This is a genomic window from Sediminibacterium sp. FW305-C-61, from assembly GCF_058231065.1.
In genome coordinates this window covers 1,038,705-1,096,375 of the sequence record NZ_JBIQXR010000001.1, presented here as the reverse complement: position 1 = coordinate 1,096,375, position 57,671 = coordinate 1,038,705, and the positions used below count along the sequence as shown (strand labels likewise).

Annotated in this window: 57 protein-coding genes, 1 tRNA gene and 1 riboswitch (1 of these 59 only partly in view); of the genes, 22 read left to right on the top strand and 36 right to left on the bottom strand. The window is 39.4% G+C overall.

Features of this window, described 5'->3' with window-relative positions:
* The 5 genes from ACH30E_RS04740 to ACH30E_RS04720 all read right to left on the bottom strand — a co-directional run.
* On the bottom strand, positions 1 to 128 hold the start of the coding sequence (locus ACH30E_RS04740) for an NAD(P)H-dependent glycerol-3-phosphate dehydrogenase (RefSeq protein WP_294991149.1). It extends 880 nt beyond the left edge of the window; the window shows 128 of its 1,008 coding nt (coding positions 1-128); its start codon is at positions 126 to 128; the stop codon falls past the left edge of the window.
* A gap of 231 nt (positions 129 to 359) precedes the next feature.
* Positions 360 to 1,703 (bottom strand): efflux RND transporter periplasmic adaptor subunit, encoded by a 1,344-nt coding sequence (locus ACH30E_RS04735; protein ID WP_294991147.1) that lies wholly within the window; start codon positions 1,701 to 1,703, stop codon positions 360 to 362.
* 40 nt (positions 1,704 to 1,743) lie between these two features.
* Positions 1,744 to 3,207: a TolC family protein gene (locus tag ACH30E_RS04730; protein WP_490823879.1), complete on the bottom strand. Its 1,464-nt coding sequence runs from the start codon at positions 3,205 to 3,207 to the stop codon at positions 1,744 to 1,746.
* 85 nt (positions 3,208 to 3,292) lie between these two features.
* Positions 3,293 to 4,465 carry a trans-sulfuration enzyme family protein gene (locus ACH30E_RS04725; protein ID WP_490823878.1) on the bottom strand — a complete coding sequence of 391 codons (1,173 nt, stop codon included), beginning with the start codon at positions 4,463 to 4,465 and terminating at the stop codon, positions 3,293 to 3,295.
* 8 nt (positions 4,466 to 4,473) lie between these two features.
* Positions 4,474 to 5,823, bottom strand: a complete 1,350-nt coding sequence (locus tag ACH30E_RS04720) for an APC family permease (RefSeq protein ID WP_490823877.1) — start codon at positions 5,821 to 5,823, stop codon at positions 4,474 to 4,476.
* A gap of 288 nt (positions 5,824 to 6,111) precedes the next feature.
* A riboswitch (cobalamin riboswitch) is annotated at positions 6,112 to 6,384 on the top strand.
* A gap of 112 nt (positions 6,385 to 6,496) precedes the next feature.
* On the opposite strand from ACH30E_RS04720, the gene ACH30E_RS04715 reads away from it, so the two are divergent.
* The 5 genes from ACH30E_RS04715 (at position 6,497) to ACH30E_RS04695 (ending at position 10,033) form a co-directional block, all read left to right on the top strand.
* Positions 6,497 to 8,410, top strand: coding sequence for a TonB-dependent receptor plug domain-containing protein (locus ACH30E_RS04715; protein WP_490823875.1), 1,914 nt, complete (start codon positions 6,497 to 6,499; stop codon positions 8,408 to 8,410).
* Positions 8,411 to 8,502: 92 nt separating this feature from the next.
* Positions 8,503 to 8,721, top strand: a complete 219-nt coding sequence (locus ACH30E_RS04710; protein ID WP_294991133.1) for a cysteine-rich CWC family protein — start codon at positions 8,503 to 8,505, stop codon at positions 8,719 to 8,721.
* A 95-nt stretch (positions 8,722 to 8,816) separates the two neighbouring features.
* Complete coding sequence (locus ACH30E_RS04705; RefSeq protein ID WP_294991129.1) at positions 8,817 to 9,395, top strand: MarC family protein; 579 nt, start codon at positions 8,817 to 8,819, stop codon at positions 9,393 to 9,395.
* A 7-nt stretch (positions 9,396 to 9,402) separates the two neighbouring features.
* Complete coding sequence (locus ACH30E_RS04700; RefSeq protein ID WP_294991126.1) at positions 9,403 to 9,696, top strand: DUF2752 domain-containing protein; 294 nt, start codon at positions 9,403 to 9,405, stop codon at positions 9,694 to 9,696.
* The gene (locus tag ACH30E_RS04695) at positions 9,677 to 10,033 is read left to right on the top strand and encodes a TM2 domain-containing protein (RefSeq protein WP_294991123.1); all 357 of its coding nucleotides are present in this window, start codon (positions 9,677 to 9,679) and stop codon (positions 10,031 to 10,033) included. Before ACH30E_RS04700 ends, ACH30E_RS04695 begins: the two co-directional genes overlap by 20 nt.
* A 78-nt stretch (positions 10,034 to 10,111) precedes the next feature.
* Here ACH30E_RS04695 and ACH30E_RS04690 read toward each other — a convergent pair.
* The 13 genes from ACH30E_RS04690 to rfbB form a co-directional block, all read right to left on the bottom strand.
* A tRNA-Arg gene (locus ACH30E_RS04690) sits at positions 10,112 to 10,183 on the bottom strand.
* 120 nt (positions 10,184 to 10,303) lie between these two features.
* Positions 10,304 to 11,458, bottom strand: a complete 1,155-nt coding sequence (locus ACH30E_RS04685; protein WP_490823872.1) for a lycopene cyclase family protein — start codon at positions 11,456 to 11,458, stop codon at positions 10,304 to 10,306.
* A 29-nt stretch (positions 11,459 to 11,487) separates the two neighbouring features.
* Entirely contained in the window at positions 11,488 to 11,958 is a 471-nt protein-coding gene (locus tag ACH30E_RS04680; RefSeq protein ID WP_294991120.1) for a sterol desaturase family protein, read from the bottom strand.
* 1 nt (position 11,959) lies between these two features.
* Positions 11,960 to 12,643, bottom strand: a complete 684-nt coding sequence (locus tag ACH30E_RS04675) for a carotenoid biosynthesis protein (protein WP_490823870.1) — start codon at positions 12,641 to 12,643, stop codon at positions 11,960 to 11,962.
* Positions 12,643 to 14,139: a 1-hydroxycarotenoid 3,4-desaturase CrtD gene (gene crtD / locus ACH30E_RS04670; RefSeq protein ID WP_490823868.1), complete on the bottom strand. Its 1,497-nt coding sequence runs from the start codon at positions 14,137 to 14,139 to the stop codon at positions 12,643 to 12,645. Before crtD ends, ACH30E_RS04675 begins: the two co-directional genes overlap by 1 nt.
* 4 nt (positions 14,140 to 14,143) lie before the next feature.
* The gene (gene idi, locus ACH30E_RS04665) at positions 14,144 to 14,668 is read right to left on the bottom strand and encodes an isopentenyl-diphosphate Delta-isomerase (protein WP_294991111.1); all 525 of its coding nucleotides are present in this window, start codon (positions 14,666 to 14,668) and stop codon (positions 14,144 to 14,146) included.
* A 34-nt stretch (positions 14,669 to 14,702) separates the two neighbouring features.
* Positions 14,703 to 15,539, bottom strand: a complete 837-nt coding sequence (locus ACH30E_RS04660; RefSeq protein ID WP_490823867.1) for a phytoene/squalene synthase family protein — start codon at positions 15,537 to 15,539, stop codon at positions 14,703 to 14,705.
* A 47-nt stretch (positions 15,540 to 15,586) separates the two neighbouring features.
* Positions 15,587 to 17,059, bottom strand: coding sequence for a phytoene desaturase family protein (locus ACH30E_RS04655; protein WP_294991107.1), 1,473 nt, complete (start codon positions 17,057 to 17,059; stop codon positions 15,587 to 15,589).
* Positions 17,060 to 17,183: 124 nt separating this feature from the next.
* Positions 17,184 to 17,684 (bottom strand): RNA polymerase sigma factor, encoded by a 501-nt coding sequence (locus tag ACH30E_RS04650; RefSeq protein WP_294991104.1) that lies wholly within the window; start codon positions 17,682 to 17,684, stop codon positions 17,184 to 17,186.
* 381 nt (positions 17,685 to 18,065) lie between these two features.
* Positions 18,066 to 18,944, bottom strand: coding sequence for a MerR family transcriptional regulator (locus tag ACH30E_RS04645; protein WP_490823864.1), 879 nt, complete (start codon positions 18,942 to 18,944; stop codon positions 18,066 to 18,068).
* An 88-nt stretch (positions 18,945 to 19,032) separates the two neighbouring features.
* Positions 19,033 to 19,890: a glucose-1-phosphate thymidylyltransferase RfbA gene (gene rfbA / locus ACH30E_RS04640; protein WP_490823862.1), complete on the bottom strand. Its 858-nt coding sequence runs from the start codon at positions 19,888 to 19,890 to the stop codon at positions 19,033 to 19,035.
* Between the two features lie 2 nt (positions 19,891 to 19,892).
* Positions 19,893 to 20,450, bottom strand: coding sequence for a dTDP-4-dehydrorhamnose 3,5-epimerase (gene rfbC, locus ACH30E_RS04635; RefSeq protein ID WP_294991095.1), 558 nt, complete (start codon positions 20,448 to 20,450; stop codon positions 19,893 to 19,895).
* A gap of 2 nt (positions 20,451 to 20,452) precedes the next feature.
* Positions 20,453 to 21,508, bottom strand: a complete 1,056-nt coding sequence (gene rfbB, locus ACH30E_RS04630) for a dTDP-glucose 4,6-dehydratase (RefSeq protein WP_294991092.1) — start codon at positions 21,506 to 21,508, stop codon at positions 20,453 to 20,455.
* Positions 21,509 to 21,941: 433 nt separating this feature from the next.
* On the opposite strand from rfbB, the gene ACH30E_RS04625 reads away from it, so the two are divergent.
* The gene (locus ACH30E_RS04625; protein ID WP_490823861.1) at positions 21,942 to 23,075 is read left to right on the top strand and encodes an acyltransferase family protein; all 1,134 of its coding nucleotides are present in this window, start codon (positions 21,942 to 21,944) and stop codon (positions 23,073 to 23,075) included.
* Between the two features lie 91 nt (positions 23,076 to 23,166).
* Here ACH30E_RS04625 and ACH30E_RS04620 read toward each other — a convergent pair whose 3' ends face one another.
* The 8 genes from ACH30E_RS04620 to ACH30E_RS04585 all read right to left on the bottom strand — a co-directional run bounded on the left by ACH30E_RS04620 (position 23,167) and on the right by ACH30E_RS04585 (position 30,806).
* Entirely contained in the window at positions 23,167 to 23,634 is a 468-nt protein-coding gene (locus tag ACH30E_RS04620; protein ID WP_490823860.1) for an acyltransferase, read from the bottom strand.
* A 6-nt stretch (positions 23,635 to 23,640) separates the two neighbouring features.
* Complete coding sequence (locus ACH30E_RS04615) at positions 23,641 to 24,615, bottom strand: Gfo/Idh/MocA family protein (protein WP_490823859.1); 975 nt, start codon at positions 24,613 to 24,615, stop codon at positions 23,641 to 23,643.
* A 1-nt stretch (position 24,616) separates the two neighbouring features.
* Positions 24,617 to 25,342, bottom strand: a complete 726-nt coding sequence (locus ACH30E_RS04610; protein ID WP_294991079.1) for a sugar phosphate nucleotidyltransferase — start codon at positions 25,340 to 25,342, stop codon at positions 24,617 to 24,619.
* 6 nt (positions 25,343 to 25,348) lie between these two features.
* Positions 25,349 to 26,788: a RapZ C-terminal domain-containing protein gene (locus ACH30E_RS04605; protein ID WP_294991075.1), complete on the bottom strand. Its 1,440-nt coding sequence runs from the start codon at positions 26,786 to 26,788 to the stop codon at positions 25,349 to 25,351.
* A gap of 218 nt (positions 26,789 to 27,006) precedes the next feature.
* Complete coding sequence (locus tag ACH30E_RS04600) at positions 27,007 to 28,437, bottom strand: APC family permease (RefSeq protein ID WP_490823858.1); 1,431 nt, start codon at positions 28,435 to 28,437, stop codon at positions 27,007 to 27,009.
* Between the two features lie 60 nt (positions 28,438 to 28,497).
* Positions 28,498 to 29,559 carry a PA0069 family radical SAM protein gene (locus ACH30E_RS04595; protein WP_490823857.1) on the bottom strand — a complete coding sequence of 354 codons (1,062 nt, stop codon included), beginning with the start codon at positions 29,557 to 29,559 and terminating at the stop codon, positions 28,498 to 28,500.
* A 38-nt stretch (positions 29,560 to 29,597) separates the two neighbouring features.
* A complete protein-coding gene (locus ACH30E_RS04590) occupies positions 29,598 to 30,197 on the bottom strand; it encodes a 2'-5' RNA ligase family protein (protein ID WP_490823856.1) in 600 nt (199 codons plus the stop codon).
* 12 nt (positions 30,198 to 30,209) lie between these two features.
* Positions 30,210 to 30,806: a 2'-5' RNA ligase family protein gene (locus ACH30E_RS04585; protein WP_490823855.1), complete on the bottom strand. Its 597-nt coding sequence runs from the start codon at positions 30,804 to 30,806 to the stop codon at positions 30,210 to 30,212.
* A gap of 72 nt (positions 30,807 to 30,878) precedes the next feature.
* Between ACH30E_RS04585 and ACH30E_RS04580 the strand changes: the two genes are divergently transcribed.
* Positions 30,879 to 31,310 carry a LexA family protein gene (locus tag ACH30E_RS04580; protein WP_294991060.1) on the top strand — a complete coding sequence of 144 codons (432 nt, stop codon included), beginning with the start codon at positions 30,879 to 30,881 and terminating at the stop codon, positions 31,308 to 31,310.
* Between the two features lie 4 nt (positions 31,311 to 31,314).
* The gene (locus tag ACH30E_RS04575) at positions 31,315 to 32,595 is read left to right on the top strand and encodes a Y-family DNA polymerase (RefSeq protein WP_294991057.1); all 1,281 of its coding nucleotides are present in this window, start codon (positions 31,315 to 31,317) and stop codon (positions 32,593 to 32,595) included.
* Position 32,596: 1 nt separating this feature from the next.
* On the opposite strand, the gene ACH30E_RS04570 is transcribed toward ACH30E_RS04575, so the two are convergent.
* Together ACH30E_RS04570 and ACH30E_RS04565 are read right to left on the bottom strand one after the other, a co-directional pair.
* Positions 32,597 to 33,148 carry a DUF4136 domain-containing protein gene (locus ACH30E_RS04570; RefSeq protein WP_490823854.1) on the bottom strand — a complete coding sequence of 184 codons (552 nt, stop codon included), beginning with the start codon at positions 33,146 to 33,148 and terminating at the stop codon, positions 32,597 to 32,599.
* Between the two features lie 64 nt (positions 33,149 to 33,212).
* Positions 33,213 to 34,121 carry a DUF72 domain-containing protein gene (locus tag ACH30E_RS04565; protein WP_490823852.1) on the bottom strand — a complete coding sequence of 303 codons (909 nt, stop codon included), beginning with the start codon at positions 34,119 to 34,121 and terminating at the stop codon, positions 33,213 to 33,215.
* Positions 34,122 to 34,189: 68 nt separating this feature from the next.
* Here ACH30E_RS04565 and ACH30E_RS04560 point away from each other — a divergent pair, with 68 nt between their 5' ends.
* The 8 genes from ACH30E_RS04560 to ACH30E_RS04525 all read left to right on the top strand — a co-directional run bounded on the left by ACH30E_RS04560 (position 34,190) and on the right by ACH30E_RS04525 (position 42,901).
* On the top strand, positions 34,190 to 35,740 hold the full coding sequence (locus ACH30E_RS04560) for a sulfatase family protein (protein WP_490823851.1): 1,551 nt from the start codon (positions 34,190 to 34,192) through the stop codon (positions 35,738 to 35,740).
* An 81-nt stretch (positions 35,741 to 35,821) separates the two neighbouring features.
* Positions 35,822 to 36,400 carry an RNA polymerase sigma factor gene (locus tag ACH30E_RS04555; RefSeq protein ID WP_490823849.1) on the top strand — a complete coding sequence of 193 codons (579 nt, stop codon included), beginning with the start codon at positions 35,822 to 35,824 and terminating at the stop codon, positions 36,398 to 36,400.
* Positions 36,401 to 36,410: 10 nt separating this feature from the next.
* On the top strand, positions 36,411 to 36,764 hold the full coding sequence (locus tag ACH30E_RS04550; protein WP_294991044.1) for a hypothetical protein: 354 nt from the start codon (positions 36,411 to 36,413) through the stop codon (positions 36,762 to 36,764).
* A gap of 29 nt (positions 36,765 to 36,793) precedes the next feature.
* On the top strand, positions 36,794 to 37,012 hold the full coding sequence (locus ACH30E_RS04545) for a hypothetical protein (RefSeq protein ID WP_294991041.1): 219 nt from the start codon (positions 36,794 to 36,796) through the stop codon (positions 37,010 to 37,012).
* A gap of 89 nt (positions 37,013 to 37,101) precedes the next feature.
* Positions 37,102 to 38,298, top strand: a complete 1,197-nt coding sequence (locus tag ACH30E_RS04540) for a carbamoyl phosphate synthase preATP-grasp domain-containing protein (protein WP_294991038.1) — start codon at positions 37,102 to 37,104, stop codon at positions 38,296 to 38,298.
* Positions 38,299 to 38,377: 79 nt separating this feature from the next.
* The gene (locus ACH30E_RS04535) at positions 38,378 to 40,438 is read left to right on the top strand and encodes a ComEC/Rec2 family competence protein (protein ID WP_490823847.1); all 2,061 of its coding nucleotides are present in this window, start codon (positions 38,378 to 38,380) and stop codon (positions 40,436 to 40,438) included.
* Positions 40,439 to 40,494: 56 nt separating this feature from the next.
* Positions 40,495 to 41,979, top strand: a complete 1,485-nt coding sequence (gene purH / locus ACH30E_RS04530) for a bifunctional phosphoribosylaminoimidazolecarboxamide formyltransferase/IMP cyclohydrolase (RefSeq protein ID WP_490823846.1) — start codon at positions 40,495 to 40,497, stop codon at positions 41,977 to 41,979.
* 4 nt (positions 41,980 to 41,983) lie between these two features.
* The gene (locus ACH30E_RS04525) at positions 41,984 to 42,901 is read left to right on the top strand and encodes a DMT family transporter (RefSeq protein ID WP_294991030.1); all 918 of its coding nucleotides are present in this window, start codon (positions 41,984 to 41,986) and stop codon (positions 42,899 to 42,901) included.
* A gap of 20 nt (positions 42,902 to 42,921) precedes the next feature.
* Here ACH30E_RS04525 and ACH30E_RS04520 read toward each other — a convergent pair whose 3' ends face one another.
* The 7 genes from ACH30E_RS04520 to mutY form a co-directional block, all read right to left on the bottom strand.
* Positions 42,922 to 44,217, bottom strand: a complete 1,296-nt coding sequence (locus tag ACH30E_RS04520; protein WP_490823845.1) for a DUF7033 domain-containing protein — start codon at positions 44,215 to 44,217, stop codon at positions 42,922 to 42,924.
* 12 nt (positions 44,218 to 44,229) lie between these two features.
* Positions 44,230 to 45,612: a LutB/LldF family L-lactate oxidation iron-sulfur protein gene (locus tag ACH30E_RS04515; RefSeq protein WP_490823843.1), complete on the bottom strand. Its 1,383-nt coding sequence runs from the start codon at positions 45,610 to 45,612 to the stop codon at positions 44,230 to 44,232.
* Between the two features lie 4 nt (positions 45,613 to 45,616).
* Positions 45,617 to 46,210 carry a DUF3109 family protein gene (locus ACH30E_RS04510; RefSeq protein ID WP_490823842.1) on the bottom strand — a complete coding sequence of 198 codons (594 nt, stop codon included), beginning with the start codon at positions 46,208 to 46,210 and terminating at the stop codon, positions 45,617 to 45,619.
* Positions 46,211 to 46,434: 224 nt separating this feature from the next.
* Positions 46,435 to 46,998, bottom strand: a complete 564-nt coding sequence (gldD, locus tag ACH30E_RS04505; protein WP_490823841.1) for a gliding motility lipoprotein GldD — start codon at positions 46,996 to 46,998, stop codon at positions 46,435 to 46,437.
* 111 nt (positions 46,999 to 47,109) lie between these two features.
* Positions 47,110 to 48,444: a gliding motility-associated protein GldE gene (gene gldE, locus ACH30E_RS04500; protein ID WP_294991015.1), complete on the bottom strand. Its 1,335-nt coding sequence runs from the start codon at positions 48,442 to 48,444 to the stop codon at positions 47,110 to 47,112.
* A 75-nt stretch (positions 48,445 to 48,519) separates the two neighbouring features.
* Positions 48,520 to 48,951, bottom strand: coding sequence for a single-stranded DNA-binding protein (locus ACH30E_RS04495; RefSeq protein ID WP_490823839.1), 432 nt, complete (start codon positions 48,949 to 48,951; stop codon positions 48,520 to 48,522).
* 82 nt (positions 48,952 to 49,033) lie between these two features.
* Complete coding sequence (gene mutY / locus ACH30E_RS04490; RefSeq protein WP_490823838.1) at positions 49,034 to 50,098, bottom strand: A/G-specific adenine glycosylase; 1,065 nt, start codon at positions 50,096 to 50,098, stop codon at positions 49,034 to 49,036.
* A gap of 215 nt (positions 50,099 to 50,313) precedes the next feature.
* On the opposite strand from mutY, the gene ACH30E_RS04485 reads away from it, so the two are divergent.
* The 3 genes from ACH30E_RS04485 to ACH30E_RS04475 all read left to right on the top strand — a co-directional run bounded on the left by ACH30E_RS04485 (position 50,314) and on the right by ACH30E_RS04475 (position 53,358).
* Complete coding sequence (locus ACH30E_RS04485; protein ID WP_294991008.1) at positions 50,314 to 50,604, top strand: HU family DNA-binding protein; 291 nt, start codon at positions 50,314 to 50,316, stop codon at positions 50,602 to 50,604.
* Between the two features lie 21 nt (positions 50,605 to 50,625).
* Positions 50,626 to 51,477: a tetratricopeptide repeat protein gene (locus ACH30E_RS04480; RefSeq protein WP_490823836.1), complete on the top strand. Its 852-nt coding sequence runs from the start codon at positions 50,626 to 50,628 to the stop codon at positions 51,475 to 51,477.
* A 330-nt stretch (positions 51,478 to 51,807) separates the two neighbouring features.
* Entirely contained in the window at positions 51,808 to 53,358 is a 1,551-nt protein-coding gene (locus tag ACH30E_RS04475; RefSeq protein WP_294991004.1) for an Rne/Rng family ribonuclease, read from the top strand.
* A 150-nt stretch (positions 53,359 to 53,508) separates the two neighbouring features.
* Here the strand turns inward: ACH30E_RS04475 and ACH30E_RS04470 are convergent, their stop codons facing one another.
* On the bottom strand, positions 53,509 to 54,195 hold the full coding sequence (locus ACH30E_RS04470) for a zinc metallopeptidase (RefSeq protein WP_490823834.1): 687 nt from the start codon (positions 54,193 to 54,195) through the stop codon (positions 53,509 to 53,511).
* Between the two features lie 465 nt (positions 54,196 to 54,660).
* Here ACH30E_RS04470 and radA point away from each other — a divergent pair, with 465 nt between their 5' ends.
* From radA to ACH30E_RS04455, 3 genes are all read left to right on the top strand, one after another.
* Positions 54,661 to 56,031 (top strand): DNA repair protein RadA, encoded by a 1,371-nt coding sequence (gene radA / locus ACH30E_RS04465; RefSeq protein ID WP_294990998.1) that lies wholly within the window; start codon positions 54,661 to 54,663, stop codon positions 56,029 to 56,031.
* A gap of 75 nt (positions 56,032 to 56,106) precedes the next feature.
* The gene (locus ACH30E_RS04460; RefSeq protein WP_490823832.1) at positions 56,107 to 56,796 is read left to right on the top strand and encodes a ComF family protein; all 690 of its coding nucleotides are present in this window, start codon (positions 56,107 to 56,109) and stop codon (positions 56,794 to 56,796) included.
* Between the two features lie 67 nt (positions 56,797 to 56,863).
* Entirely contained in the window at positions 56,864 to 57,397 is a 534-nt protein-coding gene (locus ACH30E_RS04455; RefSeq protein ID WP_294990992.1) for a glutathione peroxidase, read from the top strand.
* Positions 57,398 to 57,671: the final 274 nt, after the last annotated feature.

The window sequence follows — 57,671 nt, the reverse complement described above, 5'->3', positions numbered from 1 at the left end:
TTCCTTTTTTCCATATAGGCTATCGACTCCGCATTCCGTACCCACCAATAAATAGTATGCCCGTTATCCGTCAAAATTTTTGCCAGGGCCGTGGCCCAACTTCCACTACCAATTATTCCATACTGCATGAAGGCAATTGTTTTTCTGCTGCAAACATACGGAAGTTGGGGATAGGAAGGGAAAGGCTGAAAGTCCGGGGACCGAAAGTCCGGAAGTCCGGGAAATTGATGATGTTATTAGGTTAGTAGTGTGTTAAGCCCCAATAAAAAAGCGTTATTATTTTATAATAACGCTTTACAAGTTCTTTAATCTCACCCCTCTTCCGGACTTCCGGACCCCGAACTTTCGGACTCAATCCGCTACTCCTTCTTCTTCTCCTCAAACAATTTATCCTTCGCAACAACCTGTACCAGGTTGCCTTCTTTCAGTATTTTACTTACGGTATTATATGGGCCGGTTACTACCTGATCGCCTTCATTCAATCCATCGAGGATTTCGATATAATTCAGGTCCTGTATGGCTGTTTTTACTTTTACCTTTTTTACTTTTTTATCTTTCCCGATTACAAAAACCACTTCTTCAACGGCTTCATCATCAGCGGGGTTTCCTGATACAGGTGCATCAGTTGCAGATGATTTTTTTCCCGATTCAGTTTTTTCTCTTGTTGTAACTGCATTTAAAGGAACTGCCAAAACATTATCCTTGGTATTGGTTTGGATATCTGCACTGGCTGTCATACCCGGACGAAATGGAAATGCTCTTCCAGGTACAACCATGTCTTTATAGCTGCTCTGGATCAGACGAATATGTACTTTATAATTTGTTACTTCAGTAGAAGTAGTAGTTGCAGCCTGTGTGTTAGGGTTGGCAATTTTGTAAACCAGTCCTTTGAATTTACGATTGGTATAAGCATCTACTTCTACGAGTGCTGTATCTCCGATTTTTACTTTAGGGATATCGTTTTCTCCCACATCAACCCTTATTTCTATGCTGCGCATATCAGCTACACGCATCATTTCTGTACCAGCCATTTGTGCGGTACCAACAACACGTTCTCCTTTTTTTACGGCCAGTAAACTGATAACACCATCCATAGGTGCAACCAGTGTTGTTCTGGAGAGATCTTTATTGGCTCTTGCCAATTGCGCCTCAGCGCCCATAATAGATGCTTCTGTTCCTTTCAATCCTTCTCTTGCTGCATTATAATTAGCTTCAGCACTGCGATAAGCCTGTTCTGCCTGGTCATATTCCTGACGGGAAGTAACTTTTTCCGTATACAGTTTTCTTTGTCTTTCGAAATTTGCCTTTGCATTATCCAGTGTTGCTTTTAGTCCTGGCAAACTGGCATTTGAATTAGAAAGCTGTGCTTTAGCCTGATCAACTCCAGCTGCTACCTGATCTCTCTGTGTAGAATATATATCAGCATAAATTTTTGCCAATACCTGTCCTTTACGAACACTATCACCCTCATTTACATTAAGCTCTACGATTTCTCCGCTCACATCGGGACTTACCTTCACTTCAATTTCAGGATATACTTTACCACTTGCATTTACGGTTTCAATAATGGTTCGGGTAACTGCTTTTTCTGCTGAAACTTTTAAGCCTTCGTCTTTTCCGATTACACCACCTTTCTTCAGTCCAATAAATCCTCCTACAACTACAACAAGTCCGATGATGATCCAAAGTAATTTCTTATTCATAGATATTGTATTTCGTATTAGTAACTGGTTGTTATTAGTGTTAGAGTTTCAATCCCTGTCCTTTATAAAATTCCAGCACTTTCATTTTGAACACGTAATCATATTGATTTGCCAGTTGCTGAACTTTTGCACGAAGCAGGTTATTTTGGTTGGTTATGAGGTCTAATGATCCTAATAAACCTACTTCATAACGTTTCAATGCAAAATCATAAGCTTTCTGGGTCGCTTCCACTGTTTTTTTGCTTGCATTGAATTTCTCCAATGCTGCAGTGGCGTTATTATATGCGGTGTATATGTCTTGCTTGAGTTTAAGATCAGCCTGATTCTTTTGAAGTTCTACAGTACGCAGGTCGAGTTTAGAACGACGGTAAGCTGTTTTGGCCTGTCCGCTATTAAAAATGGGTACGGATAAATTAATACCTACGTTCTGACCAAAGTTATTGGTGATCTGGTTTGTCCATCCTTCCCACAGACCACCAAAGCTTCTGCTTGTTTGGCTGAAACGGTAAAGTGGATTTTGAACATAGTAATCAACATTGCTGATCGTAACTTTTGGTTCTGCCCCTGTTACTGGTGAGTATCCAAGAAAAGTAAAGCCCGTTGTTTTTTTGAATGAATTAGAGAAGTTGGTTGCAAGGTTACCACCAAAACTAAGGGTTGGATACATTTGACCTTTCGCTGCTAAAACTGATTTTTGTGCGGCCTGTATCCTGAAATCATTTGCCTTTTGTAGCGGCTGTGAAGTAAGTGCCAACTGATAAACCAATTCTGGCTGCAGGTCGCCAAAAGTTTCCAATGGAATACTTTCTACCGGCGGCGTTTCAATTTCGAAACCAATTGCCGGGTCGAGGTTAAGCAACCCTTTCAGATTTAATATATTGAGTTCATAACTGGTTAGGGCTGCAACAAAATTGCTGCTGTCAGTGGCCAGTTGAGCTTCAATTTCAGCGAGATTAAGTTCTGGTAATACACCAGCTTCTACCCTTTTCCTCGTGATTTCGAGTTGTGTCTGCGATTGGGCAATTTGCACCTGGGTTATTTTCACCTGCTCACGGGTAGCGAGTACCTGGAGGTAAAAATTAGCTACGTTCAGGGAAATATCATTGGCAGTTCTTTCTACTTCTGCAAGTGCGGCCTGAGCATTAAAGAAAGCTGCTTTGATGGAGTTTTTTAAAGCTCCCCCATTATAAATCTGTATACCTGCATTCAGGCCAAAGTTCTGATAAAGAAACTGGTTGGTAGAGAACTGGTTGGTTGTAGGGTCAATTGATCTACCAAAACGCACACCTGTTCCAGAGTTAAAATTTAGGGTTGGGTACTGGCCCAATTTTGCCTGTTGAGCTTGCAACGCACTGATCCTTGCCTGTATATCAGCCTGCTTCACAGAAATATTATTCTGTGTTGCGTAGTCAATACATTTACGCAGATCCCACTTTTCATTAGTTGTCTGAGCCTGCGCCTGTATTAAAAAGGCAGTTCCCAGAATGGCAATTAACTTCTTCATATATAACAAAAATAACAGTTTCCCAAGCCTTATCGATAATTTTCTGATAGGCGGAGAAGCACTAATGGAAACCGTTCATAAGTCGTTATGAATGGTCATTTATTACATTCAATGCCTGGGCCAGATCGGAAATGATGTATTCCGGCTCCTCTAATCCCACATACAGCCTCAGACTCCGATGTAGTGCCTGCCCTGGATCAAACTGATCCCGCGGCATTCCGGCGCATTTTGGGATAATCAACGATTCATGTCCACCCCAACTAACAGCCATTAGTATATGCTTCAAGCTATTACAGAACGATTCGATAGCTTCACAGGATTGGGTTTTTAAAATAAAAGTCAACAAACCACAAGAGCCCTTCATTTGCTTTTTAGCCAACTCATACTGAGGAAAATCAGGGTCTAAAGGAAAAATAACCCTTTCTACAAGCGGGTGCGACTTCAAAAATGCTATTACTGCCTGGGTGCTACGTGTGATACGTTCCAACCTTGTAGGTAATGTCCGAAGTCCCCTAATCAATAACCATGCATTAAAGGGCTGGATACCGGACCCTATATTATTGTATTCACTGTTAAAGATACGGGTAATCTGTTTACTGCTGCCGCTTAATACACCTGCCACTACATCACTATGGCCGCCAATATATTTGGTTGCAGATTGAAGCGTGAGGTCGATCCCCATTTCATAAGGTTTCTGGTAAATTGGGGTGCAATAACTATTATCACAAATTGTAACAATATTTTTTGATTTTGCCAGGCTAGCAACAGCAGCTAAATCTTGCAGATCGAACATCCAGCTATTGGGAGATTCGAGGTAGATCACTGAAGTATTAGGCTGAATAGCATTTTCGAAGTGCTCAATTGACCGGCCATCTATATAGGTTACTGTTACCTGAAAACGAGGCAATATCTCATCAAACATTTTCCTCGCCCATGTATAGGGATCTTTTACGCTTACGATATGATCGCCAGCTTTTACATTGGCCAATACAGCCGCGAAAATGGCGGCAGCACCACTATTAAAAACCAAACAATCTTCCGCTCCATCTAGCGCTGCCAATTTTTTCCTGAGTATTTCAACAGTTGGATTTAAACCGCGACTATATAACCAGGTTGAATATTCATCTGCCAACGAAGCCCGCAGGTCCTCTACTTTCTTAAAAGCAAAATTGCTTGATTGTATGATGGGTGGTGATACTGCCCTGAAATATTCATCCCTATCTTCTGCCAGCTCATTTAGTATATAAGATAAGTCCATATTAAATACTAGTCTTTTTGTTCAACAATTGGTTTCCTGAGTTTTACACTGATATAGTAAATAAGCATAAAGCCCATCAATACACAAAATCCTACAAATGCGGTATCTGGTGTTTGCATGGCAATACTGATGCCTACAAACAAATATGCGCACATGAAAATAAGCGGCACAATCGGGTAAAACTTCATTTTAAAGATACCCGTTCCATCCAGGTGCTTGGTTCTTTTGCGTAAGATGAAAATAGTGGCACTGGATGCTACCATTCCGAAACAATCGAGGAAAATAGTGAAGTTGAGGATCTTGTCGAATGTCTGTGCAAAAAATAAAATCACGATACACATCGCTGCAAACACGGTAAGTGATATAGTAAATACCTGGTTCTTAGGATTTTGCTTACCAAAAAAAGAAGGCAATGTTTTTTCTTCACTCATTGCAAACATAACCCTTGGATTACTCATCAACAAAGCATTTACATAAGCCAATACCCCGAAGAACAAAAAGAAAGAAAATATATCTGCCCCACGTTGACCAAATGTGCGCTCCATCACTACATACGCTATTTCTCTTTCCCCTTTCATCTGATCAAACCCAACAATGGTGTAATAGCTAAGGTTTACCAGCAGATAAAGTCCGATAATAATTGCTATCCCAATAAATATGCCTCGTGGAATATTTTTTGCAGGCTGGTTTACCTCATTACCAAAGTTGATTGTTTGCTGGTATCCCCCATAGGTAAATGAAACGGCTATAAGGCTTATTCCAAGGCTCTGGATCCAACTCATAGATGTTACTTCATTTGAAGGCGTTGTAGTAGCAGCAACGACACTAACTGTTTCATGCGGAAAAAATAATGCGAGGATGAGTACAATGATCATCCCGATTTTAATCAGCATCAAAATATTCTGAGCCCTGGAACTCATTTTCAACCCCATGAGATTAATCCCATAAAAGAAAATAATGGCCCCGCAACTAATCAGGGCTTTGTGGATATCCGTCCACTCAACCCCAGGAAATAATTTAGTGATATAACCACTTCCAATTAATGCTACCGCACTTAAGCTGGCAGCATTACTAATGAGGATGATACAATTAATAGCAAATGCAATACTGGGGTGATAGGCATAGGAGAACACTTTATAATATCCACCTGTAACCGGATAACGGCTTCCAATTTCTGCATAAGTGAGGGCACCACACAGCGCCACAAAGCCACCTAATATCCAGGCGGTAAAATAAACGGAAGGCTCGATGGCATCTTTCGCGCTAGTAGCTGCCGTTCTGAAAATGCCCATCCCAATCACCAGACCCACAACGATCATGGTGAAGCTAAAAAGATTTAATTTTTGATTTCCCTGCATAAAAATTATATGATATGGTGATAAATGTAAGGAAAGATGTCGGATCGCTGATGGCTGATGTCTGATGTCGGATCGCTGATGGCTGATTTGAAAAGAATCATAATTTGCAAATCCCAAATTTCCGACATCCGACATCCGACATCCGACATCCGACATCCGACATCCGACATCAGAGATCCGACATCCGACATCCGACATCCGACATCAGAGATCAGAGATCAGCGATCAGCGATCTGTCTTATCCCCATCCTGGTGTAAAACTTAATTTCCTGATTCTGCCTTACATATTACATTTGCGACGTATTTGGTTCCCGAACAATCGGGATTAAAAGGGAAGTCCGGTGTAATTCCGGCGCTATCCCCGTAGCTGTAAGCTCTTGGGTGGTGAATGGTCAATTGTCAATGGTGAATGGTATTATGTAATACTTTATTGACCATTCACCATTGACCATTCATTACAACCACTGATGTTTCTACTAACCACTGTCTCACAAAACGGGATGGGAAGGTTCAACAACAGAGAGTAAGCCAGAAGACCTGCCACAATACAGACGATCATTCACGGCTTTCGGGTGAAAAGCATGGAATGTAAATGCTGTCTGCAGCGGCTATTTATGTTTCTCCGTTTTTTGGTTTCCTGAAAGCTCATTGTTCAACTATTTAATCATTAACAATGAGCAAAACAATTACGCTCCTCGCTTGCATGCTAACAGGTCAATTCCTGTTTGCACAAAAAGACACCGTTGTACTCGATGAAGTAGTAGTAACGGCCAACAAATTTGAACAAAAACAAAGTTCAACCGGTAAAGTGATTACGGTAATCACAAAAGAACAAATTGAAAAAAGTGGCGGAAAATCAATCGCCCAATTACTCAATGAACAAGCTGGCATCACCATCAATGGCGCACTCAATAATACCGGTAGCGTCCAAACAGTGTATACACGTGGCGCATCTGCGGGCAGAACACTTATCCTGATGGATGGCATTCCGTTGAACGATCCATCAACCATTACCACTGATTTCGACCTCAACTTCTTTTCCGTTAACGATGTTGAAAGAATTGAAGTTTGCAAAGGTGCACAGTCAACGCTATATGGAAGTGACGCTATTGCAGGTGTTATAAATATTATTACCAACAAAAAAGATAGCAACAAAGCTTTTAATGTCAAGGCTACTTTAAGTCAGGGTAACCTGGGTACTTCAAAAAACAACGTACAAGTGTACGGTAAAGCCAATAAGCTAACTTATGCGGCCCGTTTTGCAAGACTATTTACCAATGGGTTTTCCTCCGCCTATGATAGCACTGGTGTTAAAAATTTCGATAACGACAAATATGACGGCATTGTTTCGAGCGGACAACTATCATACCAAATCAACAAGGAGCTTTCTTTCAGAACCTTTTTGATGCATAGTCAGTATAAAGCAGGAATTGATGCAGGCGTATTCAGTGACGACCGCGACTATACCATCAATAACAGATCGCTCATTACCGGAACTGGTTTGCACTACAAAAAAGGAAGTTTATCCATCACAGGTAATTACCAGTATAGTGAATTAAGACGTAACTACCACAATGACAGTGCGCATAAAACAAGTACCTGGTTTGAGGATAATACTTACAATGGCAAATCACAATTTGTGGAACTCTATGCTAGTACCAGCATTGCAAAAGGAATAACCCTGTTAGCTGGCGCAGACTATCGATACAATTCATACAACCAACAGTATTTTTCTGTAAGCGCTTTTGGTCCTTATGCAAGTCAGTTTAAAGACACATCTCTTTCACAAACGGCTTTATATGCATCATTTATATATAATAGTCCGGATAAAAAATTCAATCTTGAAATAGGAGGTCGTTATAATGATCATTCACGTTATGGTTCTAACAGTACTTATACCTTCAATCCGTCTTATCGTTTTAATGAGCAGTTTCGTTTGTTTGGAAGTATATCAAGCGGCTTTAAAGCACCATCGCTTTACCAGTTAAGTCTGAATAGCAAACTTGATGCTGAAAAGGCGGTAAATTATGAAGCTGGCATCAGCTTCCAGGAAAAAAAGGTTAATACAAGGCTCGTTTATTTTAATAGAAAGATCAATAACGGAATCGATTACAATTACATCACGTTCAACTATTTCAACTATGTTAAACAGGTGGTGAATGGATTAGAATGGGAACTTGCCGCCAAACTAGGGAAAGCAGGCATCAGTGCAAATTATACGCTATTGTTTAGCGAAGAAGTTACCCAAAACAGAACAACCACAAAAGATACTGTCACCTATGAATATTTATTACGCAGGCCAAAACATCAGCTTAACCTTGGTGCGAATATAGATGTATGCAAAGGATTAAATATTGCAGTTACAGCAAAATATGTAAGCAGTCGCTATGATATTGGTGGTTATCGCCGTGCAGACATTTCGCTTCCCTCTTATTTTATTATGGGAGCTTCCGCAGATTATGTGCTCAATCAAAATATTCGCTTTTTTGCCGATGCACAAAATATTACCGGAAAAAAATTCTTTGATGCAAGAGGCTTCAACGCAATTCCATTTCTGTTTAATACTGGTGTAACTTTTAATTGGTAAAGGGCAGTGAATTGTGAAAGGTGAATTGTCAATAGCGAAGTAACTGGTTTGATAATCCCCTATTCACAATTCACCTTTCACAATTCACTACTATGACACACAAACATGAAATAAAACATTGCCCACGTTGCACCAAGCCTTTTGAATGCAAAGTGGGCAATATACCTGCCTGTCAGTGCAGTGGCCCCAAACTCACTCATGAAGAAAGGGTTTATATTGAATCAAAATATACCGACTGCCTTTGCAGAACTTGCCTGGAAGCACTTCAGTTTGAGTATAAACTGGTGGTTAATAATGTGTTTAGGTTTTAGTGAGGTGTGAATTGTCAATGGTGAATTGTCAATCGAAATTCACAATTCACCATTGACAATTCACATTTTTGTATCTTGCTAATAAACCAGCCAACATGACCTTTCACCTGGATTATTTACTGACTACTACGTTTACCTTATTTGCAGTAATAGATATTGTTGGATCAATCCCATTATTGATCTCTCTTAAGGATAAAATGGGAGGGATCAGGTCTACCCAGGCCACTTTGATCTCCGGCTTATTGATGATTGTTTTCCTTTTTGCTGGTGAGGCTTTTCTAAAAATACTTGGACTTGACATCCGTTCATTTGCAGTTGGGGGTTCTGTTGTGATATTTTTATTAGGACTTGAAATGGTACTAGGACATGAAATCTTTAAAGGAGATAAGGATGCCAAATCGGGTTCAGTCGTACCTATTGCATTCCCAATTATTGCAGGAAGTGGTACGCTTACCACGGTTATGTCTTTAAAAGCAAACTTCGACGAATTATATATCCTTAGTGGCATACTGATTAATCTGGTAGTGGTTTATGGTGTTTTAAAATCCCTGAAAGTGATTGAGAAAGCACTTGGACAGGCTGGATTATTGGCAGTACGTAAGTTTTTTGGTGTAATCCTGCTCGCAATTGCAGTAAAAATATTCAGTAGCAATATTGCCGCTTTCGGTAAATAACTGATACATGAAGAAATTACTTCGACATAATGAACTATTTTTCTGGATCATCGCCATTTTATTGCTTTACTTTCTTCCGGGATACAATGAAGGACAATCCCTTTGCATTTCAACCTTAATTGGATTGGGTAAGTGTCCGGGATGTGGTATAGGACACGCCATTCATGATGCGCTTCATCTTCGAATTGCATCCTCATTTCAGCATCATCCGTTGGGAATATTTGCAGTTATTATTATATTTATCAGATTAAAGCAACTTTTACACTTTATATTTAAAACCCATGAGACCAAACCTGTATAGTCTTATCCCTGCACTTGAAGGGGAAGAACTGGTATATATTCAAAATTTAACTGCCGGATTATCCGACGAAAGATTGCACAACTTTATTGCAGTATATAATGGCAACCGCAGAAAATCAGACCAGGTTTTGATTGGATGTATATTAGGTTTTGTACTCATAGCAGGTGTACAAAGATTTATGGTAAGACAAAATGGTATGGGACTATTATACCTGTTTACTGGCGGACTTTGCCTGATAGGGACTATTGTAGACACCATTAATCATAAGCAACTCACATTCGAATACAATAGTCAGGTAGCCAGAGAGAGTTTAGCAATGGTACATGCGATGGGGTAGCTTTTAGGTGTTAGTGATTAGGGAACATAGTAAAGCATAACATTTTCTTATTCCTTATTTCTTATTCCTTATTTCTTGTGGCCTCGCCAGGAATCGAACCTGGATCTGGAGCTTCGGAAACTCTTATACTATCCATTGTACTACGAGGCCAATATGTCAATAAACTACCCAATAAAATAAATAGCCTACTCTTATACTATCTCCGCCTTATGCGGATACTACTAGGCCAATTCAATCAAACGCAGCAAAAATAATAGAATACTTTTAAACTCACCGGAATAACTCCTTAATGGCAGCTTTTAGGAAAATGGTGGTGGGTACACTATTCATGATTTGTAAATCATCCCATAGATTACTCTCGTTGTCCAAAAACTTTAATACCCGTTGGGCTGGGTTCTTTTTAAATATAGCAGCAAAGACCTCATCACCATTTAATTGCTTATTGTATAATACGTGTAATAATACCGCATCATAAAATCGGAATTTCTTTTCCGTTAAGCTGGTGTGTGAAGATGGGTAACTTCCTTTAACCAAATTAGTCAAGATTTCATCCGTCTTCTTTTGGATAAACTGAAACGCATACCCACTACTGCCTTTTGCCTGTCCACCTGCTATACCCATATTTATAACCCTGCCATCTGCAGCAGGAAATATATGGTTGGTCATAGGTATAATGCCAAATTCTTCATGCTCTATAGTGTAATGGTCAATTTTAAGGTAGTTCTGCAGGTATGACTGTAATTCCTTAACATATTTTTCCTGTTCCAATAAATTTGGGGTAAACAGTGTGTATTCTACTAAAGCTGAGTTAGTTGAAATAGGCAATACATACATAAAAGTTGTTCCTTCATCCTGCGCTACCCTGAAGTCCATGAATGTGGCCTTATCAGGATCAAAAGCCGGCTCTTTTGTTTCGATGACCCAGCCTTTGAAATGTTGGAGCAGCATATATTCACCCTTCCTGATCTCAGGTTTTTCAAATAATATACTGTTGAACACATATTCTGCTGTAGATATGAAGGTTGCAGTTTCTACAAATGCCTTATCACCTGCTGTCCCAACTTTTAAAACCGGTTCATACAAAAAATGAATATTACTCCTTTGTTTGGCCAGTTCTTGTATGTGCTGGTAGAAATCAATTCCCCTGATCATTTTATATTGATAGGGTGATAAAGGAAGGGAAGAAGAAAAATACTTTGAGTAAAACCCGACATCCTGCCACTTACGAAACACAAGCGATTCAAAAACACCTTCGCCTTGTTCCCAAAAGCACCAGGTTCTGTCGTTCTTTTCTTTAGGGGCTTTATCGATAACAAGTATTTGTTTATCATCGAAAAAAGGATGTTGCATCATGCGCTTAAGTAAACTCAAACCTGCGCAACCTGAGCCTGAAATGATATAGTCGTAGTTAGCGTGAATGGTCAATAATGAATGGTGAATAATCCGTTGAACGGTTAGCTTTTTCTTAATTGTTCGTCTTTTCGCACTTTATCCCAGTATTTCTTTGCAACAATCAGCATACCGAAACTTTCACCTTCATGTTTATCCAGGTGCTTATGATGCATTTTATGCGCCCACCGAATAGCTTTTATATACCGGTTATTACTCCTTGTAAATAATTTGATACGCTGATGTATGATGATTTCATGAACAAGAAAATAAGCAAATCCATACAGCGCAATTCCTGCCCCAATACTCACCACCCAATAAACCTGGTTCATACTACCTAACATAATACAAAGCCAACTGGGAATAGCGAAGATGATAAAAAAAGCATCATTCTTTTCAAAAAACCCCGGTCCTTTCTGGTGGTGATCTTCATGTAAATACCAAAGAAACCCATGCATCACATAGCGGTGCGTAAGCCATGTAATTCCTTCCATGATACAGAAAGTAGCAAGTGTTATAAGGAGGTATATCCACATATTATAAATACAATCTTAGTATGATAAAAAAGAGCAACTGTATGATAAACAAATGTATTGAAAAATGGTTGTCTTTTTGAAAGTCTAACCGTTTGAAAAGCAACAGCAACAAGGAACTTATCAGAAACCAGCATACATAATTAAAGAATGGAATAACTCCACCTTCCCATTGCCAGAAACCAAGTTTTATGGCAACGGGTTCCATCACCCAATCAAATAAAACCGTTAGGAGGCCGCCGTCAATTATAAAGGAGAATAAGATAATTTTTTTAGACATGCCAATATCTGATGCACCAAATCTGGTATTGATCCATTCATGCATACGGTGCATTATTACACCAGACCCATAAACCATTACAAACCAATTTACTCCGATTAACCAAGGCACACCATAAATTTTCGGGCCCAATACTGTTCCATAAACATAGCTTCCGAAAAGCAAGCCCGTATTCACTCCTATAATTTCAACTACCACACCTACTGCAAAAGAGGTTAACAGGAAAAAAAAGAAGAAAATACCTGGCTTTGGCTGGTTCCAGATTAACAGTAAGAACATCAATACCAGATTCAAGGGAGTTAGATTAATGAACCAATCCGCATAATCAGTAAAAAGCATACCAATTAATCCACTTACATGAAATAGAATGGCCAGAAAAAGGGATATCGTTAACTGGTATTTTTTCATCAGGTATGAATGTTATTCCGCTCACCACTAATCAGGTCTGCTGCAATTTTTGCACTACGCAAACACAAAGGAATTCCTCCTCCAGGATGCACACTACCTCCTACAAAATACAACCCTTTCAAATTTCTGGAAAAATTTGGGTGTCGTAAAAAAGCAGCCATCCTTGAATTAGAACTGGTGCCGTATAATGAACCACTATAAGAACCCGTTTTTGTCTCAATCATTATTGGATCTAAAACATGCTCTGTTACAATCTTTGAACCGATATCTGTTTTTAACACCCGATGTAATTTTTCCAATACCTGTGTTCGAACAGTGTTTTTAAGCTGCTCCCAATCCTGACCAGTATTTGCGGGTACATTTACCATAACAAACCAGTTTTCTTTTCCCTCAGGCGCTTGTTTACCTGGTTCACATTTTGAAGTAATATTAATATAGATGGTTGGGTCGTTAAATGTTTTTCCCTTTTTGAAAATATGCGCAAATTCAGTAGCATAATTTTCTGTGAAAAAAATATTATGCAGACCAAGCTCAGGAAACGATTTGTCGATACCCCAATAAAAGATCAACGCACTGCTACTCCTTTCCTGTTTCAGTATTTTTCTGGCTTTATGTTGGTCTTTTAATAAATACAGGTAGGTAAAATATACGTCTATATTACTAACTACAATAGAAGCAAGAATATTTTTTCCTTGAACAACAACGCCTGCTACCCTGTTATTATAATGAATGATTCTTTCTACCGGACTATTAAAAAAGAACTCAACACCTTTTAGTTTAGCAAGTTCGTATAATGCTTTTGCTATGCTAATCATTCCTCCTTCTGGATAAAAAGTGCCTTCATTATGTTCGAGGTGAGGAATAAGACTCATCATACCCGGTGCAGCATATGGATTGCTTCCATTGTATGTTGCATACCTGTCGAATAACTGCACTACTTTTTTCTGTTCAAATGCATTTGCATTAAAATTGTGGAGAGTAGTAAAAAGGTGTGAGAATCGAAATCTTTTTACTGCTTTCCAAATTGGGGCTTTACGTAAATGGGCAAACTTATGTAATGAATGATTCAGAAAAATTTCGGCAACATCCTGATATAATTTTGCAGATTGATCCAGGTATGACTTAATATGACCACTTGGTTCATTTGTTTTCAACTGCACTTCTTCAGCGAAAGTATTGATATCTGCAGCAGCATTAATTACGGTACCGTCTTCATAAAAATAGGTACAGGAAGTTGGCATCTTCTTATACCGAAAGAAGTCTTCCATGGGAACGCCGGCCAACCTAAACAGCGCCTCAATATTCTCAGGCTGGGTGAATAAACTGGGTCCGGTATCAAAATGAAATCCTTCGGATTCAAAATATCCGATTTTACCACCATAAGTAGCACTTTGTTCATACACTTTCACATCAAAGCCCTGAACTGCCAGTCTGATAGCTGTTGCCAGACCACCTACTCCCGCACCAATGATTACAGCAACAGGTTTATCTTGCATCAGACTAAAGTTTATGTATTGCTTTATACCAGTTTTGTAATTTAGGAAATGCTATCTGAAACCAAACGGTATAATGTTCCGGATGTTCTTGCATAGATTTTTCAATTTCATCTAGCCCACAATATGCAAATGATGCCACTTCATCAGGATTAGCGTTTACCATACCATCATATTCCCCAATATACACATGATCAAATTCATTTTCAGTTAACCCATTTTCGAAAGAAGCCTGGTAAACAAAAGTAAAGGCTTTGGTTAGCTTTGTTTCAAAACCCATTTCTTCTTTCAGTCTTCGCAAGGCAGCATTTTCGGTTGGTTCACCAGGTCGGGGGTGACTGCAACAGGTGTTCGTCCATAAACCACCACTATGGTATTTTGTTATTGCTCTTTTTTGCAATAATAACTGGTGTTGTTTATTAAATACAAATACACTAAAAGCCCTATGTAAGAGGGCTTTTTCATGTGCTTCCATTTTTTCCATTACACCTACCACTTCATCAAGCTCATTCACTAATATCACTTGTTCCATAAATCAAAATAAGTCTCCCAAAATTGTTTGGGCATTAAAGTAAATTGAAATGACTTCTGATACCTGCTTTGGCCAAAATAAATATTTTCCCATAGTCAGGAATCCTGATTCTTTCTTCCATTATTTTCTGAGGCCTTACCTTTTTGATTTTCTTAAAGAGCGACAAGTAATATTTGTAAGCTACATAAACACCGAAACGTGATTTAAGTGGTAGTTTTAATATGCCTTCGTAGGCATGATTAAAGTCCTGTTGAATATCCGCTTCGATTGCCGCTTTATCAGATGCAGTAAAATTACTAAAATCGCAGCCAGGAAAATAAACCCTTTCCAAAGATTCATAGTCAGCTTTAAGATCGCGCAGGAAATTTACTTTTTGAAAGGCTGCACCCAGACTGCGTGCATAAGGCTTTAATGTTTCGTACATCTGTCTGTTCCCATCACAAAAAACAAAAAGACACATCAAGCCAACCACTTCAGCACTTCCATATATGTACTGTTCATATCCAGCTCTATCGTATTTCTTTTCGCTAAGATCCAATTCCATGCTGTATAAAAATGCATCTATTAATTCCCTGTCAATCTGGTATTGGTTAACTGTAAGCTGAAAACTATGTAAAATGGGATTCATGCTGATCCCTTTATCAATAGCATCGTAGGCTGATTTTTTAAATTCGGTAAGTAGTTCCTGTTTATTATAGCCATGAAAGCTGTCTACAATTTCATCAGCAAAACGTACAAAGCCATATATATTAAATATAGGCGTACGGAGGTCTTTATGTAACAACCGTATCGCAGAGGAAAAGCTTGTACTATACTTTTCGGTTGTGACCCTGCTGCAATCCTGACTTACTTCATGAAACAGTTTGATCATTGGTTGGTTGTTTTATTCAATAATTTATTTTGTTCCTGGTATAATATCTATCCAAATGCTTTCAACACTTCCCCTGCCACAACTTCTCCACTAATCAAGCTTGGCGGTACTCCCGGACCAGGCACTGTTAGTTGCCCTGTATAAAAAAGATTCTTAACCTTTTTACTCCTGCAAGCTGGTTTCAGCATGGCTGTTTGTCTGAGTGTATTTGCCAACCCATAAGCATTTCCTCTAAAGGCATTGTATTCAGATACGAAATCACTATGGGCAAAAGATTTCTGGTATATTATAGCGTCTTTAACGGATTGCCCGATTTGTTGTTCAAGCCTGGTGATAATTCTGTCGAAATAATATTGTCTTCGTTCATCAGAATCATCTGTTAATCCGGTAGCAACGGGTATGAGTAAAAAGAGGTTTTCGCATCCTTCAGGAGCAACAGTGTTATCGGTAACAGACGTTGCACTCATATAAAACAGCGGGTCAGAAGGCCATTCTTTGGTAGTATAAATTTCTTTCCCATGTACTTCAAAAGAAGTATCAAAAAACAGGCTATGATGCGTTATATTTTTTAGCTTTTTATTGAGTCCGACATAATACAATAAACAGCTTGGCGCCATTACTCTTTTACTCCAGTAATCTGAGCTATAAGTACGTGCTTCTTCCGGAAGCAACTGCATTTCAATATGGTGATAATCTGCTCCGCCAATCACTACATCTGCCTGAAAGGATCTGTTATCGGTAATCACCTGTTTAGCAGCATTTTTTTGAACCTGAATTTCTTTTACATTCTGGTTAAACTCAAATATCACACCCTGTTCAACAGCAAGTTGGTACATGGCATTTACAATCTGATACATGCCTCCATCCGGATACCAGGTACCTCCTTTAATATCTGCATAGTTCATCAAACTATATAATGCTGGCGTATGTTCAGGCAATGCTCCCAGAAACAATACGGGAAACTCCATGAGTTCACGTAGTTTGGGATGTTTAAAATGTTTTGCTACGTGCGACTTAATAGAATTAAATACATCAAGTTTAAATAAGCCTGTAAATAATTCCCAGTCAAGAAACTCACTTATTGACTGGCCGGGTTTATAAACAAGCTTATTGATGCCTACTTCATATTTATAGGCTGCTTCTTTTAAAAACAAATCAAGTTGCTGACCACTTCCTGGTTCAATCTGGTTAAATATATTTTTCAATGACTCGTAGTCAGCGGGTATATCTGCAGGACCATCAGACCAGTAAACACGGTAAGATGGGTCAAGTCTTTTTAATTGATAATAATCAGCAACAGATTTGCCGAATTGCTGGAAGTAACGCTCAAATACATCTGGCATCCAGTACCAGGAAGGACCCATATCGAAAGTAAAGCCTGCTTCAGTAAACTGGCGGGCTCTTCCTCCGGGGGTAGCATGCTTTTCCAGCACAGTTACTTTCCATCCAGCTTTTGCCATAAAACTGGCGGCGGATAGACCGGCAAAACCACTTCCAATTATAATGACAGATTTACTCACTTAAGAAAATTAATCAAAAAAAAGGCAATATCGCCACCTCAATTCCTAACAGAGTACCGGTAACAATAACTTGTTTTATAATTAAACAGTTATTCAAAAACTAACACTGGTTAATACTAATCAGTTAGTGTCGCTGCAATTGATTTTTCAGCAATTTCCGGGCAAAGTGAATACGACTTTTGATTGTGCCCAGTGGTTCCCCAAGCATTTCAGCAATTTCATGGTATTTATACCCGTCGAAATATAATAGGAAAGGGTTGCGGAAAATTTCTGGTAAATTATGAATAGCCGATTTTACTTCTTTGATATTAATGGTAGCAATCGCATCATTTGATACCATCGGCTGGTTACTATTAATCAGGAAATCATTAGGACTATTGTCTAAAACAACTGCCTGTTTTGATTTTCTGCGGTAATTGTTGATGAAAATATTACGCATGATCGTATATAACCATGCTTTAATATTTGTACCAACATTGTATTTATCTCGATTGGCCAATGCCCGGTACATTGTTTCCTGAACCAGATCCTTGGCTGCTTCAGTGTCGCGGGTTAATGTGAAGGCAAATGGCTTTAAAAAATCGGTATTATTCAATAATACCTGGTTAAACTCAAGTACCGACATGGCTATTTTGTTTAATTATTATACCGTAAAGTTAAACAGTATTGTCGGAATTGTAGCAGATTTTGTTTAATTTTTTATACTAAAAACTAAAACAAACAGTATCAACGAGTTAGATGTTGCAACATTAAATAAATTGAAGGTTTGATCGTGAAATCATTGCTGTTAGAGGGAATTTGACCGCGAAGTATAAGTGCGCGTAGGATGGAACACGGATTATCATGATTTTCAAGATATATCATGATAAATCCTGAAAATCATGATAATCCGTGTTCGATTAAGAGCAGTAAGCATATAAAAAGCTCCATCCTGCCCAGGCGAGACTTGTAGCATGTGGCTTGCAGTTTGCAGCCAAATTTCCCCAGACAGTTCTGGCTTTGGTACTTAGAGTTGTGCCACATTAGCCAGTACTTCCTGAATAGAATGCGTAAGTTTTATGGATTCAGGAACCGGCTTATGATATTCTTGCGCTGTTCTGCCTGATATGATAAAAGGAATGGAAGGCATCTGTAAGGTTACTTTCGAAAGCAGTTTTTCGAAATGTGCATTATTGATGCTGATACTAAAATGAGTAAAAAGGAAATGGGGCTTTTTTAAAGATGCCACAAACGCTACATCTTTAACAGGAACATTCGCACCCAGATAATAAACCTGAACCCCTCTTTTTTTAAGGAGATAATACATATATAACAGTCCCAATTCATGATGCTCGCCTTCCGGCAAAAAAAGAATGGCCGTTTTTTCATAGGAAATACTGGTCGAAACCTGTTCAATTGCAAGTATCAACTTTTGACGAATAATATTTGTAACTAGGTGCTCCTGTGCAGGATTAATATGATTTGTTGTCCACAAGACCCCTATACGCTCCAGAAAAGGAAAAATTATTTGAGAGATTGTTTTTTCTAACCCTGTTGCAGCAATCGATTTAGATAAAACTAATTCAAATGCTTCCATTTCCAGATCCACCATGTTTTGGATCAGCTCATTAATCACCCTTTCTGATGTAGCCGTTTCATGGGTAAGGGATAGAACTTTTTGAGAGATATCAACCGAAGTCATGCGGCTAATATGAGATATCTTATACCCATATTTATTCAACAGAGCGATGTTTAATACCGCTTTCAACTCTGCATTACTATAATATCTAATATTTGTGTTGGTACGTTTCGGGCGGAGAAATCCATATCGCTGTTCCCAAATACGAATGGTATGGGCTTTAATTCCGGTAAGGTTCTCCAGGTCTTTAATTGTAAAAGCATCCATGGAATCATAACAACGATCTCATGAATTTGTTTACGCCGGTTTAAAAAATTTGGAACTGTATCGCAGTCAGGGAGCGGTTTACAAGCTATTATTTCAATTTTGCCAGGTATTCCCCATAACCACTTTTTGCATATAAACTGGCTAATTCAAGTAGTTGGGTATGGTTAATATAACCCATCCTCCAGGCTACTTCTTCAATACAACCAATTTTCTGACTCTGTCTTTTTTCAATTACGCGCACAAACTCACTGGCATCACTAAGAGAGTCAAATGTACCCGTATCAAGCCATGCAGTACCCCTGTTCATAATACCCACTTTTAATTTGCCCTTTTTAAGGTATTCATTATTTACTGTGGTTATTTCATATTCACCCCTTGCTGAAGGTTCAATGGATTTGGCAATAGATACAACATCATTATCGTAGAAATATAATCCAGGCACCGCATAATTAGATTTAGGTGCTGCAGGTTTTTCTTCAATTGATAGTACATTTTTATTTTCATCGAATGCTACTACCCCATAACGTTCAGGGTCATTCACCTCATAGGCAAATACTGCTGCACCATCTACATCATTAAATGACTGTACCAGTTTACTGAATCCTGAACCGTAAAAAATATTATCTCCCAATATAAGTGCCACTTTATCATTCCCTATAAAAGATTCCCCAATCACAAATGCCTGCGCCAACCCATTAGGCACCTGCTGCACCGCATATTCAAACCGGCAACCCAATGCTGTTCCATCTCCCAATAAACGTTTAAACTGATCATTGTCTTCCGGGGTTGTGATAATTAGTATTTCCCTGATACCGGCAAGCATTAGAATAGACAAGGGATAATAAATCATCGGCTTGTCATAAATAGGCATCAGTTGCTTACTTATTCCTTTGGTAATAGGATATAATCTTGTACCAGATCCTCCGGCTAAAATAATTCCCTTCATGTTTAAAAATTTAAGGTAGACTGAATGTCTTTCAGTGCTGGCAATACTTTGTCTTTTTCTGATAATATTATTTCCGATGCGTCTATTTTCCAGTTGATTGACAATGTAGGGTCATTATACATGATGCCTCCTTCTGATGCTTTATGGTAATAATTATCACATTTATAAAAGAAAACAGCCAATTCACTTAAAACCACAAAACCATGCGCAAAACCTCTTGGCACGAAAAACTGTGTGCGACTATCTTCACTTAATTCAACGGCAACATGTTCACCAAAAGTTGGAGAGTCAGCACGAAGGTCAACAGCTACATCCAAAACGGCACCTTGTAAAACTCGTACTAATTTTGCCTGTGAGTATTCCCCTTGTTGAAAATGCAAGCCGCGTAATACACCTCTTTGCGACTTTGACTGGTTATCTTGTATAAAATCTATATTGAGACCTGTTTGTTCAAAAAACCTTTGTTTATGAAAGCTTTCGAAGAAATAACCACGGTCATCTCCATGCACTGTATCATGAATTAGGTAACACCCTTCCAGTTTTGTTTTTTCAATTTTCATGATCAGCGATTAGCGTACATAGATTCATAATAGTGTTGATATGCCCCTGAAGTTACATGCTGCAACCATTCTTCATTAGAAAGATACCAATCAATTGTTTCAGATAAACCTTCTTCAAAAGTTACACTCGGCTCCCAACCAAGGTCTGTTTTTATTTTAGTTGCATCAATTGCATACCTGCGATCATGCCCTGGCCTGTCTTTTACATAGGTTATCAATTGCTCACTTTCTCCTGCTTTTCTTCCTAGTTTCTCATCCATCAATTTACACAACAGCTTAACGAGATCAATATTTCTCCATTCATTAAAACCGCCAATATTATAAGTAGCACCAGGTTCACCTTTATGAAATACTTTATCAATTGCCCTTGCATGGTCTTTTACATAAAGCCAGTCGCGTGTGTATAACCCATCACCATATACAGGTAAAGGTTTTTTCCCGATGATATTATGTATGAATAGTGGAATTAGTTTTTCAGGAAAATGGTTGGGGCCATAATTATTAGAACAGTTAGAAACAATTGTCTGAAGGTGATAAGTTTCATGATAAGCACGCACAAAATGATCTGATGATGCCTTACTCGCCGAATAAGGCGAACGGGGATCATAAGCTGTTGTTTCAGTAAAGAAACCGGTATCACCCAAACTTCCAAAAACTTCGTCAGTAGAGATATGATAGAATCTATGTTTCGTTAAATCTGCAGCCCAATAATTTTTGGCAACATTCAAAAGATTAACCGTTCCAATAACATTGGTATAAACAAAATCCAAAGGAGAAACAATCGAACGGTCAACATGTGATTCTGCAGCAAGATGTATTACATCTGTGATCTGATACTTAGCAAATACTTCTTCTAATTCAGCAGTTTTTAGTATATCTCCTTTTTCAAAACAATAATTAGGTTTCCCTTCAACATCCTTCAGGTTTTCCAGGTTACCCGCATAGGTTAATGCATCCAGGTTAACAATTGTATAATCAGGATACTGGTTCACAAATAATCGAACAACATGAGATCCTATAAAACCTGCCCCACCTGTTATTAATATCTTTTTACTCATATAATACGCTGTAAACGCTGCAAAATAAGCAAATGGGCGGATATGCCCCTTTCTTATCATTGAGGCTTAACAGAAATTTTAGCAGGCAGACAGTTTCAGTTATTAGAGCTGTTTTACATTTATTATCGGGGGAATTTGGCTGCAAGCTACAAGCCGCATGCTGCAAGCCTGGATTTGTGCTTGTTTTAGGCTTTTTGCTTTTAATGGAATAAATGAGGGAGTGCGATTTGTATAATTTAGAACGAGTTGGTTAAATAAATATTTGACTACTATTATTAATAGAACACAGATTATCATGATTTTCAAGATCTATCATGATAAATCTTGAAAATCATGATAATCTGTGTTCCATCATACGCACCCCTGCAGCTTGCATCCAATTTTCTCCAGAACTAAAAGTTGTTTTATTATCTTTCCCATTCAAACGACTGCCATGAACCAACGCTACTACTCACTTGATGTATTCAGGGGGGCAACTGTTGCCCTGATGATACTGGTGAATAACCCCGGAAGCTGGGGAAATATCTACAGCCCACTTAAACATGCTACCTGGCATGGTTGTACGCCAACCGATCTGGTATTTCCTTTTTTCCTGTTTGCAGTGGGTAATGCCATGGCTTTTGTTATGCCCCGTTTTGAAGCTGCTGGAGATGCTGTATTCTGGAAAAAAGTGATCAAAAGAACAGTGCTCATTTTTTTAATCGGACTACTCCTTCATTGGAGCCCGTTTGTTAAATGGGATGGAGATACCCTGGTTGCCAAAAGCCTCGATAATCTTAGGATTTTCGGCGTATTACAAAGAATCGCAGTCTGCTATTTCTTTGCCTCAGTTATTGTTTATTATGGCAAAACCAAGGGAGCATTTGTCATCAGTGGTATTCTATTATTATTATACTGGTTCTTAACCGTATGGCTGGGCAAACCTGGTGATCCATTTAGCCTGCAAGGTTATTTTGGTACCAATCTCGACAAATCAATTCTTGGAGAAGCCCACATGTATAGAGGAGAAGGAGTTGCATTTGACCCGGAAGGAATAAGCAGTACCATGGCGGCTATAGTGCAGGTTGTATTTGGATTCCTTGCCGGGCAATACATCCAGCAAAAAGGAAAGAGCTATGAAATGCTTGCCAATCTTTTGATAGCAGGTTTAGTACTCATTTTCGCGGGATTCTGCTGGGACCTGGTATTCCCGATCAATAAAAAAATATGGACCAGCAGCTATGTGCTCTATACAAGCGGTCTGGCTATGCTTACCATTAGCTTATTAATTTATCTCATCGAATTCCGTAATGTAAAAGGTGCCTGGAGCAGGTTTTTTGATGTATTCGGGAAAAATCCTCTTTTCATCTTTGTAATGAGTGGATTTCTGCCAAGGGTTCTCGCGCTTATACGGTTCAAAGACGGAGATGACCTAACCAGCCCACTTACCTGGTTTTGGAACCATATCTGCAAACCAATCTCCAGCGACCTCAGAAACGGATCATTATTCTACGCACTGCTCATGATTACCTTCTACTGGTTAATCGTGTATTGGATGGATAAGCGGAAGATTTATGTGAAGGTGTAGGGAAGTCGGTCCATAGACCATGGTCGATAGTCCATAGCGAATTGCATATAGACCATAGTCCATGGACCATGGTCTATGGACTATGGTCTTCCTAACCCAACTTCCTCAAAAGTACCGCAGGATTACCAGCATAAACGCCGGGTTCTGTAATGTTTTTGGTTACTACTGCACCGGCACCTATTACTACATGGCTGCAGATACGTACCGGAAGAATGGTTGCATTGCTTCCTATACTTACGTGATCTTCAATAGTGGTTGATTCCCAGTGTTCCGTATTACCTTCTGCTGGTTTACCTGCTCCGAAACGATCGTTTACAAACATTACACCATGACCAATAAAACAATCTTTCCCAATCGTTACCAATGAACAAATAAAGCTGTGTGATTGAATTTTACTTCTATCGCCTATCGTTACTTCCCGTTGAATTTCTACAAAAGGACCTATAAAACAATCGTTGCCAATTATGCATTCATATAAATTGCAGGGTTCCACCAACTTTACATTTTGTCCAAATTGAACATCTCTAATGGTAGATTGTATTGCGGTGAATGATGACATAGTAACTTATTTCGTTTGCATTGCTGCGTGGATTTGTTCGATTAATTGAACAACAGCCAAACTTTCTTCGGGTGAAGTATAATAAGCTTCCCCATTATGTAAGGTACGAAGCATTGATTGATAAACCATCTCCAACGGTGCTGGCATTGCAGCTTCTACTTCAATCTTATTTTCTATATCCTGGTAAACAATATTATTCAGATAAGCTCCTCCAATTTTTACCGTTCCTTTCTCTCCAATCAAAGTAAGGGAGCCTTCCATGTTTTGCTGATAGGTATTAATAGAAAATTGAAGTGACCCAAGTATGCCATTTTCAAAACGCAGTGATACTATTCCCTCATCAGCTTCCAACTGCGTGTATCGATGGTTTACATTATGTGCAAATACATGAATGGCTGATACTGATCCGAAGTACCATAATATTAAATCGATAAAATGACTGAACTGCGTAAATAAAACCCCGCCATCCAAGGCCGCATCTCCATGCCAGGAATGATTTTTATAATAAATACTGTCTCGGTTCCAGAAACAATTTACCTGAACACTAAATATTTTACCCAGTCTACCTTGTTGTATCGCTTTATACAATGCGACTATTGGCGCATTAAATCGATTTTGTAAAACCGTAAATAAAAAGCGCTTATGCTTCTTTGCAGCATCGATCATACGGGTAGCATCAGTTACAGAAAGCGCCATAGGCTTTTCAACCAATACATGAAATCCTAATTCCAAAAAACAAATAGCATGTTGGGCATGCATTCCATTTGGTGTGCAGATTACCACTACATCCGTTAAATGTTTGGCTTGAACAAAGGATTCTATGGAAGAGTAAAATGAGGCATGGTATTTTTCTGCTGTTTCCTTTGCGGCAGATTCATTTATATCGCATACTGCAACGAGTTCACCTAGCTTGCTGATCATATCCAGGTGACGCATTGCCACCCTTCCACAACCTATTAATGCAAACTTCGTCTTTTGCATATCAGGTAAATATTTGTTCGGCTTTCACAATACTTTCCGGTTTCCCAACATCAACCAGCGCAACACCCGTATGATCAAAGCCATGAATCTGTTGTGTAGCACATAAATCAAGGTAAACATCTACCATTGAGAATTTACCCTCACGGTTCATTAAATTAAACAGAGTAGTATCAATAACATGTATACCACTAAAAGCCATTTGTTTAAGGTTTGGATAGGTACCTGATATATGACTGGGTTTCTCCTCTCCAGTCTGAATGTTGCGCCAGCCTTTTAAAGTTCCTTTATCATCAAACAGAAAATAACGAGAGGTATTTCTTTCTGAGATAGCAAGCGTTGCCAGCGGATGCAAGTGAATATGCTGAGCGACCATTTTACCCAAATCGAGTTTTGTAAGTATATCAACATTCATCATTACAAAATGGGTTTCCCCTTCAAAATAAGGTTCGGCTTTTTTAAGCCCACCCCCTGTCTCAAGCACCATATCTGTTTCATCAGAAACACTGATATTACTGCCCCATCCTTTATTTATTTCTATTGCATGAATGATCTGATCCGCAAAATGATGCACATTAACCAGTACATCATAAATACCATATTGCTGCAGGTATAATACATTTCGTTCCAGCAACGATTTACCATTCACTACTGCCAGTGCTTTGGGATGGTGATCTGTCCATGGTTTTAACCTGGTACCTAGGCCCGCTGCCAGAATCATTGCTTTCATATGCTGTTATTTAACCCAGTTTTCCTTGTTAGTATGATGTAAAACTGTTTTAACCTTGTATTTATTCCTCAAATGCCGTGCAGTTTGCTCTGCTGCATAAACACTGCGGTGCTGTCCACCAGTACAACCAAAATTAATCATCAAGTTTTCGAAACCTCTCTTAAGATATTCTTCCACAGTAATATCGATCAGGTCCCAAACACTGTTAAGGAATTCATTCATTTTAGTGCGTTGCTCTAAAAAATCCTGAACAGGTTTATCTAATCCACTCAGTTTTTTATAGTCATCGAATCTACCAGGGTTTAATATCCCTCGCATATCAAATACAAATCCGCCTCCGTTATCACTTTCGTCTGCAGGTATCCCTTTTTTGTAACTAAAGCTATTGATATGAATGATCAGCGGGGTTGATTCATTAGCCTGAGGTGGTTCAAATCGATGAATAATTTCATCAGATACAACCAGTTTCAACACACGATCAAACTCGGGTGTAACAATGCCAATTCGTTTGTTTTCAATGAAAAATTTAAGATTTTTAAGTGCTAATGGAATACTGGCAAGGAAATGTGCTTTTCTTTCGAATAAGCCCCTGAATCCATATGCTCCCATTACCTGTAATAAACGGATAAGTACATAACCGTTGTACTGACTTACAAAAGTTATCCGATCAACGGGTTCTTTCAGTAAGCCTTCAATTTCATCCATATAATATTCAAGCAGACTATCTTTCCATTCTTCACTTAATTCTGCTTTAGCTTGCCACAAGAGGGATGCAACATCATATTGCAAAGCACCTTTCATACCACCCTGAAAATCGATAAAACTCACTTCATTGTTCCGTACAATAATGTTCCTGCTCTGAAAATCGCGGAACATAAAATATTTGTATTGGGTATGGGTAAGATAAGTACTCAGTGCCTCGAAATCATCGAGCATGGCCTGTTTATCATAAGGTAGTTGGAGTGTATCTAAAAAATAATACCGGAAATAGAGCAAGTCGCTCAATATGGCCTGTTTCCCGAATTCTTTTGCAGTAATACACCAATCGTAATTCAATCCTTTATCACCCAGTATTTGAATCCGGGCCAGCTCAGCAAGACTTTTTTTAAACAGTTGATAAGGCAGATCCGTATGTCCGTGTATTTCCAATTGATTTAATAAAGACGCTGTTCCAAGGTCTTCCTGAATATAAATGGTATGATCACTATTTACACCAAGGATTTCAGGTACCCGCAAACCTGCTTTTTTAAAATGTCTGCTGAACTGGATAAATGTATTCGTTTCTTTCTGGTTGATATTATAAGTAGCTATATAAGTATTTTCATCAGCATATAGCCTAAAGTATATTCTATCGCTCCCACTTTGCGGTAGTTTTTCAATACGATCAACTGATTTTTGTTGAATAGACAAAAACAGATCGCTTATCCCCTGTAACACATCTTCCATATTCGTGCTGATTTGCAGCGAAAATAGAACTAAGAACTGAATAGACCATAAGCGAGGGTGTTTGATCTTTGATTTTTTGAATTTTGAATTTTGAATTTTGGGAATGATTTCTTTCCAGAAGTAAATATTCATTGTTGTCTGGGGAAATTTGGCTCTGAACACCTGGCCTCGACCATGGTCTATGGACTATGGACTATGGTCTATCTGCTAAAATGAAATTAGCTATCAGCTCTTTCGTATCTCTTCCTTCTGGCAAGGAAATACAGGGGTAAGCCGGAGAGGGTGATGATTAAACCAAGGACGGAATTGATTACGGGACTGCGGCCGTGCAGGTAGTTATCGATATCATTGTAAAGTGTTGATATTAGGAAAAAGGCCGTGAATAAGATAAAGATGAATGGCACTAATGGATAACCCCATACTTTATAGGCCCTTGGTGTATCAGTCAGTTTTTTTCTTAACACAAATACACCAATAGCACTCATGCCATAAAAGAACCAGGTTACAAAAATCAACATGTCGGTTAGCATATCAAATGACCCACTGAAAATGAGCACAATTGACCAGATAGCATTTATCCATAAAGCATTGCCGGGTGTTTGGAACCTGGGATGAATTTTTCCTGCCACTCTAAACATTTTGTTATGCGTACCCATTGCAAATGTAACCCTTGCAGTTGCGAGTATATTGGCGTTTGTTGCGCCTAATACAAATAGCATCACCATTAATGTAATTGCTATCCCACCTATTGCTCCCCAGGCTATGGTTGCGGCATCTGACGCTACAAAAGAGGAAGCAGCTAAAACATTTATGGGCATCAGGTAAACGAAAGCAAGATTAATCAGCACATAAACAAGCATGCAAAAGCCTAACCCAAACAGAAGGCTTAACGGAATGTTTTTTTGCGGCTCTTTAATCTCCCCTGCCACAAATGAAATATTATTCCATCCATCATAGGCCCAAAATGCACCTGAAAGAGCAGCCATAAACAACATCACCATTTCCCATCCTGTTTTTCCACTGCCAGTTTCTATAGTGAAATGACTTACTGACCCTTTACCCGAGAAGAAAATACTACCGATCAAAACAAGAATAGCAAGTGCTTTCAAAGCAGTAAGCAGACGTTGTAATCGTCCGCCGTAAATAACACTTTTATAACTGATAAATGTGAGCGTCAGTACCACAAAAACGGTTAATAATTTAATCCCAATTTGCTGAAGTGGATAAAAATTACCTATAAAAGGGATATGCAGTTTCCAGGATTGTTCAATCGTGTCATTGAACCGGGGTAATTCTATGAGGTAATTGGTGTATTGCGAAAACACATAAGCAATAGATGCGTTTCCTGCTGTATTAAATACGGCAAAAGCTGCCCATCCATATAAAAAAGCAAAACCCTCTCCATACATTTTCTGAAAGAAAACATATTGCCCTCCAGTTTCAGGAAACATGGCAGCTACTTCAGCGGTAGACAATGCCCCGAAAAGTGTTATCAATCCGGCTACTACCCAAACTGTCATCAATAAAACAGGGGATTGCAATTGAGCTGCCATCAAAGATGGCTTCATAAAAATGCCCGAACCTATAACGCCACCAATCACGATAGCAATGGCAGTATTTCGGTTTAGTTGACGAAGTAAAGTGGGCATCTTTAAAGATAAGGTAAGATGCTTCAAAGTTTAAGAAACAAAACAAAAACCTGAATGCCTTTAAAACAATTTACCCTGTTCACCAGGTCGCATAAATCTTGTACTATCCAGTTCCCATCGTTCCGCATTTAATTTATAGAGCTTATTATATTTCACAAACTGCTGCCTGACTAAATCAGCTATTGGTCCTTCACCGCGCATCCTTACCCCAAAGCGACTATCATTTACCTGACCGCCATGACCATTTTGTATCAGGTGCCATACTTTATCTGCACGGTCCGGGAAATTTTTGTAGAGCCAGTCGTGAAAGATCAGTTTGATGGCGCCATTTAACCGAATAAAAGTATAAGCACTGAAAACAGCCCCGTTTTCACTTGCAGCCTGCATAATCCGCTGCATTTCATGTTCATTCAAGCCAGGTATCATGGGCCCGAGCATAACACCCATTCTTACACCCACTTCGCTTAATTCTTTGATAACACGAAGCCGTTGTTTAGCTGTAGTAGTTCTCGGTTCCATTGCCCGGCGCAGGTCTTCATTGAAAGAAGTAATGCTTACCAATACACTTACCAATTTCTTTTTTGCCATTTCCTGTAATAAATCTTTATCCCGAAGAATCCCTGCATTTTTGGTGATCATTCCTACAGGTTGATTAAATTCATTACACACTTCAAGTAATTGCCTTGTTAGCCTGAATTGCTTTTCAGCAGGCTGATAGCAATCAGTATTTCCACTTAAACTAATGGGTACAGGTTCCCAGTTTTTATTCATTAAAAACTTACGCAACAACTGTGGAGCATTTTTTTTAACAATGATCTTTCTTTCAAAATCCAGTCCGGCACTATAACCCCAATATTCATGAGCATTGCGTGCATAACAATAAATACACCCATGCTCACAACCCTGATATGGGTTCATACTATACCACATACCTACATCCGGACTATCCACTTTATTTACAATACTTTTCGCCTGATCTTCGAGATATACAGTTGCCTCATTGGGCTCTGTCCAGTCATCAATTGCTTCAATATGTTCCCTGATCCTTTCATTTTTCAGGAACCTGTTCCGAGGGTTAAACTGCGCACCCCGGCCCCTGAGGTATTGTTGTTCATCTTCCATTTTTTTTATTTAGCTGTACGCACCAAATCACAATCCTGTTAGAAAAGTGTTATCTGCTCTACTGTTTGTTTTAGACCCAGCATTTTAAATCGCCCGATGGTTTCATATTTTGTTTCACCCATTCGCTTACGCATCAGTAATACATGATCTGCTATGAACTTGCCGGTAAACTGACTATTACCATACTCCCGCCACCCCTGCTCAAATTGCCAGTGTGCCAATTTGCGGGCAACCGTGAGGTGTGGTTCCGTTATAAAATGAGGCTTATGAGTTTTATCGAGCTTAATCATTGACTGAATTTGCTTCAGTGATTTTACCAGTTCCACAATCTGATTTTTTGTTTTAACCTGTATATAAATCGTATGTGTAGGAAAATGCCCAAAATCGCACAACTCAACGACAAAAGGGGTTACAGCCTCTACAATACGCTGTAGCCTGGGAATCCACCGGGTTTCAGCCATACTTACCTGCATGCAGTTTAATAAAGTAATATGAGGCTTCCCATACTTCGCAGCCGGACAATCGTATCTTTCTGCAAAATGCGCCTTAACCGATTGTATCGATTGCTTCAATGCTTCATGCGGTTCAAGTACCAGCAGGTATGCTGACACTTGTTGTATAATTGAAAAATCATCCATAACATCGTTTTGTCAGATACCGGGTTGTAAACGGAACAGGTTTATTTGTTTGCCTGCCTCGGTTTCATGCCTGCTGCGAATAAGCATTAGCTCTTTTACTTCGAATGACAGCTCAAGTTTTCTTGCGGCAAACTCCTGCATTACCTGGTCAAAGGCTTTTTCCGGTACCGCTCCTGTTAAAGGCAAACATGGATGGGTAAACCTTTTTACCGGCGGATAATCATAACTCCTGATATATTGATCAATCACCTGCATCGCTCCCGCCAATTGGTGGAAAGGTTGCTGCTCCTGTACACGCAGGTAAAGATGTTTGGATGATAAAGCTCCAAACCCCTGGATGTTTACCCGGAAACTTGACTGGGTACTGATGATACGATGCATCCACCTGATCAGCGTAGCTTCCATATCTTCCCTTGCCATAAATTCAGCTACTACAATTCCGGGTTGCTCCGAAGGAATTGAAGTTTGATATTGGCGCTGTATGTATGCCTGTTCTGCCTTTATCTGTAAACCCGTAAGCATATCAGGGTATGCCACCAGCCTGTAACGGCTTAATGCTTGGGTGCTAACACCTGTTGATTGCTGTTCCAAAATGGTTGGTAATTCCATAAACAAATTTTAATCGGATAATTATTTTAGCATAAATTTACTAAAATTTTTAGCTAAACAAAATTTATTTCTATGGATGGGGAACAGTGGTACGGAGCTGCCTATAAAGGCTCCAAGCAATACAAACAGTGGGATATTCCAATGGCCAATGCAACTGGTTTTGGTGCGGCGGCAGACGATTATATGGAAAGGGGTATTGACCTGAATGAACAACTGATACGCAACAAACCAGCTACTTTTTTCTTTCGTATGAACAGCGAAGCCATGACTGATGCCGGTATTTATCCCGGTGATGTACTGATAGTTGATCGTAGTATCAGGCAGGTAAACAGTAGGGTTATCGTAGCGATCTTAAATGGAGAGTTGCTGGTGCGGCGTTTTACGGACAGCCTGAACAAAAAAAGACTTGTCGCCGAAAACAAAAAGTTCGGTGATATAGAAATTGACCCGCATGCAGGGTTTACCGTTTGGGGCGTTGTATTGTATTGTATACATAACGTATAGCCTGATGAAAGCAATTGTTGACTGTAATAGTTTTTATTGTTCCTGTGAACGATTATTCAGACCAGAGTTATTGTTTCGTCCGGTTGTAGTACTCAGTAATAACGATGGTTGCATTATTTCCCGTAGTGATGAGGCCAAAGCATTAGGAGTAGAAATGGCAGGTCCTTATTTCAAGGCCAAACCCATTATTGAGAAAAACAAAGTAGCAGCATTCTCTTCCAACTATAACCTTTATGGCGATCTCAGTTGGAGAGTAATGGAAACATTACGCGTTTTACTTCCACCAAATTGCGTAGAAGTATATTCTGTAGATGAAGCTTTTCTTAATCTGGAACATATACCAGTAGAAGAACTCAACAGTTTTGCCATGCATATCCGTGAAACCGTAGAACAGTGGACAGGTATTGCAGTATCAATAGGTGTTGCCCCCACCAAAGTTTTGAGTAAGGTAGCCAACAGACTGGCTAAAAAAAACAAGCAGGCTACCAATTGTGTACTCGTATTAAATAGTAAACGAAAAATTGAACAGGCTTTACAAAGAACACCGATAGATGATATCTGGGGTGTTGGATTTCAATATGCTGAAAAACTAAAATCGTTGAATATACTAACCGGTTACGACCTCAGTTTAAAAGATACTTCATGGGCGCAGAAACAATTAGGAGGCGTAACCGGGATGCGATTAATCAGAGAACTTAAAGGCATCGTGAGTTCGGGTATGGAAGAGGAAAGACTGAATAAAAAAATGATTGCCACTACCCGTATGTTTGGTTCACCGGTGACAAAACTGGAAGATATAAAAGAAGCCGTTGCTACTTATACCACAAGGGCTGCAGAAAAACTGAGAAGACAATACAGCGCAGCTAACATCATCAGTGTTTTTGTGGTTCCTAAAGAAGATTCTCATACTGCGCACTTCAGACATGGCCCTACACTAAGCAGTTATATCAAGCTACCCATTGCTACTTCCTTCACGCAGGAATTGATTAAGCCGGCGCTTGAATTAACGGAAAAATTATTTGAACCAGGACGTACCTATAAAAAAGCAGGTGTTATGTTAAGTGGAATTGTACCCGACCATTCAGTTCAAGGAAACCTGTTTAAAAAACCGGAAGAAAATAACCATCGCCTGTTAATGGATACCATCGATAATGTAAACTTTGCCATGCGGGATGATATATTAAAATTCGCCTCCTCAGGCACAACCCGTAACTGGAAAATGCGACAGGAATTACGCAGCCCGCGGTATACTACCCGCTGGGATGAACTTTGTATTGTGCGATAAACTAATTGGCAGTAAATGGATATTGTGCAAACAATTTAGCAAGTGCGTCATTGGCGGTTTTACCCGAAGGGTCAGATTTTTCCGGAACAACACCTTCCATAGATCCCTTCCAGATCATTTTATTACGGGCCGTTTCCACAATATGTAATGTAAGTGTTCCTTCCCTGTAGCGGCCTACTTCAACTTCCTCACTCTTCCAACTATAATTACGCTGCCCCATATAGGTAAACCTTCCATCATTCTGCCAGTTAGTTTGCCGGGTTTGTATTTCCCGTTTTACCACTATGCCTATATTCACCAACAAATCTGCTTTTGCCTCCACATAACGATATCCTTTTAGTTCCATCTGGGTTCTGATGGCCGTTTTTAATATCTCTGCGCGTTCTTTAAAAGTGCTGGAAATAGTGTCTCCAGAAGCTTTCAGTTCATAAAATCCAAATGTTTTATACTTACCCGGTTCTGCATCTGTGGCCGTTTCTGTATTAAAAACCCGGACAGAAGCACAATGTGTAAACAAAACCGAGGCAAACAAAATTATTACCAGTTTTTTCATAACGAATGCTTTCCATAAAATTAGGCAGGCACGGTCTGATAAAAACTGATATTCGTCATAACTGCTAAAATAATGTCTGCTGTTGCTGTACAAATACCGGTTTCTGCAACTGCAAGCCACAGGCCTTATTTAACCGGTCTACCATATACACCGTAAGTTCTGGTGAAAAAGCTTCATCGTGCATGTGCATAAAAAAGTACAATTCCTCTATTCCCTGTTCAATCCAATATTGCATGCGGCTAATCCAGGCGTCTACCCTTGTATAATCTGTTGGGTGAAGACTGTTACCAACATACCTGATAAAGGTTTTTGGTATGGTAAGATGCATGTGTGCACAATCTCGCCTGCCGCTGGTATCAGTTATTACCGCTCCCATATTCATTTCTTTAAGTGTACTAAACAGTTCCTCCCGGATATCGGTTTTTGCAAACCAGTCAGGATGGCGTACTTCTAAGAAAAATTGTATATCGAGAGGAAGCGAACGCAGAAAATCAAACAACTCTTCTTTTCGCTTGGGAGAAAAAGCATCACTCACCTGCACAAATACAGGACCTAACTGTTCCTTAAATTCAATTATTCCACGCAGAAATTCGGTCGTAATAAAATCTTTACCCTTTAAACTTCCCCGATGTGTAACACCCTGGTACATTTTCGGACAAAACCTAAAATCCATCCCTTTCGCCTTCTCTGCCCATCTGGCAATACCCGTTGCTCCATATATTTTATAGTGAGTGGCATTTAATTCAATGCTATTGTAATGTTTTACATAATGTTCCAGAAAATCTTTTTCCTTTGTTTTAGGCGGATATATTTTCCCCACCCATTCTGTTCTCCCCCATTTTGCACAACCAAGGTATACGCGGGGTTGAATTTGTTTCTTACCTTTCAATACCTGTTGATTTAATAAAGGTTCAGCAGGAAGTGAAAAGTCAATAGTATTCAGTTCAGTTTCAGGTACACGGCCAAATTCCATTTGAAGGCTTTGTACACAAAGCTAAAAGTTTATGCTGCAAATTCAGCACGGATAAATATCATCTGTCTATGAAAAAACTATGGATCGCTTGTCTGTTCTTGCCATTCTTTGGGCTTTCACAGGTAAAACCCAATATCATTTATATCATGAGCGATGATCATGATGCGAATGCCATTAGTGCTTATGGTTCTAAACTGGTATCGACCCCTAATATCGACCGAATTGCCAAAGAAGGCATATTATTTGAAAAAGCTTTTGTTGGTAATTCTATCTGCGGACCTGCACGCGCAACCCTGATTACTGGTTTACATTCTCATAAGAATGGTATGAAAGACAATCGTACCCGTTTTGATGGTAGTCAGGTTACCATGCCAAAATTATTACAACAACAAGGTTATCAAACTGCCATTATTGGAAAATGGCATTTACACACTTATCCGACAGGTTTTGATTATTGGAAAATATTACCCGGACAAGGACTGTATTATCAACCCCGTTTAATTCAGATGAATGGAGATACAAGCACTTATCCTGGCTATGCAACAGAAGTAATAACGGATGAAGCACTTAACTGGCTACAGCATGGAAGAGATCAAAGCAAACCCTTTTTATTACTGCTGCATCATAAAGCACCACATCGGTATTTTTTTCCAGCACCGAAATATATAGATGCATTTAAAGACAAAACCTTTCCTGAACCTTCCACTCTTTATGCAGATACTACCGGAAGGGGCACTGCATGGAAACTTCAGACCATGAGTATTCTGCACGATATGAAACTTTCGAGTGATTTGAAAGTTGATCCGGTATACCTGATGGATATTCCCTGGTTAAAACCAGACTCTGCCGAAATCAATTATTACAATAGCATTTTCAACCGAATTCCTGCTGCAGACAGAAAAAGAATTAAGGAAATTTATGCCGAAAGAGGGAAGCTTTTACAGGAAAAAAGGCCCAATGGAGCAGCATTATTGAAACTGAAATACCAGTGGTATATGCAGGATTATCTGGCTACCGCCATTTCAGTAGATGAAAGTGTAGGAAAAGTATTGGATTACCTTGATAGCAGTAAATTGGCCGCAAACACGCTAATCATTTATACTTCTGATCAGGGTTTTTATTTGGGTCAGAATGGCTGGTTCGACAAAAGATGGATGTATGATGTGTCTATGCGTACACCCCTAATGGCAAGATGGCCCGGTTATATAAAACCAGGTTCGCATAGCAGTACGATGGTTCAGAATATTGATTATGCCCCTACTTTTCTGGATGTTGCCGGCGCACCAATTCCTGAAACAATGCATGGCATCAGCCTAAAACCTTTACTAACTGAACCAAAAGCTAAACTGGACAGGAATAGTTTGTATTATCATTTTTATGAGTATAATGCGGACCATACTGTATTGCAACATTTAGGGGTTCGAACAGACAGGTATAAGCTTATCTATTTCTATACAGTAAATGAATGGCAACTGTACGACCTATTAAAAGACCCCGAAGAACAGCATAACCTGATCGCAGATAAGAAGTATAAAACGGTGTTGGCTAACCTGAAAGCAACATTAACAAAACTGCGTGATCAGTACGACGACCATGAAAAAGCTGGTGAATTGAAATAAAACAGGCATTATTGCGACCAACAGGAGAAAAAAATCCTGCACCTTAAAATATTGGCCAAAACTGTTCGTCTATTATATAGTATGGATCAGGCATGGCAGATACCGGCTACTATGAGCGACTCACGCGGAAAGCATATTACTGAGGTTATCAATACCTATAGCAAAAGGCTCATGGGCTTTATCCGGAAACGGGTAAAAAGTGAGGCCGATGCGGAAGATATTCTGCAAGACGTGTTTTACCAGTTTATGGGAAATACCAAACCCATTGAACAGTTGACCAGTTGGCTGTTTACTGTTACCCGCAATAAAATAACCGATAAACAAAGGAAGAAAAAACCCGAATTACTGGAAGATATTTACCAAACCGGGGATGATGAAGGGTTTGAGTGGTCGGATCTATTTTTTGATGAGAAAAACAATCCTGAAACAGATTATCTCCGTTCAATATTCTGGGATGCCTTATATACGGCCCTGAATGAATTGCCAGCACCGCAGAGAGAAGCTTTTGTACTAAATGAAATAGAAGGGATTTCCTTTAAAGATATAGCCCAACAAACAGGCGAAACTATAAATACACTCATCAGCCGTAAACGTTATGCGGTTTTACACTTGCGCGAAAGACTCGGAAGTTTACGGGATGAACTATTGAATCAAATTTAAATTTTTAATCATGCACAAAAAATTCTGGATCAAAAAGGTTATTGGTTTTACACTAATTGCCCTTGCATGCCTGGCCGCACTAGCCTGGGTAGTGATGCTGCTATGGAATAATGTGCTTATAGAAGTGGTAAATGTTTCTGCCGTTAACTACTGGCAGGCACTGGGTTTACTGATACTAAGCAAAATACTTTTTGGTGGATTTCGTGGAAAAGGCGGCGATTACAAGAAAAAATGGAAGGAGAAAATGGAACATAAATTGTCCGGGCTGAGTGAAGCCGAAAGAGAAAAGATTAAAGAAGAATGGAGACAACGGTGCAGCATGTGGAAAAGATCAGGTGTCGATACAGACACAAAGGCTGAATAACTACTATCTAAAACCAAACAACTGTTAGCATGCATATCCTGGTATTCAAAACCAATCTGGAGGATATAGGGTTGGTTCACCATGCAGGACGCCTATTAAATCCAATGACCGGCATCCACAGATGGAATGTTGACCTGCACGACAAAGACAATATATTACGTATTGAAGCAGATTTACTTGTTTCGCCCCGCCAGGTGGAGCAATTATTACAAGATGCCGGCTTTTCCTGTGAAGAATTAGCTGATTAAAACCTTCTCTCTAAAAGCTTTTTACAATTATTTAAAAAATAACCGGGCAAAATTCTCTCAGACCCTTATTTTTGCGCAATTTGTCGCAAATGAACTATCCTACCTTATCATCAAACGAGTCAACTCCATCCAATAAGAAAAAAATCATTGTCCTGGGAAGCGGTCCCAACCGTATTGGACAGGGTATTGAATTTGATTACTGCTGTGTACATGGTCTGCTGGCCATTAAAGAATGTGGTTATGAAGCCATTATGGTGAACTGTAACCCTGAAACCGTATCTACGGATTTCGATATGGCAGATAAGCTCTATTTCGAACCTGTTTTCTGGGAACATCTTTGGGAAATCATTGAACTGGAAAAGCCGGAAGGCGTAATTGTACAGTTAGGTGGACAAACTGCCTTAAAACTGGCAAAAAGACTTCACCAGAAAGGAATTAAAATCATTGGAACTTCCTTCGATAGTATGGACATAGCTGAAGACAGGGGCCGTTTCAGTGATTTATTAAAGGAATTGAATATCCCTTATCCTGAATATGGTACTGCCTATACCGCAGAAGAAGCCATAGAGGTTGCCAATAAAGTAGGTTACCCTGTACTTGTTCGTCCAAGCTATGTTTTGGGTGGACAACGTATGAGAATTGTAATCAATGACGAAGAAGTTGAAAAAGCTGTAATCAGTCTCTTAAAACATATCCCTGGCAATACCATCCTAATCGACCATTTCCTCGACCGTTGCCAGGAAGCTGAAGTAGATGCCATTTTCGACGGTGAGAACTTCCATATCATGGGTGTAATGGAACATATTGAACCGGCTGGTATCCATAGTGGAGATAGTAATGCGGTTTTGCCTGCATTCAACCTCACCCCATTAGTGGTTGAAACCATGGAATATTACAGTGAGAAAATTGCCAGGGCACTTAACATTAAAGGGCTCATCAATATTCAGTTTGCTATTAAGGATGGTAAAGTATATGTAATTGAAGCCAACCCAAGGGCTTCACGTACTACACCATTCATTGCTAAAGCCTACCAGATTCCATATCTTAATATCGCTACCAAAGTAATGTTGGGAGCTGCTAAGCTTACAGAATTTACGATGGAAAAGAAATTAGATGGATATGCCATCAAAGAACCTGTTTTCAGCTTTGAAAAATTCCCTGGAGTAAATAAGGAGCTTGGACCTGAAATGAAAAGTACAGGAGAAGCAATTCGCTTCATCAAAGATTTGAGAGATCCTTATTTCAGAACGCTTTACAAAGAGCGTAGTATGAATCTCTCCAGATAACCTCGTCAAATACTTTGTATTTATACCTGAATCAGAAGGCTGCGAAATAAATCGCAGCCTTTTCTATTAGGTTTAATTCATGTACAAAACGCACTCCCCCTTTTGGAAGCAGGCTCCATTTATACGTTTATTACCCTGCTTCATTATTGGCATCCTACTGCAATCATGGGTTGATATTCCTGTATTATTTATCACGCTAGTGGTTGTCCTGCTATTAGCATACCACGTGCTTATACGTTTTCAGTCCATCAGCAAACAATTCAAATACCTTTTCCCTACTGGCATCAGCATTTACCTGTTGGTGATCTGTCTCGGCTGCTTTGTTTGCTGGTGTAACAATATCACTCATCACCATAACTGGATTGGCCATTATCAAACGAAAGACAAAGGCTTATTGATTCGGCTATTAAACACTCCTGTTGAAAGAAAAAAGTCTTACAAAACCAAGGCTGCAATATTGCAGATCCGGGACAATAATAAATGGATATCACTAAAGGGTAAAATACTTGTATACCTCGACAAAGAAAACCATTCCTTAAAACAGGGAGATGTATTGTTTGTGAAACAGCAATTACAATCTATTGCTACTCAGGTAAACCCAGGAGGCTTTGATTATGCAGCTTATTTAAATCGACAACAGATTTATCATCAGTTGTACATAGGTGCAGCACAATACCAAAAAATAAGTCAGGAGAAACCTTCAATAGTGGGCGAAACAAAATCCTATGTATTATCTGTGATCAGAAAACATATCAGAGATAAACAGCAACAAGCCATTGCTGAAGCTTTACTTGTTGGTTATACCTTCGATATCGACGATGCTTTATCTGAAGCGTACAGCAGAACAGGCGTGATACATATTATCGCCATCAGTGGCATGCACTTGGGCTTATTGTATACTGTTTTAGTTTTACTTACCGGAAATTTAAAAAGACCAAGAGGTTTACGATGGCTTCGCCCCTTACTTATATTACTATGTTTATGGTTCTTTACCATTTTAGTGGGAGCTGGTGCTTCCGTGTTAAGAGCAGCAGTTATTATCAGTTTTTTTATAATTGGAGAATGGCTTGAACGAAAAGCAAACCCTTACAATAGTCTTTGTGCATCGATGTTTTTGTTGCTGAGTTTCAATCCAAACTACTTATGGGATATAGGTTTTCAGCTTTCCTATACCGCTGTAGCCGGTATCATGATTTTTAATAAGGCAATATCTAAATGGTATTATATCCCATATAAACCAGTTCAGTATTGCTGGCAATTAATAGCGGTAACCATTAGTGCACAAATATTAACCCTGCCTGTTGTCCTGTTTCACTTTCATCAGTTTCCTAATTTTTTCCTGATTACCAATTTGCTCATAGTACCACTTAGCGGAATAGTATTATACAGTTGCTTTGTATTAGTGCTTATATCACCAATTAATTTACTGGCTGCTTTTATTGGTCAGGTTTTAAACATGGTATTAGGGTGGATGAATAATTTCATAGTCTTTGCTGCATCCCTCCCTTTTGCCGTAACAGAAAAAATACAGGTCTCAATATTTCAGGTAGCCTGTTATTTTCTTTCCACCATTACCTTATCCATTTGGGTATCACGAAAGAAAAAATATTATCTCCTCACTACAATAGTCATAATCTGTATTGGCATGATAGATGAAACATGGAGACGAATTGAACTCAGGCGTTTAAATAAGCTGGTTATTTATTATTCACCGGGCAAACCGGTTAGTGAGGTATTTAGTGGGAAGAAATACATCAGTTTTGGCGACTCATCCAGTCTTCAGCCTACCCGAAAAATGCGTATGTCTACACAAACAGTTTTTGGTGGATTATATCAGAAAATGGTTATAAATCCTGCAGAAAAACCAATAATAAAGGTTAATAACCTAATAATGGCCTGGTATAATAACAAAGTCGTTCCAATACCCAATACCAATAAATATAATATTGATATAATGGTTGTACAAAGTAACCCAGACATCAGCATTGGCTTGCTGCACAAGCGTTACAAGGCTAAAATCTATGTTTTGGACATAAATAACCCACTGTGGAAAATCCGGAAATGGAAAAAAGAGGCAGACAGCCTACATTTGCGCCACCATTCAGTACCTGAACAGGGTGCTTTTGTGATGGATTTCTAACGATTACAGCCGGTTTTACCAATCACACACCTCCAGGGTGTAAATATTTCAATTTTATGCAAAAGAAGATTCAGTCTGCGTTAATTTCTGTTTTCTACAAAGATGGTCTGGAACCACTTGCCCGCCGCTTAAAGGCAGAAGGCATTACAATTTATTCAACAGGAGGAACCCAGCAGTTTCTGGAAGGATTGGGCATTACCTGTGTGGCAGTTGAAAGTTTAACTACTTATCCTTCTATATTGGGTGGCCGGGTAAAAACATTACACCCTGTTGTATTTGGCGGTATTCTTGGTCGCAGGTATGAAGCACAGGACTTACAGGAAATGAAACAATACCAGATACCTGAAATTGATCTGGTAATTGTTGATCTATACCCCTTCGAGGAAACTTTAAAAAGTACCACTGAAGAAAAACTGATTATTGAGAAGATTGATATCGGAGGCCCTTCTATGATTCGCGCTGCTGCAAAAAACTTTAAAGACGTGGTGGTAATTGCGGCTAAAGACGATTACAGTGAACTCGAAACGATATTAGCAAAACAACAGGGAAGCACTACTATCGAACAGCGAAAAGCTTTCGCGGCAAAAGCATTTGAAGTGGTGATGCATTATGATATTGCCATCAGCAACTACTTTAATCCTGGTCAGCAACAAGTATTAAGGTATGGCGAAAACCCCCATCAGCATGCGGTATTTCATGGTAACCTTTCCGCATTATTTGAACAACTGAATGGTAAAGAGCTTTCTTATAATAACCTGGTAGATGTAGATGCTGCCGTTCAATTAATTGGTGAATTCACCGAAACCACTTTTGCCATCATTAAACATACCAATGTTTGCGGTATCGCAGCAAGAGCAACCGTAAAAGAAAGTTGGGACGCAGCATTGGCAGGTGACCCTGAAAGTGCTTTCGGTGGTGTACTGGTTTGCAATGGCAGCATAGATAAAGCAACTGCCGATGCTATTAACGAAATTTTCTTTGAAGTATTGATAGCCCCATCATTCGATGCAGATGCACTCGAAGTTTTGAAGAGTAAAAAGAATCGCATTTTATTACAAATGAAGGCAGAGAAACCAGTTTTGAAACAACCTGCAAAAGCCATATTAAACGGTTTGCTTGAGCAGGGAGCAGATGAAGGAAATTACAGCAAATGGGAAGAAGTAGGTGGCAGAGAAACAACTGCGGCAGAAAAAGAAGACCTTGCATTTGCTAACCTGGTTTGTAAACACCTGAAAAGTAATGCCATCGCATTGGTAAAAAATAAACAACTGGTTGGAAAAGGTTGCGGCCAAACAAGCCGCATCGATGCACTCAGACATGCAATTGAAAAAGCACACCAGTTTAAATTCGATCTTAAAGGAGCAGTGCTTGCTTCTGATGCATTTTTCCCATTCAATGATTGTGTACAGATCGCTCATGAAGCAGGTATGGAAGCATTTATACAACCTGGCGGCTCTGTTCGCGATAAAGACAGTATTGAATATTGTACCCAAAATAAATTGGCGATGGTAATGACTGGCACACGTCATTTCCGTCATTAATACAATGACCACCAAACAAAAAGCTTATACAGGTTTACTGGCTACCAGCATTATCTGGGGCACCAGTTGGGTAGCCAGTAAAATTGCTGTTAAAGGAGGTGTACCAGGTTTAGAAGTAGCAGCTATCCGGCAGTTCTTGGGTGGTATCTTATTTGTTAGCTTTTTTCTACTCAGAGGACAACCACTACCAACCCGTAAACAACTTTTGTGGTTAACCGGAATGGGTACTTTATTGTTTGTAATTGCCAATGGACTGGCAACAGTTGCTTTGCGGTATATACCTAGTGGACTTGCTGCTTTAATTGCTGCACTTTATCCATTGTCGGTGGTGATCATTGAAAGAATCGCTTTCAGGAATACTAAAATTACCTGGGTTACTTTTCTTGGACTTGTTTTAGGTATTACAGGAATTGGCATTGTGTTTTACGACAATGCTTTTCATAACCAGCCCGAAGGTTATATTTTCGGATTGATCCTCTCACTGATAGCCATGTTAAGCTGGAGTATTGGAACCATTATAATTGCAAGGAACAAGGTGAAAATTAATGCCTATTATGCTACCGGATGGCAAATGCTATTGGCTTCTTTTCTCCTGATGATTATGACCCTTGTTTCTGGCAATAATATCCCAATACCGTCTATCCCAACAAGTACCTGGCTGGCAATCGCATACCTTGTTTTTGTTAGTTCAATTGTTGCCTTTGTTGCCTTCATTTATACCATGAAGCATCTTGAACCCGCTATTGCTGCACTCTACGCCTATATCAACCCAATTGTAGCCATACTTACCGGTGCTGTGCTGATGAATGAAAAACTCACCATCGATATTTTTATTGGATCAATCATCACACTGCTTGGGGTGTTTCTGGTAAACAGAAGTTTGAAAAAACAACGGGAAGAAGCTTTATCTGAAGTTGAATAAATTATAACACCACCCTGTTTTTACAATAAAGACAGACTCTTATCAAGAAAAGATTCATACATATTTCGCCACATTATCCAATCTGGTTCTGTGGTTAAAAAATGATTGTGCATCACAAAACTAAATACGCCATTTACTTTTTTAGTGGCGTTAAAGAAATGCATCATTCTGTCCGCCGCCATCTCTGTATTTAAACGTTCATGGAAAATAGCGGTACTGTCCATATAAGAAAATGGCAAAACCTGTAATGATGTGGTCTGTTCTTTTTCAAAATCATACCAATTGAAGGGGAAGCTGGTAGATGCCCTAAAACCGTTGATGGAGCCATATCCCATCGAATGCTCTTGCCTGATACCTGCCTTCAGTAAATTATGGTAAGTGTGGGGCAAATGAAATTGCAAGTAGTGTTGTCTTGAATATCTTATATCATGACCGGCATAAAAAGACAACAATTTCACTTCTCTTTCCAGCATACTATAAGCACTATTACTTTGAACTGATGGGTGAACACCTACACGATATTGTTGGGCATGTGCAGCAATCAGGTTACGCATTCCTCTTGTGTACGGATCAACATTTCTATCTACACCCTGTTGCTTTTCAGCCATCAGGAAAAAATAATACGGTTCAAGACCATATTTTCTATGTATTTCATTCAACCAGTCATAGATATCATAACTATCTGCTTTTTTACCACTGTATACCAAAGATCGTTCAGCCAATGCCTCGAATCTACCCAATAGTAAGTCTGCAAAATACCCCTTGATATGCTTGAAGGGAGAAGCATAACGAAAACGAAAAGCAATATCAATATCATAAGAAGGCTGAAAACAAAATTGCCTTTGGGGTAATCTATACGATGGATATATCTCCTGTAATTTTTGCTCAAAAATCTGCATCCAATAATCAATCAGCGGGATATCCAGGAAACCATTCCTGAAAGCAAGACTGTTTTGATGATCATATCTCCCATAGCTATCTGGTTTAAAGGGCAGATATTCTTCATAGCGTGAAATCAGGTAAAATGATGCAGCAAACAAATCGAAAGGAATATCACTATTCACAGAAAAAAACACAGGTAACTCCTCCCACTGTTGCATCACTATCTTCTGGCTGCGAATACCCTCTTCGCGTAACAAACCAACAGGTATGATCTGTATGCCCTTATTCAGTTTTTGATCAGAGTAATTCAATAAGGCATACTCACTTTGTAGAAACGATTCAACATTGTTGGTGATATTGGCCGTACCCTTGAATAATTCAGTAACTATATATTGAAGACGCGGGCTGGTATGTGGGGTATAAATGGTCAGCACACGTTTTAAAATTTAAGCTGATTGTTTTTGTTTTTCCTTCCACATTTCATTGAAGGTTTTCGGACTAAAATCAAGCTCTGAGCGATGGAGCGACCACCCTTTGAATACTTTATTTACTACGCGGTTCTTCATTTTACCATTACCCATATTCATCATCATTCTGCTAAGACTCGCCATTTTCCAGGCTTTCCAGGCAACACGTTCAGCAATGGTACTGCTTCCTTTTACTACTGCTTCATGACGATTATCTAATAATAATTCGTGGAGATTAATACGAACTGGACATACTTCCGTGCAATTACCACATAGTGAAGAGGCATAACTCAGGTGCTTATAAGCATCTACACCTTGTAAATGTGGCGTAATAACTTTTCCTATTGGACCACTGTAGGTTGTTTCATAGGCATGACCTCCAATATTTTTGTAAACCGGACAAGCATTCAAACAGGCTCCACAGCGAATACAATACAATGCTTCTCTCGTTGTTGGGTTGGCCAGTAAATTGGTTCTGCCATTATCGAGCAGTATTACAAACATTTCTTCGGGTCCATCCGTTTCATCGGCCTGTCTTGGGCCACTGATAATCGTATTATATACGGTTACTTTTTGTCCGGTGCCGAATGTTGAAAGCAAAGGCCAAAAAGTTGCGAGGTCGGTGATAGAGGGAAGCATTTTTTCAATGCCGACAATAACAATATGTGTTTTTGGCCATGCACAACTTAGTCTCGCATTACCTTCATTTTCTGTTACAGCTATTCCGCCAATATCAGCAACAATAAAATTCGCACCGGTAACCCCAACTTCAGCGGTCACATATTTTTCCCGTAATTTTTGACGGGCCACCAGGGTTAACTCTTCAGGAGTAAGGTCTGGTCTAGTTCCGAGCTTATCAGCAAAGAGTTTGGCAACATCTTCTTTGCTTTTATGCATAGCGGGTGTTACAATATGATATGGTGCTTCTCCATCTAATTGTTGAATATATTCACCAAGATCTGTTTCCACACTTTCAATACCATTTGCCTCAAGATAAGCATTGAGATGAATTTCTTCAGTAACCATGCTTTTACTCTTCACAAGTGTTTTGCAGTTACGTTCTTTACAAATGTTGCCGATTGCATCTAATGCCTGATCACTATTTTCGGCCCAGATTACTTTAGCACCTTTAGCACTGATTTTCTTTTCAAATTCCAGCAGGTATTGATCAAGGTGTTCAATGGCTTCCCATTTCCTATTCTTTGCTCTTTCCCGAACCTGCATGACATCTGTAAACTGTTGCTTACCCACAGGAACAACTGCATTGTATTTGCCAATATTGAAATTAATTTTTCGTCTGTGTTCCAGATCAGCGGCTTTAACGGTGCTCTTGGCAATAAACGATGCAGCGGTATTGGTCATGGTGTTAGTCTTCTTTATTATTCTTCATATGTTCAGCAGTAGCAGCAAGTGCCTCATAAAATTCTTCCCCATATTTCCTGATCAAAGAATCCTTTAGGAATACATAGACGGGCACTTTCAATTTTTTCCCCAATGAGCAGGCGGCTGCACAAAGATCTTCTCTTGGTTCATAATTCACATACTCAATATCCGGATCTCTTTTGCTTTTCTTGGTTTTAATGGGGAAGAGATGACAACTCAAAGGCTTTTTCCAATCAAGTTTACCATCATTATAGGCTTGTTCGATGCCACATTTAATAATGCCCTGCTTATCCTTATAGCCATAGGCACAAATTGCGCCATTGATGGTTGGCGTAACCCATCCAAATTCTTTATCATAAATATACAAACCCTGTCTTTCAATTTCAGCGATGCCTTCCTGCGTCATATAGGGTTTGATAACTTCATAGTATGTTTTCAATTTCTCAAGTTCCCATTTTTCCATCGGAGCTCCGGCATCTCCATCCTCGCAACACCCTCCCTTGCATCGGGTAAGGTCACAAACAAACTGCTCCTCTATTACTTCATCACTGATCAATTTATTATCAATTGCTATCATAAAACGAAGATAATCAACTATTGCTGTGAATCAAGGGTCGGTGTTAGGAACCAAACACCTTGTACCCAGTACCCAGCATCCGGCCACGCTAAAATTATATTTTGATTTAATTAACCCCTTAATACGTAACATTTCGCAGATTCCTGCGTAAATAAATTATACTGGTTACCAAAGGGTAGTTCAGTGTTTGCCTGAGAGCCGCCCATTCCTGGGCGGCTATATGATTATTTCCACCTGAAAGTATTGATCAGGTGTTTCATATCTGCCAGAATAAATCGATTTACAATACCGAGTGAGTCTGCATTGGGTGTGGCATCGAAATACATGGCCCCCCGTAAAAAATGCCTGCTTGAATCGGTAAGGTAAAATTGATTGGCTGTAGCCACGTCTCCCCCAACGGAAAAAAACATTCCATTGATACCATTGGGCGTTACCATTAGCGAATCATCTATAGAATAGGCTTTGGCTGAATGTTTTCCGGTTAAAACAAAAGCATGTTTTACCAAAGTATCGAAACGATTTTTTCCAATGGTTTTATAACTGATATAAATCCGGCCATTGAATTGTGGAAATTCAATATTGATCCACCATGGATTTTCGGTTGTTTCACCAAAGAAAGTGCTGTCTTTTACAACTTTGGCGTACTTGGGATATTCAAAAGCATAAGGATAACCCGGCTGATTGAATACCACATAAGATTTTTCAGGGAAATCGATTTTATAATACCCTTTGGGTTTAGGCGTAAAACTGCTGTTGCAGGATTGCATCAGAAACCCAAATACAAGCATCACGGTCACGATAACGACAGTCCTTAAATATCTATCGACCATGGACCATGGACCATGGACCATAGGCACACTGCTAATTCTTCTCATTCTTCAAAGCTAAGCTTAACACGTTTAGTGGGACTTAATAAAAACCTTAATTTTTTGTATCCGGTTCTTTTCAATTTCAAGAACGGTGAATTCAAAGTCGCCGGTTGTAATTACTGCTGCAGTTTTGGGAATATCACCTGCTATTTCCAGAACCAACCCTGCAAGAGAATCGCTTTCTCCTTTTACTTCATCAAATGTATCGGCCGGAAGATCCATTACTTTACAAACATCATGAATCATTGTGCGGCCTTCGAAAATATAATTATTATCGTCTATTTTTTTATACCCGCTATCTTCTTCATCAAATTCATCTTTAATTTCTCCGATCACTTCTTCCAGTATGTCCTCCAGTGTAACTATACCGCTGGTACCCCCGAATTCATCTACTACAACAGCAAAATGTATTCGCTTTTGCTGAAATTCCTGTAACAGGTCTTCAATCGGCTTTTGTTCGTGTACGAAATAAGGCGTTCTCATTAAATGATGCCAGTTGAATGCATCTCCTTCTTGAAGATGAGGCAAGAGGTCTTTGGTATGAATCATCCCAACTACTTCATCAAGGTCTTCTTTATAAACCGGGAACCTGCTGTAATTCAGATCGCTGATCATGGCAATTAGTTCATTAAATGGCGTACCATGTTCAACGCCACTTACATCCATCCTTGTTTTCATGATTTGTTTCACAAAGATGTTCCTGAATTTAACGATGCCTTTCAGGATATTCTTTTCACTTTCAGAAGCTGTTTCACTGGTTGTGAGGTCGATGGCATGATCGAGCTCTTCCAGACTGTAAGCTGAGCCTGATTTTTTTGCAAGTTTTCTTTCAATGATGTCTGAATATTTTACCAGGCCCTTACTCATTCCTGCAAACATGTAAGAGACTGCTTGTACTACCCCACCAAAATCTTTGGCGAAGCGGATATTATTTTGAGTGGCCAGTACCTTAGGCATTACCTCTCCAAAAAGTACCAATAGAAAACTCACTGCCAGTACTTTAATAATGAATTCGAGCCAGCCCACATTAAATTTTTCAAAATTGAACATATCATCCAGCAGGAGATTTGAGATAATGATAATGGCAATATTGATAAAACTATTGGCGATAAGTAAAGAAGCCAATAAGGTTTTGGGAGCTTCCAGCAAATCAACAATTCGCTTATAAGCAGGCTGCTGCTTAGATTTCAGCACATTGATATCCTTATAGGTAAGCGAAAAAAAAGCCACTTCAGATCCGGATAAAACAAAGGAAAGAAAAAGCAACATCAATAAAATCATTACCAGCACCGTAGTGCCTTCGGGTTGAAGTGCCGATAATAAATAGGTATTCAGTAATTGGGTTAATGCCGGATGGTAATCCAAAACGGGCGGTTTAAATTTACAATCGGGGCAATTACTGCCCCATTAATTCATGGCAAAAATATTGAATCCTTGTAATCAAAACGGTAATGATTCTCCGTGATCAGGTAATGGCGGAGTATCGTCTCCTCCATAACCTTCAATACCTTCGGATCCACTGCTAGATATATGTCCATCCCCTCTTTTATCGAGCATAATCAGGTTATCTCCTACAACTTCAGTGGCAAATTTTTTATTGCCTTCTTTATCTTCCCAACTGCGGGTACGTAAACGACCTTCAACATAAATCAGGCTTCCTTTGTGCAGGTACTTCTGTGCAAGTTCTGCCAGACCACGCCATAATACTACTGTATGCCATTCTGTTTGTGAAACCAGTTTGCCGGAACGATCCTTATAGGTTTCGGTAGTAGCCAATGGAAATTTTGCTACCCCGATATTTCCTTCCAGGTGTTGTACATCAGGGTCTTTTCCGAGATTACCAATTAGCATCACTCTGTTAACGCCTCTCATACAATTGATTTTTTGTTCGTCGCAGATTAATCACTCTTAAAAATAACTTTTTTTGAGCAACAAAAGCACAGGCCAGGAAAATTTAGGATTTGAATGATATTTCCATGTATTGGGTAATTAGCTTGGGGAAAGCCAGTTGCGACATATCTTTCAGGGAATACCAATTTCCTGCGGATGCCAGTACACCTGGGGCTCTTGTTAGTTTAATTCGTATGAACACACCCCTTATTTGCTGATGCGTAAGTTGTTGCACATAGGGGGAAGAAATATTGATCCCTTTGTTCTGCTTAATATTAAGTTGGGTTTTAAGCCAATCACTCACCTGATTAGTCACCCAATGCTGTATTTGCGGGGTTTCCAATAGATAAAATTCATGTAATCCCTGCCAAACATCTTTGAGAACCCTTTGTCTGACCCATATTTTATCGTTCCATTCAAAAACAAAATAGTTGAAATGCCGTTTTGTGCGGGTTAACACTTTTTCCTTAACTGGCAGTTGATTAACTTTTCCGGTTTGATAAGCGGCACATCCCTTTTGTAGTGGGCATTCGGCGCAATTGGGTAACGCAGGTTTACAAACAGTGGCACCAAAATCCATGATGGCCTGGTTATAGGTTCCAGGGGCTTTTTGGTGCAACATTTTTTCTGCAAGACTGGTAAATACCTGCTTTCCGGCAGTGGTGTCGATTGCGGTATCGATGCCAAAATAACGGGATAGCACCCTGAATACATTACCATCAACCACTGCATACGGAAGATTATAAGCAAATGAGGCTATTGCCGCAGCGGTATATGGACCGACCCCTTTTAAAGCAAGCAGTTCGTCGTAGGTCTTGGGAAAAATGCCTTTATTTTTTTCAACCAGGGTGCGGGCGGTAAAAAGCAGGTTTCTGCATCGGTTATAATAACCCAACCCTTCCCACAACTTAAATACTTCGTTATCCGGGGCAGCAGCCAGTTTTGATACAGTAGGATATTTTTTAATAAATCGGTTGTAATAGTCTGTACCCTGTTCTACCCGGGTTTGCTGCAAAATAATCTCACTTAGCCAGATGCGGTAAGGGTTTTTTTCGCCTTTCCAGGGCATTTCGCGTGTGTTTTCGTTTTGGTTCCACGCCATTAATTCCTTGGTAAACTGACTATTCATGTATTATACAAAGATCCAGAAATGATTGAGTTATTGAAAACAAAGTTATTAGACCAGACATTTTTTTTAAATATGACAACCAGGTACGCTTAATCTGTTTTATGAACCATTTATCTATCAATTAGTAACGTCTATAAAATTTAAACAATCTTTCTTGCAAATACCAGTTTTTTTATCTTATTTTAAATCTGATTCATTAAACAATTCTACTCCCAATGAGAAAGTCAGACCTCATCAACCAAATTTCCGATAAAACGGGTATACCAAAAGTGGATGTGCTGGTGACCTTAGAAACCATGTTTAAGGAGGTAAAAGAAAGCCTTTCAAACGGCCAGAATATATATATACGTGGCTTTGGCAGCTTTATCACCAAGAAACGTGCGGCCAAAATTGGGCGCAATATCAAAAAGAATATCGCGGTAGAAATTCCCGAACATTATATTCCAGCTTTTAAACCGGCAAAAGAATTTGTTAGTGAAGTAAAAAGCAAGCGGAAGTCGGACTAACTTCGCCGAAATTTCCCGGCTTTGAAAAAACAGCAACTTTTATTAACCGGCATCGGTCTGGTAATATTCACACTACTCTACTTTGTTAGTCCAACAGTAGCACCTGACAAACATGTGCATGCTGAAGGGGATACTTCACATACCCATGAAAATCAAGCAATTAAGTTTGAAGACTTGCTTGTAAAAGCCAAAGAAAGAATTAGTCCTGAGCAATCTGCACGCGTCACTGCATTAGAAAATGCAGTGGTAAGGGGCGATATAAAAGAGCAAAAAATCCACCTTTTTCATCAGTTAGCCAGGTTCTGGGCAGATTCGGCGCGCATTTTCGAACCATACGCCTGGTACACCGGAGAAGCAGCTAAGTTGGAAAATTCTGAAAAAAGCCTCACCTTTGCCGCCCATCTGTTTTTAAATAACCTGATTACAGAAGGGGAGCCTGCCATGCAAAACTGGTTGGCTTCACAAGCAAAAGTTCTTTTTGATAAGGCGCTGGTAATTAATCCGGCAAACGATTCAAGTAAAATTGGCTTGGGTGCCTGCTACCTTTTTGGCAATATTTCTGATAACCCCATGCAGGGTATCATGAGTATCAGATCGGTGGTTGAGAAAGATCCGGAAAATGTGTTTGGACAAATGATGTTGGGATTGGGCGGAAAGAAAAGTGGTCAGTACGACAAAGCCATTGAACGTTTCCTGATTGTGGTTAAGAAAGATCCGGACAACCTGGATGCCATTTTCAACCTGGCTGAATGTTACGACATTCACAATGAAAAAGCCTTTGCGATTAAGTGGTATGAAATCGCAAAGGAGAAAGTGCCGGTACCAGCAGCTAAAGAAGCGCTGGCAAAAAGAATCGCTGAATTGAAACGATAAATTTATTTTTTAACTGTATAAAATTACTTTGGTATGCCTTGTGGTAAGAAGAGAAAGCGTCATAAGATCGCTACACACAAACGTAAAAAACGTCTAAGAAAGAATCGTCATAAGAAGAAGAACAAATAGTTCCTTCTAAAGACCTCTATACATTACGGGTCTGGTCGGGCAATATGCATCACCAGACCCGTTTAACACTTATCTGGAAGCAGCCTTACCTTCCGACGAACTGCAACTTTACCTTTTCCTTCCGCTGGCTGCTCCATCAGATGTTGTGGATGTTGATATACCGATACCGGTAGGTGATTTTGTATTTAAAAGTTGCATTTTGTGAACAAAGAACTAATTATAAATGCCGCTCCAACAGGCGTGGAAATAGCTTTATTGGAAGACAAGAAGCTTGTTGAGTTGCACAATGAAAAAACGGATGCCAACTTTGCGGTTGGTGACCTGTACCTGGGCAAGGTTAAAAAACTTATACCCGGACTAAATGCTGCATTCGTAGATGTAGGTTTCGAAAAAGATGCTTTCCTGCATTATACGGATCTTAGTCCTTATGCCCGCTCCATCATTAAGTTTACCCAGATTGCCATGAGCGATAAAGGTGAACAGCCTTTTGATTTTGCCAAGTTCCAGTCTGAACCGGAAATTGTAAAAACAGGTAAGATTAATGAAGTACTGAATGGCAAGCCCAATGTACTGGTACAAATTTTAAAAGAACCTATTGCTGCAAAGGGACCAAGACTAAGTTGTGAACTTTCCCTTCCGGGGAGGTTTGTGGTAGTTACGCCTTTTAATGAAATTGTAGCTGTATCAAAGAAAATTCATTCTTCTGAAGAGCGCAAAAGGCTGCACAAAATTGTGGAGGCTATTCGTCCAAAAAACTTTGGTGTAATTGTTCGTACAGCAGCAGAAGGTAAAAGCACCGCAGAACTGCACCAGGATATGCTTTCGCTGGTAGATACCTGGAAAACCATTCAACATAACCTTAAAGGTGCAGTTGCCCCTATCAGGATTATGAGTGAAGAAACAAAAACCACCAGCATACTCCGCGATTTACTCAGTGCCGATTTCAATCGCATTGTAGTAAACGATAAAAACCTGTTTCAGGTAACACAATCCTATATTCAAAGAATTGCTCCTGATAAAACGGATATAGTTTCTCTTTATCATAACGGATTACCCATCTTCGATCAGTTTGGCGTAACCAAGCAGGTAAAATCTTCTTTTGGTAAAACAGTTAACCTCCCAAGTGGTGCTTACCTGATTATTGAACATACAGAAGCACTGCATGTAGTTGATGTGAACAGTGGATACAAGAGTGTTAGTAATAACCAGGAAGAAAATGCACTGGAAACAAACCTTGAGGCAGCAGAAGAAATTGCACGCCAGTTAAGGTTAAGAGATATTGGCGGTATCATCGTAGTAGACTTCATTGATATGAAACTACCCGATAACAAACGTAAACTGCAGGAAGCAATGGAGCAGTTTATGAAAGCCGATCGCGCCAAACATTCTGTATTGCCAATTTCAAAATTTGGATTATTACAGATTACCCGTCAACGCATGAGGCCCGAAGTAAATATCAATACTGCTGAAAGCTGTCCGGCTTGTAATGGTACCGGTAAAATTACTTCCACACTTTTATTGGAAGATGAAATAGAAAAGAAACTACATTATCTGGTAAGTCATTCACACAAGAACCTTACAATTGTAGTTCATCCAATCGTGCATTCCTATCTTACCAAGGGCTTCTTTTCATCCATCATAAAAAAATGGAGAAAGAAGCACAAGCTCAAATTAAAAGCACAGGCCAACACAAACTACCACCTCACCGAATTCAAATTCTTCGATGAGCGTGAGGAGGAGATAAAATTTTAAGTGGTGAGTTGTGAATTGTCAATTGTCAATTGTGAATAGAGAGTAGTGAGTATATTATTAAAATTACTACTGACTATTCACAATTGACAATTCACCACTCACTCAAAATTCACCATTCACAATTGACAATTCACAATTGACAACTCACCCCTAATCATCGTTCCTAGATCCATTCAGGAAAATCAATACATACTGTACTAAAGTTGCTACGGAGGCGAGGGCGGCTACTACGTAGGTCATTGCTGCCCATTTTAGAGCGTCTTTGGCACCTTCCTGTTCACGTTGCACCAGAATACCTCTGTTATTCAGCCAGGACAGGGCGCGGTTGCTGGCATCAAATTCTACCGGTAAGGTAATTACGGAGAATAAGGTAGTGAGGGCAAATAAAATAATACCACCTAATAATAACATAGGGAAAGTATTAATCATTAGTACACCCACCAGCAATACCCATTGTACAATAGAGCTGCTGAATTGAACAAAAGGAACCAACTTGCTGCGCATCATTAACCAGCTATAGGCATTGGCATGCTGTACTGCATGCCCACATTCGTGTGCCGCTACTGCTGCAGAAGCTATGCTTGTTCCCCCATATACTTCAGGACTGAGATTCACGGTTTTATCCATGGGGTTGTAGTGATCGGACAAAAATCCTTTCACAGATATAACTTTTACATCATATATTCCGTTATCCCGGAGCATTTGCTCGGCGATTTCTTTACCACTCATGCCATTGGCAATGGGCAGTTGGCTGTATTGACTAAATTTCGCCTTTAACCGCCCGGAAACAAGTAAGCTGATGCCAAGAAAAATCAATGACACCAAAATAATAGACATATCCATTGCTTCAATTTTAGCTGACTGCTGCAAATAGCCTACCAAACCAAAAAAAGGCCTTTTTCGATGTTCAAACCTTAAGTTTCTGCCAAAAAGACCCTTTTTTTCTGACAAAATTCCCCCTACTCCGCCACCCGTGTAAGTGATTTGATTAACAATATGTTAAACCATTTTACGACAAAATTCGTATATTAAATAATTATGCACAGATACAAAATTTATTTTGCCATATGCCTCGTTTTAGTAACTTAGTGGTAGAATTTAATGGGTTAGTAAGTAAACGGGGTCAACAGCAATGTTGGCCCTTTTACATGCCCGCCAGCACTGCATTTCAGCGATTTTCACTTTTTCAATCCACCATTTTTTCGTGCATCAAAAACAGTTTTTTTCAAGCAAAAAAAATCATTCGTTTGCTTCGTTTTTTTTCCTGAAAATAACTCACCAAATCACCATTACCTTTATCAAATGAGTAAGATAAAAACAGCTTTTTTCTGTAGCAATTGTGGTTATGAAAGTACCAAGTGGATCGGTAAATGTCCTTCGTGTTCAGAATGGAATACTTTCACAGAAGAAGTATTAGATAAAGGGATTAAACCAACAGAAAAATGGGATGACTATAAACAGGAGAAAAGAATTGCTAAAACAGTTTCACTTAACGAAGTTGTAACAACCGAAGAAAAAAGAATCGCCAGTCAGGATGCAGAACTCGATCGTGTATTAGGAGGTGGTATTGTTCCGGGTAGTATTATTTTGGTTGCCGGAGAGCCAGGAATTGGAAAAAGTACACTCTTTCTTCAAAATGGTTTGCTGATGAAACAGCTTCGCGTTTTATACATCAGCGGAGAAGAAAGTGAGCAACAAATAAAAATGCGTGCCGATCGGTTAAACATTCAAAACGAAAATTTTTACCTGCTTACTGAAACTTCCACCCAAACCATTTTCCAGGAAATTAAAAAATTAAGACCCCAGTTGGTAATTGTAGATTCTATTCAAACTTTACAATCCAACATAATCGATTCATCGGCTGGAACCGTATCTCAAATACGCGAATGCGCCTCGGAATTTCAGCGCTTTGCCAAAGAAACCAATACGCCCGTATTCCTTATCGGACATATCACCAAAGACGGTACCATTGCTGGTCCGAAAGTGCTGGAACACATGGTAGACACGGTTTTGCAGTTCGAGGGCGACAGGCATTATGCATACAGGATACTGCGCACACTGAAGAACCGTTTTGGTAGTACCGCAGAATTGGGTATCTATGAAATGACTGGTGATGGCATGCGTATTGTTTCAAATCCTTCGGAAATTTTAATTGCCCAACGTGAAGATCAGTTAAGTGGTAGTGGTATTGCCGCAACCTTAGAAGGTATGCGTCCACTTTTGATTGAAGTACAGGCATTGGTAACCCAAAGTGTTTATGGAACACCTCAACGCACCGTAACCGGTTTCGATTTAAGACGACTTCAATTACTGCTTGCCGTACTCGAAAAAAGAGGTGGGTTTCAGTTTGGTATGAAAGATGTCTTTGTAAATATTGCCGGTGGTATTAAGGTAGAAGATCCGTCAATCGATTTGGCAGTAATTTGTGCATTACTTTCTTCTTATGAAGATGTGCCGCTTCCCCATCATGTTTGTTTTGCCGGGGAAGTTGGTCTTAATGGAGAAATAAGAGCCGTAAATAAAATTGAACAGCGCATTGCTGAAGCCGAGAAACTTGGATTTGAAAAAATCTTTGTGTCGAAATACAACAAAAAAAGTTTCAACCCAAAAGCATACAAAATACAAGTAGTTGCATTAAGCAGGGTTGATGAAGTGTATCAACAACTTTTCTAGGAGAAATATTTACCGTCTGTTTCACTACTTAAAATTTGCGGGATATACGCTGCCCTTTCGATCTAATTTCAGGGTATGCAAAAAATAGTATCCTCCTTTTTACAACTTTTGTTTCCGCATTGTTGTCTGGGCTGCTCAAGTGATTATATCCAAAAAGACCGGCTTTTATGTGGGCGTTGCACCCACCAACTCCCTGCTACAGGCTTTTTCGACCTCAAAGCCAACCCTGTAGAAAGGATCTTTTATGGTAGATTAAGGGTTGAAAATGCTGCGGCATGCTATTATTTCACCAAAAATGCCCTGATCCAGCACCTCCTGGTTCAGTTAAAATACCGTGGAAACAAAGATGTAGGTCTTTTTCTGGGCAGAATGATCGGAAGAGCCATGCAAACCTCCCAACAGTATAAGGATATTGATTTTCTGGTACCCTTACCACTCAACCCCAAAAAAGAGTTTAAAAGAGGGTATAACCAGGCCGAACTTATATGTAGGGGCATTCAGGAAATTACCAGTATTCCCATATTAAAAACGGGCATCCGCAGGCGCCAGTTTACTGAGAGCCAAACCAGCAGAAACCGGATTAACAGGTGGCAGAACATGGAAACGGCATTTGAGATAAATGAAAGGGAAAAGCTGGTAAATAAACATGTATTACTGGTAGATGATGTAATTACTACAGGGGCAACCATCGAAGCCTGCGGCTCGTATATACTGGAAATTCCTGGTACCAGACTCAGTATTGCCGCAGCGGCTTATACAATTTAACCTGGCATTCACCTAAAATGCAAAACAATTTGGTTATTTAGCTGTTAATTTGATAAAAACTCGACCAATGAAATACCTGTTAACATTAGTATCAATTGTATTACTTTCTGCTTTCACCCTGCCCGACAATGGCAGCATCCATAGTTTTAAAGTGAAATCTATTGAAGGTGGTACCATCGACTTCTCTAAATTCAAGGGTAAGAAAATACTTGTTGTAAATACTGCTTCTAAATGTGGATATACGCCTCAATACGAAGCGCTCCAAAAAGTATACGATGAGTACAAAGACAAATTGGTTATTGTTGGTTTTCCGGCAAATAACTTTGGTGGACAAGAACCAGGAAGCGACTCTGATATCCAGGAATTCTGCAAAGCCCGCTTTGGCGTTAAATTTCCTTTGGCAAGTAAAATAAGTGTTAAAGGAGAAGATATGGCCCCTATTTACCAGTGGCTTACCAGTAAAGCTAAAAATGGTGTTTTGGATGCCGAGATAAAATGGAACTTCAACAAATTCCTCTTAGATGAAAATGGTAAGATGATTGCTTACTTCGAAAGCAAAGTAAAACCCGACAGCGAAGAGATCCTGAAATTCGTAAAATAATTTCTTTTATTTCTTAACTGCCAACTTCTAATTAAACATAGTTTAATTAGAAGTTGGCAGTTTTTTTTGCATTCAATACAGTTAAACGAATCAAGATTTATGAATGCTATATAAGTTGAACTTAACCAACTGCGTTACAGAAAATAATTTGAAAGCTCCACATTATATTCCATCCAAAGCTAGCAGTCATTGCTGTTCGGGGAAAATTGGCTTCAAGCTTCAGGCCGCAAGCTGCAAGCAATTGTTGAGCGAGGTAATAAATAGAAGCTTGGTA

Coding starts and splice junctions, on each gene's coding strand:
- ACH30E_RS04735 (WP_294991147.1), bottom strand. CDS start 1,703: ATGAATAAGAAATTACTTTGGATCATCATCGGACTTGTTGTAGTTGTA.
- ACH30E_RS04730 (WP_490823879.1), bottom strand. CDS start 3,207: ATGAAGAAGTTAATTGCCATTCTGGGAACTGCCTTTTTAATACAGGCG.
- ACH30E_RS04725 (WP_490823878.1), bottom strand. CDS start 4,465: ATGGACTTATCTTATATACTAAATGAGCTGGCAGAAGATAGGGATGAA.
- ACH30E_RS04720 (WP_490823877.1), bottom strand. CDS start 5,823: ATGCAGGGAAATCAAAAATTAAATCTTTTTAGCTTCACCATGATCGTT.
- ACH30E_RS04715 (WP_490823875.1), top strand. CDS start 6,497: ATGAGCAAAACAATTACGCTCCTCGCTTGCATGCTAACAGGTCAATTC.
- ACH30E_RS04710 (WP_294991133.1), top strand. CDS start 8,503: ATGACACACAAACATGAAATAAAACATTGCCCACGTTGCACCAAGCCT.
- ACH30E_RS04705 (WP_294991129.1), top strand. CDS start 8,817: ATGACCTTTCACCTGGATTATTTACTGACTACTACGTTTACCTTATTT.
- ACH30E_RS04700 (WP_294991126.1), top strand. CDS start 9,403: ATGAAGAAATTACTTCGACATAATGAACTATTTTTCTGGATCATCGCC.
- ACH30E_RS04695 (WP_294991123.1), top strand. CDS start 9,677: ATGAGACCAAACCTGTATAGTCTTATCCCTGCACTTGAAGGGGAAGAA.
- ACH30E_RS04680 (WP_294991120.1), bottom strand. CDS start 11,958: ATGTGGATATACCTCCTTATAACACTTGCTACTTTCTGTATCATGGAA.
- ACH30E_RS04675 (WP_490823870.1), bottom strand. CDS start 12,643: ATGAAAAAATACCAGTTAACGATATCCCTTTTTCTGGCCATTCTATTT.
- crtD (WP_490823868.1), bottom strand. CDS start 14,139: ATGCAAGATAAACCTGTTGCTGTAATCATTGGTGCGGGAGTAGGTGGT.
- idi (WP_294991111.1), bottom strand. CDS start 14,668: ATGGAACAAGTGATATTAGTGAATGAGCTTGATGAAGTGGTAGGTGTA.
- ACH30E_RS04660 (WP_490823867.1), bottom strand. CDS start 15,539: ATGATCAAACTGTTTCATGAAGTAAGTCAGGATTGCAGCAGGGTCACA.
- ACH30E_RS04650 (WP_294991104.1), bottom strand. CDS start 17,684: ATGTCGGTACTTGAGTTTAACCAGGTATTATTGAATAATACCGATTTT.
- ACH30E_RS04645 (WP_490823864.1), bottom strand. CDS start 18,944: ATGGATGCTTTTACAATTAAAGACCTGGAGAACCTTACCGGAATTAAA.
- rfbA (WP_490823862.1), bottom strand. CDS start 19,890: ATGAAGGGAATTATTTTAGCCGGAGGATCTGGTACAAGATTATATCCT.
- rfbC (WP_294991095.1), bottom strand. CDS start 20,450: ATGAAAATTGAAAAAACAAAACTGGAAGGGTGTTACCTAATTCATGAT.
- rfbB (WP_294991092.1), bottom strand. CDS start 21,508: ATGAGTAAAAAGATATTAATAACAGGTGGGGCAGGTTTTATAGGATCT.
- ACH30E_RS04625 (WP_490823861.1), top strand. CDS start 21,942: ATGAACCAACGCTACTACTCACTTGATGTATTCAGGGGGGCAACTGTT.
- ACH30E_RS04620 (WP_490823860.1), bottom strand. CDS start 23,634: ATGTCATCATTCACCGCAATACAATCTACCATTAGAGATGTTCAATTT.
- ACH30E_RS04615 (WP_490823859.1), bottom strand. CDS start 24,615: ATGCAAAAGACGAAGTTTGCATTAATAGGTTGTGGAAGGGTGGCAATG.
- ACH30E_RS04610 (WP_294991079.1), bottom strand. CDS start 25,342: ATGAAAGCAATGATTCTGGCAGCGGGCCTAGGTACCAGGTTAAAACCA.
- ACH30E_RS04605 (WP_294991075.1), bottom strand. CDS start 26,788: ATGGAAGATGTGTTACAGGGGATAAGCGATCTGTTTTTGTCTATTCAA.
- ACH30E_RS04600 (WP_490823858.1), bottom strand. CDS start 28,437: ATGCCCACTTTACTTCGTCAACTAAACCGAAATACTGCCATTGCTATC.
- ACH30E_RS04595 (WP_490823857.1), bottom strand. CDS start 29,559: ATGGAAGATGAACAACAATACCTCAGGGGCCGGGGTGCGCAGTTTAAC.
- ACH30E_RS04590 (WP_490823856.1), bottom strand. CDS start 30,197: ATGGATGATTTTTCAATTATACAACAAGTGTCAGCATACCTGCTGGTA.
- ACH30E_RS04585 (WP_490823855.1), bottom strand. CDS start 30,806: ATGGAATTACCAACCATTTTGGAACAGCAATCAACAGGTGTTAGCACC.
- ACH30E_RS04580 (WP_294991060.1), top strand. CDS start 30,879: ATGGATGGGGAACAGTGGTACGGAGCTGCCTATAAAGGCTCCAAGCAA.
- ACH30E_RS04575 (WP_294991057.1), top strand. CDS start 31,315: ATGAAAGCAATTGTTGACTGTAATAGTTTTTATTGTTCCTGTGAACGA.
- ACH30E_RS04570 (WP_490823854.1), bottom strand. CDS start 33,148: ATGAAAAAACTGGTAATAATTTTGTTTGCCTCGGTTTTGTTTACACAT.
- ACH30E_RS04565 (WP_490823852.1), bottom strand. CDS start 34,121: ATGGAATTTGGCCGTGTACCTGAAACTGAACTGAATACTATTGACTTT.
- ACH30E_RS04560 (WP_490823851.1), top strand. CDS start 34,190: ATGAAAAAACTATGGATCGCTTGTCTGTTCTTGCCATTCTTTGGGCTT.
- ACH30E_RS04555 (WP_490823849.1), top strand. CDS start 35,822: ATGGATCAGGCATGGCAGATACCGGCTACTATGAGCGACTCACGCGGA.
- ACH30E_RS04550 (WP_294991044.1), top strand. CDS start 36,411: ATGCACAAAAAATTCTGGATCAAAAAGGTTATTGGTTTTACACTAATT.
- ACH30E_RS04545 (WP_294991041.1), top strand. CDS start 36,794: ATGCATATCCTGGTATTCAAAACCAATCTGGAGGATATAGGGTTGGTT.
- ACH30E_RS04540 (WP_294991038.1), top strand. CDS start 37,102: ATGAACTATCCTACCTTATCATCAAACGAGTCAACTCCATCCAATAAG.
- ACH30E_RS04535 (WP_490823847.1), top strand. CDS start 38,378: ATGTACAAAACGCACTCCCCCTTTTGGAAGCAGGCTCCATTTATACGT.
- purH (WP_490823846.1), top strand. CDS start 40,495: ATGCAAAAGAAGATTCAGTCTGCGTTAATTTCTGTTTTCTACAAAGAT.
- ACH30E_RS04525 (WP_294991030.1), top strand. CDS start 41,984: ATGACCACCAAACAAAAAGCTTATACAGGTTTACTGGCTACCAGCATT.
- ACH30E_RS04515 (WP_490823843.1), bottom strand. CDS start 45,612: ATGACCAATACCGCTGCATCGTTTATTGCCAAGAGCACCGTTAAAGCC.
- ACH30E_RS04510 (WP_490823842.1), bottom strand. CDS start 46,210: ATGATAGCAATTGATAATAAATTGATCAGTGATGAAGTAATAGAGGAG.
- gldD (WP_490823841.1), bottom strand. CDS start 46,998: ATGCTTGTATTTGGGTTTCTGATGCAATCCTGCAACAGCAGTTTTACG.
- ACH30E_RS04495 (WP_490823839.1), bottom strand. CDS start 48,951: ATGAGAGGCGTTAACAGAGTGATGCTAATTGGTAATCTCGGAAAAGAC.
- mutY (WP_490823838.1), bottom strand. CDS start 50,098: ATGAATAGTCAGTTTACCAAGGAATTAATGGCGTGGAACCAAAACGAA.
- ACH30E_RS04485 (WP_294991008.1), top strand. CDS start 50,314: ATGAGAAAGTCAGACCTCATCAACCAAATTTCCGATAAAACGGGTATA.
- ACH30E_RS04470 (WP_490823834.1), bottom strand. CDS start 54,195: ATGTCTATTATTTTGGTGTCATTGATTTTTCTTGGCATCAGCTTACTT.
- radA (WP_294990998.1), top strand. CDS start 54,661: ATGAGTAAGATAAAAACAGCTTTTTTCTGTAGCAATTGTGGTTATGAA.
- ACH30E_RS04460 (WP_490823832.1), top strand. CDS start 56,107: ATGCAAAAAATAGTATCCTCCTTTTTACAACTTTTGTTTCCGCATTGT.
- ACH30E_RS04455 (WP_294990992.1), top strand. CDS start 56,864: ATGAAATACCTGTTAACATTAGTATCAATTGTATTACTTTCTGCTTTC.